Here is a 49,034-nt window from a genome sequence, read left to right as displayed (position 1 = left end):
TCTAGAAGCAAAGATCTTGCTCAATAATTTGTTACTTTAGAATTAAACGTTGACGCTTGTATTGTGTTCAGTTTTCAAAGAACTTTGTCCATCGCCCTGAAGCGACTTTTCTAATATAACATTTTCGTTTTTGAGTGTCAACTTCTTTTTTAAAAAGTTTTTTTATCACTCATTCAATTTCTGTATCGCTTGTTTTGGCGACAAGAATTAATATATCATCTCTTTTTACCTTTTTCAAGACCTTTTTTAAAAAAAGTTTTAAGGATTTTTTAAGAAGCACTCTCTTCTCTTTTCTCTACTAATTCATCATGTGATAAAGCCATAAATATTATACAAGAAATAGTTTTGGTATGAAATACTTTTTATAGGAATTAGTAAAGCTGGTTCTATTAAATTTATCTATCCATTTAAGTTCTCTATTATTTTATTCATATTTACTAGAGTGCCTCATATATTTTATTAATGGGATTTTTGGAAGGAGGAAGGGTTTTGATTTTTGAATTTTTGCAAGCAGTAGGTATGTTTTTATCATTAGCTATGTGCTTATTTTTGTTTTCATTCGTATATATTGAAGGTTTGAGAATAAGTAATAATGAAGGAAGAATCGAGGCCAGCACTTTTATCACTTTTGTTTCGTCTATCATTATGGCCTTCGTTTTCAGCTTTTTTGCTAGTTCCTTTTATTAATTTCATTTCCATTCTGACATTCCTATCGCTTGGATGTCAGTTTTTTTATGTCTATTCTTCTCTCATATGCATTATTTGGTAAAAGTTGAAAATACTAGACCTATGAATATAATGGCTTGGAGGAAGAGGAATGAAGAAGTTATTACTAATTGGGGTTATTTTTTTATTCCAATTTTCGTTTGTTTCTAACAGTGTGTTTGCTGAAGTAACCCCTGAGGAATTAAAGGATTATACATCAGAAACCGGTTTTACCGAGAGTGATCTTGAGGATTACTTAGCAGTTTACGATCTGTCCGTAAAGGATTTTGAGACTGTTGATGAATTGGTTTCCTATTTAGGTGAGCCTGTTAACAAAGAAACAATCCAGACTCTATTATCAAAACATAATATAAATGAGGATGAGTTACAGCATATCCTTGGTGGTTTTGGGGAGTCAATTCATGATTATTTATTTATTAAAGACCTCGAAACTACAGTTGATTTCTATTTAAATCATGCTGAGGTAATAGTTGAGGCAGAGCGGATGCTCTCAGAAATTGGATTAACGGAAGATGAGATTGATGGTTTATTTCTTCACTTTTTGAGTCTAAATGATATGAATTTTGAGGAGAATATGAAATCTCTTAGTTCTAATTTAGAACAATATTTCTCCTATAATAGTTCAGAGGGATTATCGGCAGAGCAGCAAAAAGAGCTTCTTGTGATGTATGATAAAATGATTGAAATCTTTGAGTTACAACCACGGTACTATCTATTAAAAGATGGTGTTAAGGAAGCTGTTGCATATAATAAGCTTCTTGAGAAAAGTTCACTTGATGGGGCAGACCTATTAGTTGAGCTATACCGGGCAAATGATGAGTACTTGCTGGATCTTAAGGTTTCCGAGGATATGCTAGCTTCTGACTTTATCCTTGTACGTGGAGAAAAGTTACTTACGGTAGCAACTCTTGCTACAGAAATGAGTGTAAAGGTACAAGGGAATAAGCTCCCAACAACGGCTAGTCCTTATTCCAATCTACTATTAATGGGAGTCCTATTAATAGTGATTGGAATCGGCTCCGTTATTATGACTCGAAAATTCACTTAAAAAAGAAGCCATGTCTACGCTAATAGACATGGCTTTTCTTTATCCTACACTTTGCTCTGATAGTCGAACCCGCTGTTTTTTCTTCCTTTCACCTATGGAGTAAAGCCAAATACCTAGTATGATAATGACTCCTCCGAATATCTGTGTGTGGATGATTTTTTCTGAAAGGATAAAATATGCTAGTATCGCTGCACCAACTGGTTCAAATAGGATACTTACCGAAATGGTTGAAGTACTTACCCATTTTAATGACCAGTTGAAAAGATTGTGGCCGAGTAAGGTAGGTACAATTGCTAGTAATAAAAAGTACATCCAATCTTGACTCGCGTATCCTCCTAATGGATATTTGAGGATCACTACGTATAAGAATAAGGTAATTGTACTTATGCTGTAGACAACAAATGTATAGGTGACAAGTGTTAGGCGTTTTCGTACTGTTTGCCCAAATAACAAATAGGCTGTAACCATTATGCAGGAAACAATCGCTAAAAAGTCACCATATAACGCACTCCCACTTATTTGGAAATCTCCCCAACTAATAATGATACTACCACATAGAGCTAAACAGGTACTTAAGATTGCGCCTAAGCCTATTTTTTCTTTAAACAAAAAATAGGTTCCGATAAAAGCAAAGACAGGCTGCATGGTAACGAGAACAGTTGAGCTTGTTACGGATGTGTAGTTGAGTGATTCGAACCACAGTATGAAATGTAGAGCTAAAAATACCCCTGAAATGCTAGAAAATAGCCAATCTCTTTTCTTTATCGCCCGCAGTTCATTTCTATATTTCCATAAAAAAACAGGAAGCATCAAGAGAACTGTAAAAAAGAGCCGGTAAAAAGCGATAACGGGTGCAGGCGCATTTGCTAATTTCACAAATATAGCCGAGGTGGATACCGAAACGGCACCAATGGCTAATACAAAGTATGGATTTATTTTCGGTTGATTCATGTATGTCCCTTCATTCCTTATATAATCTTATTAAGTATATAAGATAAATACCAAAAAAGGATAGAAGAAATTCTACCCTTTTTTAATCCAATGAAGATGAAGAAATTTGCTCATAGTTTTTTACGTTATATGCAGAAATTTTTGTCGGCGAAATAGCGTATAGAGTATCACCGATTGTCAGGACTCGTTGAATCTCACCCTCCCATGTTTCATATGGGCCAGGAACGTCATGTGATAACTTTGCTTTAAGTTCAATTCCTTCTAAATTGATATCGTACACAAAAGCTCCCTGAAATTCGAAGTGTTGTTCGTACTGTTTTCCTTCTATATTTTGAAAAACAGTAATAGGGAATGCGAAGATTCCTTTTTCCTTATTAAACAATAGAGCCTTATGGTCATAATTTAAAGGCGAGTATGTCCCCCTACCACCAATGATTTCTGTGAATTTCTCCTTTGGATGATTCACATCTCGAATATCAAACAAGGAAATTTTGATCCCATCAGTATACACCATTGGCTCACCTGTACTTGTTTTATCGGCGACAACCTTTGTGTCATAACCAAAGCCTATGAGATGGTTTTCGTCATACGGATGAAGGTAATTACTAAAGCCCGGTATTTTCAACTCACCTAATACCTTTGGATTTTTTGGATTGCTAGCATCAATCACAAACAATGGATCGACTTGTTTAAATGTAACAATATAGATTCGTTCCCCCATGAATCTTGCAGAATAAATTCGTTCTCCTCGAGCTAAATTACTTAAGGAACCAATTTGCTTTAAATTCTCATCATAAATATACAAATTATTCGCAGAAGGTTTGTTGGTATTCCAAGTATCCCCTTTCGTTGTGGCTACTCGGAAAGTACCGTTGTACTCGTCCATTGAAAATTGATTTAAAATCGTTCCTGGTACTTCAGTCGAACTATGGAATTCGACTTTGTCCTTTTCCACTGAGAATTTATATAAGCTTGTATTAGGAGAGTTATCCGCCCCACCCTCCATAAAAGGTACGGCATAGTAGTTTGAAACCGCAATATAAATGTTCTCCTTTGACATATACATTTGATTTCCACTTCCTATATAGGAAGTAATCGAAGCTTCTTTTTTAGGCTCATTTAAATCAAATGCCGCAATTAAAGTGAAGTTGGTTTCTTTCGAGCCTGGTATATATTGAATGTCTTCATATGGGATTAACGTGCTTTCATCTTTATGTGCAGTATCTGAAAATCGCGGTCTCAATTCGACCTCATCGTCCCTCACGTCTTCCATAATCCAATAATTTGGATAATGATTAGATACGAGATATACGTAATTGTCTATTCTCCGTGATGTCACATGATTGCCTTCTACTTCTACCCTACGTATTTCCTCGGGATTACTAGGATCATTTATGTCATAAACAATGGCCGTTGTAGCTTCAAAATGTCTAGGCGGGTATATCATCTTTCGCTGATTTGGATTTACATTTGGTGTACTATCACGGAATGTATAACCAATTACGACGAGCTGGTCTTCATACAAAAATAATTGGCTTGGTGAAAATGAGTGTGAGAATGGTATGGATTTTAGTAAAGACATTTCCTTTGCAGGTGCTGCTTTAATGACATTAAGCTTTCCATCAATGATTTGAAAAATATGTTTTCCATTTGTTTTTACAATGTCTGCTTCATCAACACCCTGAACCTGTGTATTCGTTTCTGAATGATCACTTCCACCTTCAGTGGCTTGATCAGCTGCGGAGGATTCATTCGTTACGGACATTTCTTGTTTAGCGGTATCCCTTCCGAAAATACTAAACCTTTGATTCCGCTTTTCTTCCTTAAGCGCTTCCCGAAATATCTCTTGGAGTTTTTCTTTTGTGACGGGTTGGATTTCAGTATCCACCTGGCTGACAACGGTTGGTTTTGAAGTGGTAAAAAATATAGTCATAGCCGTGAATATAATAACTGAAGCAAGATAAATGAACCATCTTTTCTTCATCCATTTCACCCCTTTTCCACTTAGACGAAACTCGGAAAGAAATGTTACAAAAAAGAAAAGCGGAAGGCGCCTTCTGCCTTCCGAAGCGATTGGCTTATGACTCGAGCCGATAGCGCCTAGAGCTAGACAAAAAAAGAAAACCCTCTATACCGAGGGTTCTCCTAATTTTGCATATTGATTTAATAATAGCTCAAACACACGTAGCATTTTTACTATTTTCTTCTCATCGTGGCTGCTTAGGCACGAGATTTGAATCCATTTCTTTTCTTGTAAATAGCTGCTCTCATAGTGAAGGTAATATCCCTGAAGTGCCATATCATCACCAAAGTCCTTTGAAGAAATATGGTTTGGTAGTAACACCGTCATGATTGCAGGTGATGAAGATTCTTGTGGTGTTAAAATCTGTAGGCCAAGACCTTCAAGATATTCACGAATCAACTTGTATCTTGTTTTTATTTCAGAATAATACTCATCTATTTCGTATTTTTTAAGAGCTTGATTTAAAGCCTCTAGCAAGTTCGAGGAATGGGAATATGGAATACTTTGATTATAGGCATACATTCCGAGATCCAAATATCTTGGAATTGACTGATTTGGCACGACTTCATGATTATGGAAGACAAATGAGAGTCCAGTATAGCCACCAATTGCTTTCCCGCTCACCCCTGATGCCAAGTATATATTCTGGAAATCTAGTTTAACTGCTCCAATTGTACTAATACAATCCAGACAAAGCTTGACATTGTTCTTCAGGCAGATTTCTTTTAAATTTCCATAGTTTATGAGCATACCTGTAGAGGTTTCACTATGGACACCCCAAAGCCATGTATACTCACCATTTTCGAGTTCACTCTTTATATCAGCTTCTGTAATAGGAGTTCCCCATGTTTTTTCTAATCTTGTAAAAGCTAAACCAGCTCGATTAGCATGATCAATTAATCTTGACCCAAACTCTCCATTGCTAATGATTAGGCCTTTACCTCCTAGTACAGATAGCTGGGCCGCAATAACATCATTTGCTAAAGTACCAGAGCCAACTAAAATTTCTACATGCTTTGAGTTTGTCATTTTACATAATTTCTCTCTTACAGACTTCATTTGAAATGAAAATTCATTCGAACGATGGGAAATCGGCTCCTCGCCAAGTGCTGCTTTTACATCCTCGCTTATTTTAATTGGGCCAGGTAAAAAGCTAATAGGTTCCTTTAATATTCTGCCAGCCAAAGATCCATCAAACGTTTGTTTTGTTAAATACATCGGCCAAAACGATGCAACTTCGGTCCCAGTTAGAGATGCGAATGGTTTGAATCCTAATTGACGATATAATTTTTCTTGTCTTGTTGTTCCTGAGATTAAGGCGACATCATAGCCTTCTTTCAAGCAATAATTAGACATAAGCTGGGCAAGGCCAAAAAAGATCCTCCCATTATTCCGATATTCTTCCTCAACAGCTAGCAAACGAATTTCGCACGGACTATTTGGTTTAACTGGCAGCTGTTCATCAAGATTTGGAAGCTTATGATCAAGTGAAAACGGTCTATTGGCTCTTACAGCAATCATACCTACTAATTTAGAATCCTTTACGCAAATTAAATATGTATTTTCATCATGAAATTTATCAATTAACATTTTTTCTTCATTTTTTTCATGCTGTGGAATTTCTTCCACAAATGTTTTGTAATTTAAACGATGGATTTGATTAAATTCTTGTTTTGTCCGTGCTATTTTATAGACAAAAGTCACGTTGGAATCACTCCGCTTATTTGTTTTTATTCATTAATTTTTCCTTTAGGTTGTCACGGTGTGCCACTAGTAATAGGGCGATTACAATAAAAATAAGAATACATTCACGGATGGAATAATCCATGAACCAATAAATGACCGGGATAGTAAGAAAAGCAGACATTCCAGCTAACGTAAAGCTTCTCAAAATCAGTAATAAAAGAAGGAAGATCGCACCGAATACTAAAAACGGTTGGTAAGCCAATACAACTAATCCACCAGCTGCGGTCGCAATTCCTTTTCCGCCTTTAAATTTGAGGGTAATTGGCCAAAGATGTCCGATGACGACTGCGATTAATGAGAGAATCTGAATTTCAAATGAAAAATTCAAGTATTTTGCACCTAGAACTACAACCATCCCTTTTAGAACATCACCAATGGCTGTTAGCAAAAATCCCTTCTTTCCTAGCAATCTACCAGCATTCCGTGCCCCTACATTCCCGCTACCGAGTTTGCGAATATCCTCGCCTTTCATAAACCTCATGACGACATATCCGGTCATAACCGTTCCTATAAAATAAGAAGCTAATACATATAAATAAATCACAAGTCCACCACCATTTTAGGTTTAATCAATTTTACCATTTTTTTCTGGTTATTTATATCGAAATTAAAGGATTCTTTTACAGCTTTTTTAGTAGAATATATGAAATTTTGGAGATCCTCATGCAAAAAAGCGTATTAAAATATTGTCTATTAAAAAAACACATGATATAATTTTGCTAAATTGATACGGGGTTGTAGCTCAGGGGGAGAGCATTTGCCTGGCAGGCAAAGGGTCGTGGGTTCGATTCCCATCAACTCCATCATTAAAGTCACTCTTTGGTCCACATTGAGTGGCTTTTCTTATTGATAAAAACACAACAGACCCGATCAGTTTGATTGGGTCTGTTCTTGGTTTAATATATGCTCTCTCACAAAGTGAGCAAACTGAGCAAGCTCCTCTGTTCGTTGAAGCTCTTTACTCATCACTAATGACAGGAGTGAACTCTCGATTAGAAAGAGACGTGGGAGTTTACTATTCATAGCTTCTTCCTGAATAAAGTCAACTAATTGATGGCACTTTACTTTTTCCTGTTCATTTTGACCAATTTTCATAATCGCCTTTTTCAGGGCATTTGATTTTTCGAAAAATTCATTTTGAACATTCTTTTTCCCTTCATTCTTTTCAGGCAACCACGTTTTTAGTAACTCAGGATTCAATAGCTTACTATTTGCTTTATCGACATCTTCAACTAAAGTTATTAAGCGATCGACACAATATTGAATGATGGCTTCATGGTCAACTTTCGGACCATATGTAAAGAAGTGATATTGAAACGATTGTTGTAGCATTCCGGAAAAAAGAATCGCACAATCCAATAAATACTCACGTTTCTCTTCACCAAATAAGTCAATAAAACGATAATAAAGCCATCTGAGTTGCAATAACTGAAATTGTTTTACAAACTGCTTTAAGTCCGGATCATTCGATACAAGGGCCTCTTCAATCAGAGCATAAAGTTTGTTTTGCTTATTTAGCTGGAAAAAGAGACCTAATTGTTTACTAAAGATATCAATATTCGCAAGGTTTTCACCTATTAATAATTTATTCCGCTCTTCCTCGTTTTTGATTTGGATTGAGTTAAAAACGGCCATAAACAGTTCGCTTTTTGAAGAAAAATAGTTATAAAAGGTCCCCTTTGAAATCCCACTAGAATCAAGGATATCTTGGATTGACGTGGCTTGAAACCCTTTTTCCATAAAGAGCTGATGAGCCTTTTCTAAGACAAATTGTTTTCGTTCATTCATGTTCAATACCTACTTTTGAACTAGCATTTTTAAATTTTATAGTAAATGATTTAAATAAAGAATTCAAATATCAATGGAACAACATTTGTAAATTCGTTATTATTTCAACAATTTTGTTAACTACATCTGCTTCTTTTTTGTCGAAAAAACCCGTCATGAATTGTCGGAATTTTTTACCAAAAGTTGGTTGATTACTAGTTTTTAAATGTTAACATTAGTATTGTAGGTGTTTTTAGCAATGCCTGTATTGCTAGTTTCATATTAAAAAGGAGGAAGAAAATGAGCCAATTAATTTTTGCATTACGAGAAAAGGTTGAGTCATTTTTAAGAGGGACTAAGAAGCTTTACATCAATGGAGAATTTGTTGAAAGTGCTTCTGGTAAAACATTCGAATCCTATAATCCAGCTACCGGAGAAGTATTAGCAACTGTAAGTGAAGCTGGTCCAGAAGATATTGACCGTGCTGTAAAAGCTGCCCGAAAAGCTTTTGATGAAGGCCCTTGGCAAAAAATGACGGCAGCCGAAAGAAGCCGTATCATGTATAAACTGGCAGATTTGATGGAGCTACATAAAGATGAGCTAGCACAGTTGGAAACATTGGATAATGGGAAACCGATTCGTGAAACATCCAATGCAGATATTCCTCTAGCAATTGAACATATGCGTTATTATGCTGGATGGTCTACGAAAATTGTAGGACAAACTATTCCTGTAAATGGACCATTCTTTAACTATACTCGTCATGAAGCTGTTGGTGTTGTGGGACAAATCATTCCATGGAACTTCCCACTATTAATGGCAATGTGGAAGCTTGGTGCAGCTCTTGCAACTGGTTGTACAATTGTATTAAAACCAGCCGAACAAACTCCTCTTTCTGCTCTTTATTTAGCAGAGCTAATGGAAGAAGCAGGATTCCCAGCTGGGGTTGTGAATATCGTTCCTGGCTTTGGTGAAACAGCTGGTCAACCTCTAGTTGATCATCCATTGGTTGATAAGATTGCGTTCACTGGTTCAACAGAAGTAGGAAAAAGCATTATGGAAAGAGCTTCCAAAACATTAAAACGTGTAACATTAGAATTAGGTGGAAAGTCTCCAAATATTATTTTACCTGATGCTGATCTTTCAAAGGCTATTCCTGGCGCATTGAACGGTGTTATGTTTAACCAAGGTCAGGTATGTTGTGCTGGATCACGTGTTTTCATTCAAAAGAAACAATTTGATAATGTTGTGGCAGACATGGCAAGCCATGCTGAAAAGATTAAACAAGGAGCAGGTTTACATTCTGATACAGAAATTGGACCGCTTGTTTCAATCGAACAACAAAATCGCGTTTTAGGATATATTGAAAAAGGAATTAACGAAGGTGCAGAACTAGTTGTCGGTGGTCAAAAACCATTTGAAGAAGGCTATTTCGTATCTCCAACTATTTTTGCAAATGTAAAGGATGAAATGACAATCGCGAAAGAAGAAATCTTTGGTCCTGTTATTTCGGCAATGCCATATGATGACCTTGATGAATTAATTGCACGTGCAAATAATTCTGAGTATGGTCTTGCAGCTGGTGTGTGGACGCGAGATGTTGGAAAAGCACATTATATCGCAAACAACTTACGAGCTGGAACAGTATGGGTGAACTGCTATAATGCATTCGATGCAGCTTCTCCATTTGGTGGCTACAAGCAATCAGGAATCGGCCGTGAAATGGGATCCTATGCATTAAATAACTATTCAGAAGTAAAGAGTGTCTGGATTGCTATGAACTAAATAACCAGGCACCTATAGCTTGACATAAAAAAGCGAGAACCTCATTTTTAGGGTTCTCGCCTTTTTTGTTAAAACGTACTTGTATTATGTTTTTGAATTTGCCGTTTCGGTAATTGGACCTTATATAAAAGATCGATAATCCTTGTACTTATGAATTGACTAACGAGCGCATAGATGATGATTTTCCAATCCACGATGAGTCCTGTCAAAAGCAAAATCGTACCATTAATTGCAAACAGTGTTTTTCCTGGTGAAAATCCTTTAAGCTTTGAAATGATTAAAGCTAAGATATCCATTCCACCTGACGAAGCACCCATTCGAAATAAAATCCCAATTCCAACACCAAAGATCATCGAACCTACGATCAAATCGACGATTACATTTGAGATTGGATTTGTTACCAATGGACTGATCAGACGAATGGTGAGTGCTGTTACTGTGACACAGTACAGCGTCCAAATCGCTGCATCTTTTCCAAGCCACTTAATCGCTGCAAATAAAAGACCCGCATTTAGTACCCAAAGCGTAATATCAAAAGGAGTACCCGCTAAAAAATTGACCAGTACTGCGACACTAGCAGCTCCTCCAGTTGGAATATAATGTGGAAATAAAAAGGTTGCCATGGCAAAGCCCTGAATAATCGCTGCAATTCCAAGTATTAAACCTTTGTTTATTATTTTCATGACGTGAGCTCCTATGACTAAACCGATTTTATTATAATGGTACCATTATTTGTGAAAGTTAAAAAGTAACTATTCTCCTTCAAATACCCTCAAATAAATAAAAAGACCTGCTTTACCGTAAGATATGTGGTAAGTAGGCCTCTTTCTTTTTAATTAATCTTTCCAAATAATTTCACCCGATTTTGTTGTAGGATCGATTTCAACTTCGAAATCGTGTTTTTCATAAAAATAGACAAGACGATCAACGTGATCCCAGTCTCTTTTTGCAATATCGCCTTTAATAACAGGGATGTTTTGTTCTCGCGCAATCTCCTTTAAATGATTCATACAAATCGAACCATAGCCCTGGTTCGCAGGTCCTTTGATATCACCAATATGAATCGCATTATCTTCATCTTTGTATTGTGCCTGAAGTGAAAAATCCCAGTTACCTCTATAGGCTGTGTCACAATCATTCACCATGATTTGACATCGATTTCCATCATCAAAGGCAGATACAATCACCCATTTATCATCCTTTGATTGGTCAATACCGATGACTTGATGCTTTTTGGAAATTTCTTTAATGTTATCTTGCATGCGAAAAAGTTGAAACTGCAAATCCTCTAAATCCTGTTTGACCTCTGACGGGCTCTTATTCAGATCCTCTTTCATTAGCAAACTTTGAAAATACATAACAAACACCTTTCATTGTATATTTTTTGCCTTAAAAGCAATTTACTTCCATTTTATTGATAAAAATGGGAAATGTTTACGTTTCTGACAACGAACATACAGTTCCTGATTATACTAGACTAGCACTATATTTGCAAACACCCTATACCGTCTGTCATCTTTTTATAAGATTGTTATAACACCTTTGTAACATAACTGTCATTTTAGTATGTTAGGATAGTTTCCATGAGTAGGAAAAAGGTCTTATGAAGGAGGTAGGATACTTTGAAAATCTCAAACCTTTTACTTAAAAAACCAGCTCTTATTTATATAATTGGTGTTGTAATCATTATAGGAACAAGTATTTTCGCTAATATGCAACATTCAAATGCTGAAACACTTGAAAAGAAAAACACGCCAGCAATCAATCCAGTACAAGAATTAAAGAAAGAAAAAATAAATAACCAAAAACCCCAAAGCAAGCCTGTGCAAATGGCTTCAAAACATTATGATGTCGAGCAGGAAAATACTATTTCCGGTTCAGAATTGGACAAGCATTTAAAGGGAAATTTAAAAGGTTTAGGACCAAACTTTGTAAAATCAGGCGAGGAACACAATATTGATCCTGTGTTTTTAGCGGCATTAGCTGCTCAGGAAACAGGTTGGGGGGATTCTGATATTTCAGCCTCACCTTGGAATAATATTGGAGGTATAACTTGTATGCCCGATATTTACGCTGATATTTTTGGTGAGGATTATCCAAACCCTGGTTGCCAGGAATTAGTCGAAGGTGGAACAGAATGGCAAAAGTTTCGTTCTATTGAAGATAGTATCCACTTTAAAGCGATCTATTTAAAGAAATACTATGTAGAGAACGGAAATGAAACAATCGGAGAAATCCAAACAATCTATGCTCCAAATCAAGCAGCCAATGACGCCACTGGTCTAAATAATCATTGGGTTAAAAATATTGTATCCATCATGAATACTGTTAAAGAAGATCAAGTATGATTAAGGTGCCTTAAAGGGTACCTTTTTTGTTGAATTTGAAAAATAATATTGAACTTTCTATGCACTTCATTCGTATTATCAACGGAAAATATATGATAACGAAAATGAATGAGGGTGTTCATGATGACAGAGTTTTTTATATTTTGGTTAGCTGCATCAATTGGGGCAATCGTCGTTATGCCTTATCAGTTTAAAATGTTAAAAGGAAAAATTGAGGAGGATGCAAAAAAGAATCCCACGAAAAAGATTCCTCCTACTCCCGTCCTTGTTTTAATCAGTATCATTCAAAGTGTTGTGTTATTAGGAGTATCAGCATTTATTGGAACATGGCTTGCTCCAAATGTTGACTTACATTGGTGGTTAATTGATTACTGGTTAGATGGGAGCGCTGTTCCATACTCCATCTCAGGGACCATTCTATTGAGTATTGTGATTGGGTTTGTTGCAGCCATTATCATCATCGGTTTGGATATTCTTTTCATGAAAAAGATACCTAATGTTCAAATGGATGAACCTTCTAGATTTCAATCGTTTTTGGCTTCATTTTATGGTGGAATCTCAGAGGAAGTTTTAACCCGCTTATTCTTAATGACAGCAGTGGTATATGTATTAAGCCTCTTAGGGCTTGGAGATCTTTCATACTGGATTGGAATCATCGTTGCTGCCGTTTTATTTGGCGTAGGACATTTGCCGGCTGCTTTTGGACTTTTCGGCAAATCAAAAATTGTTATTATCCGTACGGTTTTACTTAATGCCATACCTGGAATGTTGTTTGGGTATTTATATTGGAAGTTTGGAATTGAAATAGCAATGATCGCTCACTTTACAGGGGATATATGTTTACACGTCTTTTTCGGACCCATGTATCGAAAAAGAATGGCAAGCTAAGCTCACGAATTTCGTGGGCTTTATTTTTTTGTATGCACACCTAAATGTTCTTGAAGTAATACAATACCAAAAAAATTATTTTGGGAAGGAGCTCTACTATGTATTATTATGAACCTTGGATGATGCGTTCTCAACCTACAAGGAACAATAGTAACAATACACATAGAATGCAAGTAAATGGTGAGGGAATTGTTACAACTGCACCGAATATTGCCTCCATCACATTAGGAGTCATCACAGAAAATAGCACAGTTACGGAAGCACAGAATGAAAATAACCAACTAACAAAAAAGGTCATAGATTCTTTATTAGGACTAGGGATACCAAATGAACATATCAAAACAGTAGATTTTCGAATCGACATCATTTATGACTATGAAAACTCGAAACAGACCTTAAGGGGCTACAGGGTCACTCATATGTTACAAATATCAGATGTGGACATCCAATCTGTTGGTACCGTTGTGGATACAGCCGTTCAGAACGGAGCCAATACGGTGACGAATATTAATTTTACAGTACGCAATCCTCAAGTTTATTATGAAAGAGCACTTCAGAATGCGGTTCAAGATGCACAAGATAAAGCAAGAACAATTGCCAAAAAATTAGGAGTTGCACTCCAAGAAGTCCCCCTTCAAATTAAGGAGTTATCACAACAAAGCCCACCTATTCCATTTCAAACTGCTATGTTTGCTAAAAGTGAGGCTGGTACACCGATTCAGGCTGGAGAGTTAACGATTACGGCTAGGGTGGAAGCGACATTCTTATATTCAGTTTAAAAAATTAAAGGCACTGATTTCAGTGCCTTTTTATTTCACGTTTTAATCAATCTCAATTAAGTCCCATGATGTAATGATCCCTAATGGCTTTTCGTCGATTTGTCCAGTTTCGGTTATGATTACCGCTTCTAGTTTTTTACCATGCGCATGGCGTTTTTCAAACTTTTCTTCAACAGCGAATATATCACAATTTTGATCAACAATCTCGATTAGATGCTTTGTTTCGTAGGGGATGACTTCCCCAACTCTGATATTTGATAAATCGATACTATCATTTGATAATTGTTTGGCCATCCATTTCATAATGGCCCCAGACGTTAAAATTCCAATGCAAGTACCATCTTTGTAGATCGGAAACTTCGTATAGGAATTGTTATGGATTGCAAGAATCACATCTTTAATAGAGGAATGAAAATTAAAATAAATAACCGGGCGACTAGAAATCGATAATGCCGTTACCGGTTTCTCCAAGAGTGCTGCAATTTCCTCAATACGCTCAACCACTTCTTGATGTGGCTCAGCTATATAAAAATCAGCACGTAACTTTTCATGGACTATGGCATTGCGGAGCTTAGCAAACTGAAAGAGTTCATCCTTATAGGAGCGGATAATGGCATGCCTTTTTGCACCATGCGCAACCAATTGACTAAATATATCTCCATTCACATTCTTGACCATTTTACTTAATGCTTTATGAACACGATTGAAGGCTATCTCAAATCGTTTTGATAAATCGATTTCGACTGTTTCCACTGTTCCCCCTCCTACTCATCTTTTATTATATTTTAAAAGTGAATAGATTTGGAGATGAATGTTAGCATAAAAAAAGCAGCCTCGGGGACCGCTTCTGACAATTATTTATCTGCTTCCTTATCCGCAACTAGTTCAAAATACAACTTTCGTAGGATATATGTTTTATACGTTTCTAGTTTTTTTCGCTCAACTGGATGATGGTAAATCCCTTTTTCTTTTAATTGTTTCACGTACCAACCCTTCGATCCTGGATAAGACATATCAAATCCCCCTCTTTTATTCGCTTGTCCTATATATATGCTTGGAAGAGAAAAAGAATGAGTAACCTAAAAAAAATTTTATAGAGTTTGTAACCTTTTACACAACAGGTCGTCTAATTCAATGAAGTTTTCATTTCTCTCTTGCCTCTAATTACTCTCTCATAATTAGAGGCACTTTTTACTGCGTTTTCCCTATCATTTATATATACAAAGAACCTCTAAGGCTACCTAGAGGTTTTTTGGGTTGTATGAAAGATTCTATTATGCAAATAGTATATAAAAGAGGTGATTGTGTGAAGAAGGAGACACTTAGCTGGATTTTAACAGGACTTGTGATTGCTTTTTTTCTTTGCTCATTCTTTTACTTTAGTTCGGATATTTTCGCAAAATTCATTAGCGGATTTTGGGATTAAAAAAGCTCCCCTTTGCGTAACATGGGAGCTTTTGTTTTGTCATTCGATTTTAATAAGGAACCTAGTAGTGTTTCCGAATCCTTCTTGATATTCTGACTCAGAGAACTTTTATAACTCTGCGGTGAGTCGAAATACATGAGTGATTCTGACAGACACAACAAGTAACTTCTCCTTTGTGTCAGAATTACGGGTTGATTCGGACTCAGTGAACCGGAAATCTCTACGGTATGTCTGAATACAAGGGGTATTCTGACAGACTACATCAGTAACTTCTCCTTTGTGTCAGAATTACGGGTTGATTCGGACTCAGTGAAATTCAAACCTCTACGGTGAGTCCGAATACATGAGCTATTCTGACAGACACAGCAAGTAACTTCTCCTTTGTGTCAGAATTACGGGTTGATTCGGACTCAGTGAACCAGAATTCTCTACTTTGAGTCCGAATACAAGGGGTATTCTGACAGACTCAACCCGAAACTTCTCCTTTGTGTCAGAATGCTTGGATGATTCTGACTCAGTGAACCAAAAAACTCTACAGTGAGTCTGAATACAAGGGTTATTCTGACAGACTCAACCCGAAACTTCTCCTTTGTGTCAGAATTACGGGTTGATTCGGACTCAGTGAAATTCAAACCTCTACGGTGAGTCCGAATACATGAGTTATTCTGACAGACTCAACCAGTAACTTCTCCTTTGTGTCAGAATTACGGGTTGATTCGGACAGGCTGAACTAGAAAACTCTACCGTAAGTCCAAATGTGTGATTGATTCGAACTCTGAGCACCAGATACCTCTAGAGCAAGTCAGAATGACGGGCTGTTTCAGACAGAGAAAACTAGAATTTTCTCTGTCGAGTCAGAATGCCAGGTTACACTCGACTAAGATCAACCCGTTCAAAGAATTTTATTTTCACAACTCTTCCAATTCAGCTACTGGGACAATATTTTTTTCATGCTCCCGACCTCTTAGGTGGACTGTGCACATATTCCCCTGCTCATCACAGCTGTCAATCCATACTGAAGTGCCTTGATAATGAACGGTTACTTCATTTGATGAAGATAAGATTTGCTTTGCTCTACGAATATCCATTCTACTCACTCCCAATTCATATTTTCTTCCCTCCAATAGTTTTCGAATATCTAGGAAATTTATGCAAAAATAGCTAGCTTTTGAACACACTATATAGGAAAGGACCAAGGAAGAGGAGTAAACGTATGAAGCTTAATGAAAATGAAAAGAAGACACTTAGTGATTCGATTGATCGGTTGAATGAAGGCTTAGACGTTGTCATTCAGTTATACAATGAGGCAGAAGAAGACAAGCCATTGATTGAATTTGATCAAGAGGTTATTGAAGCTATTGAAAAAGCGAAGGAAACCTTTGGAGACGAAGAGATTACTCGGAGGATTAATACAATCATAAAAGAGATTTTTGCCTTTCTACCAAAAGATGAAAAAAAATAGAAGAAAAAAGGAGTGGAGTGTTTGTTAACAAGTATCTTAGCTTCCTTTTTTAAGCGCTTTTTGATTGCCAAGCTTATTGGAATTGTTTTATTAGTCATCATCATCTTTGGTGCCATTATTCACTTAATTGAGCCAGAAAACTTTCCAACCGTTTTCGACGGGGTTTGGTGGTCGATTGTCACCGCCGCAACAGTAGGATACGGTGATTATGCTCCAACTTCATTTGTAGGAAGAATTGTGGGGATGTTTCTGATCTTTATCGGTGTTGGAATTGTGACCCGCTATTTCGCTGCGATTTCAACTTCAACCTTCGTTACCCAAAATGCATACCTTGAAGGCACGTCTGGATTCCACGGAAAAAAACACATTATTATCATTGGTTGGAATGAACGTGTAAGGGAAACCATTTCGTTTCTTAAAACTCCAGGGTCAGCAACTGAAATTCTGTTAATTGATGACTCCTTAGAAAAAAACCCGATGCCTGGCAATCATTTTCATTTTATAAAAGGGGATCCGACTCGTGACGAGACTTTAAAACAAGCAAATATACAGGATGCAGAAATGGTCTTAGTTACCGCCGATCAAGGTAAGGATGAAGTACATGCTGATATGCTCACCATCTTGACATTACTTGCGATAAAAGGGTTGAACCCATCCGCTTATACAATTGTAGAAATACTAACTACTCATCAGATTAAAAATGCAAAGCGTGGAGGTGCAGATGAAATCATCCAAACTAACCGAATTTCTAGTTTAGTGATGGTCAATAGTCTTTTTTCACATGGAGTGTCAGATGCTTTACTGTCCATGTTAGTTGATTTAAAGGGTGTAAAACTTCAGTTTTTGGAAACTACCTTTGATTTGGTGGGATTAACTTTTCAAAAAGCGAGTGAAACTTTATTAAAAGAAGGAAAAATTTTAATTGGAATTAAACGAGGCGAAGAAATAACAATTAATCCTCCACTTTCACTTGAAATACGAAAAAATGATCACATATTAATCATAAAAAGTTAAAAGGGATTCTCCATTCGGGAATCCCTTTTACTATGATCAGCTTATAAGCGTTTTTCTAGTTCAGCCTTCTTCTCTTCGAAACCAGGCTTACCTAGTAGAGCAAACATATTAACTTTGTATGCTTCTACACCTGGTTGGTCGAATGGATTTACACCTAATAGGTATCCACTCATTGCACATGCTTTCTCAAAGAAGTACACAAGGTATCCAAATGAATACTCGTCCATTTCTGGTACATGGACAATTAGATTTGGTACGCCTCCATCTGTATGAGCAAGCATTGTACCTTCGAATGCTCTCTTATTAACAAAATCGACCGATTTACCAGCTAGATAATTTAATCCATCTAAATCATTATCTTCTGCTTCAACAATTAATTCATGACGGGATTTTTCGATATTAATGACTGTTTCAAATAAATCACGTCGTCCTTCCTGAACATATTGTCCAAGTGAATGAAGGTCTGTTGAGAAGTTTGCAGATGATGGGTAAATTCCTTTTTGGTCTTTCCCTTCACTTTCGCCAAATAATTGCTTCCACCACTCAGAGAAGTATTGAAGACCCGGTTCATAGTTGATTAGCATCTCAATTGTTTTGCCTTTGTTGTATAGTGCATTACGAACAGCCGCATATTGGTAAGCAGCGTTCTCTTCAAGCTCTGATTTAGAGAAATCTACACTTGCTGCTTGTGCACCCTTCATCATTTCTTCAATATTTGCACCACTAACGGCAATTGGAAGTAGCCCAACAGCTGTTAAAACGGAGTAACGACCACCAACATCATCTGGAATAACGAAGGATTCATAGCCTTCTTCAGTTGCTAGAGTTTTCAATGCTCCACGAGCTTTATCAGTTGTTGCGAAGATACGGCCTTGAGCTTCTTCTTTTCCGTATTTTTCAATTAACATTTTACGGAAGATACGGAAAGCTAATGCTGGTTCAGTTGTTGTTCCAGATTTAGAAATGACGTTAATTGAATAATCTTTACCTTCAAGTAAATCCATTAGGTCTTTCATATATGTAGAACTGATGTTGTTCCCTACAAATACGATTTGTGGTGTTTTACGCTGTTCCTTTGTTAAGGAATTATAGAAGGAGTGGTTTAACCAATCAATAGCTGCTTTTGCACCAAGATAAGATCCACCGATACCAATTACAAGTAAAATGTCAGAATCTGATTTGATTTTTTCAGCGCTTTTTTGAATGCGTGAAAATTCTTCTTTGTCGTATTCGGAAGGAAGGTCTACCCATCCTAAGAAATCACTACCTGCGCCAGTTTTTTCATGTATAGAATGGTGTGCGACCTTAACCGCATCACGTAGATATGTAATTTCATGTTCTCCAAAAAAAGTTAATGCTTTTGAATAATCAAAACGAACATGTGTCATTTTCAATACCTCCACCCTTTAGTTTTCAATGCCTCTTTTCACTGTAACCAAACTTTTCTGTTAAATCAAGACCGCCGACTCATTGTAAGCGTAGCCATTTAAAAAAACTATTGAAAATCGCATGTCTCCGCCGGAGGCTTTAACTTTATTCAGCCATAGGGTGAATAAAGTTAAAAGACTCACACAGGTAGTATGAGCCTTTTTTGCAGTTTATAAATATCAATTATAATGATGCTTTTAGTATTTCAAGTGAGTCTTGTTTACCTAGTACTTTAAAGCGACCAAATTCACCGAAAACAACTGTTTTTTCAGCCATTAGTTCAAGGTTTTCTTCTCCAATGTCGTAATCTGCCAATCTTGAAGGTGCACCAATGCTGTTCCAAAATTCTCTTAGCTTATCGATTCCTTCAAGTGCTACTTCTCGATCCGTTTTTCCTTCAGGATCGACATCAAAGACACGAACAGCCAATTGCTTGAAACGTTCTACATTTTCATCCAAAACATGCTTCATCCAATTCGGGAACAGAATCGCAAGTCCACCACCATGAGGAATATCATATACAGCAGATACGGCATGTTCAATATTATGTGTAGCCCAGTCTCCGCTATATCCCATGTTTAACATTTTATTTAATGCAAGAGTTCCATTAAGCATAATAGTCGCTCTGTAATCATAGTTTTCTAAGTCATTAATTAGTTTTGGTGCCGTTTCGATGACCGTCTTAAGTATAGACTCACACCATCTGTCTTGGGTTAACGTGTTAGGTTCATGATGGAAGTAATGTTCCAACACATGTGACATCATATCAACCATTCCATACACAGTTTGGTCCTTTGGCAGTGAATATGTATAAACTGGATCTAGAATTGAAAATTTAGGAAACACAGCAGGGCTACCCCATCCATATTTTTCATTCGTTTCCCAATTTGTAATAACTGAGCCTGAATTCATTTCTGAACCTGTTGCAGCTATTGTCAAAACAGTACCTAAAGGCAAAGCGTCAGTAGCAACTGCTTTTCGAGACATGAAATCCCATACATCACCATCGTATTTTACGCCAACTGCAATTGCTTTTGTACAGTCAATAACACTTCCCCCACCAACAGCGAGCAAAAACTCAATGCCTTCATTACGGCAAATTTCGATTCCTTTTCTAACTGTAGACAGACGTGGATTAGGTTCTACACCTGAAAACTCGTGTACCTCTGCCCCTATTTCATTTAATTGGTCAATGACTTGGTCGTACAAACCATTTCTCTTGATACTACCGCCACCATATATCAGCAATACTTTTTTTCCGTATTGGGGTATTTCAGTTTTAAGTTCTTGTACCTGCCCTTTACCAAAGATAAGTTTAGTTGGGTTGTAATATGTAAAGTTTTCCAATATTATCGCCTCCTGAAAAAAATTATGGCAATGTTACAACTTGTTGTAAAGTAGTTTGCTCTTTACATTATCTTCTATTTATTCGTAATATATGTAAAAAAGAGGCCATTCAGTGAATGCCTCTTCTTGTGGTTCTTAGTTAAAATTCGATTGTTCAATCCATTCTTCAAGCTTATCCTTTAATGTGTTGAAACCTTGAGGGCTTTCAGCATTTGCTGGTTGTGCTTGTGCTGGACGTTTTTTCGGTTTAGCAGTTCTTTGAACCGGCTTTTCTGGTGCTTCTTCAGTTGCACGAATTGATAGACCGATTTTTCCTGCTCCTTCATCGATAGATAAAATCTTTACATTTACTTCATCGCCAACTTTAACATGTTCGTTAATATCTTTAACAAAACCATGAGTTACTTCTGAAATATGAACTAAACCTTGTGTATTTTCGTCTAAAGCAACAAATGCTCCATAAGGTTGAATCCCTGTAATTTTACCCTTAACAACATTTCCTACTTCGAATTTTTCTGTCATGCTACCCAACTCCTAAAACTTTAGTTTACATACCTTTATATACGCAATAAACAATTATAACACAGAACGGCCATTTATTCAAAAAAAGAACCTTTTCTCTTTTAGAGTTACCATTTCGAGTTGAAATTATGAAGGAGGTAATATTTATCATTTGCTAATAGCGGAATCTGTGCGGTGTTTAAAAAAGGTGATTAATGGAGATACTACTTTCAAAGGCTTTCTAGTATTCCCCTTTTGTATGTAGGACAAAACCAATTGGTTTTGTCCCTTTTTTTATACAGTTTTTTATACAAGATTATTGTCTTTCAAGAATCGGCCCATTCGTTTGACTGCTTCTTGGAGCTGCTCTAGTGAGGATGCATACGAGCAGCGAATAAAACCCTCACCACTTTCACCGAATACATTACCAGGGACAACTGCTACCCTTTCCTCCATCAGTAAACGATGCGCAAATTCCTCAGATGATAATCCTGTTTCTTTAATAGACGGAAATGCATAGAATGCACCACCTGGCATATGACAAGATAATCCAATTTCCTGTAACGAAGATACGAAAAAGTTTCTACGCTGACGATAGCTTTTTCTCATATATTCTACATCTGAAAGTCCATTTCGAAGAGCCTCGATTGCTCCGTACTGAGCCATAGTCGAAGCACACATCATTGTATATTGATGTATTTTCAACATAGCTTCCGAAATTACACTTGGTGCAGCAGAATAACCTAAACGCCATCCTGTCATAGCAAAGCCTTTTGAAAATCCGGAAACAAGGATTGTGCGCTCAAACATCCCAGGGATACTTGAAAAACTTGTATATTTGCCTTCATAGGAAAGTTCAGCATAAATCTCATCTGAAATCACAAGTAAATCGTGCTTTTCCACAATTTTAGCAATTGCTTCAAGTTCTTCCTTTCTCAGCATTGTACCTGTTGGATTATTTGGAGAACAAATAATAATGGCCTTTGTACGTTCTGTTACTACTTTTTCTATTTCTTCTGGCTGTAGCTTAAATTCATTTTCAGATTTCGTATGAACGGGGATCGGAACTCCGCCTGCTAGCGAAACAATTGGGCTGTACGCAACAAAGGTTGGTTCCACAATAATCACTTCATCACCTGGATCGACTATTGCACGCAATGCTAAATCAATTGCTTGGCTTCCACCGACCGTCACAATTACCTCATTTTCAGGAGCATATTGCACCCCAAATGATCTATGTAAATAAGCTGAAATTTCCTGCCGAAGTTCAATGAGTCCCGCATTTCCTGTGTAAGATGTAATTCCTGACTCGATAGATTGGATGCTCGCTTCTCGAATTGACCAAGGTGTTACAAAATCAGGTTCACCCACACCTAACGAAATGACACCTTCCATCGTTACCGCTAAATCAAAGAATCGACGGATTCCGGAAGGTTGTAATTCTTGAACTTTTTTAGAGAGGTACCGAGAAGTCATGGTGTCACCACAATCCGTTTATCATCTTCACCTTGATCAAAAATAGTGCCATCATGCTTATATTTTTTCAAAATAAAATGAGTTGTTGTCGAAAGAACTGAATCAAGTGTTGAAAGCTTTTCAGACACAAAAGAACCAACTTCTGACATCGTTTTACCTTCAATTACAACCGATAAATCATATGCACCAGACATTAAATAAACAGATTTTACTTCTTTAAAATGATAGATACGTTTAGCAATTTCATCAAACCCGACACCTTTTTTCGGGGTTACTTTGACATCAATCATTGCTGTTACACCTTCATGACCTTCAACTTTCTTCCAGTCAACGATTGTGTTATACTCCACAATAATCTTTTGGTCTTCTAGTTTACGAATAATGCGATCGACTTCATCGACACTTTTGCCAACTAATTTTGCAATTGTTTCCACAGGAAGTCGTCCGTTGTTTTCAATAATCTCAAGTATTTCAATTTCATTTTCCTGTAACTGCATAATGGTCACTCCTAGTAATTTGAAATAAATTTTGTCACTTATTATATCAGATAAATGAATAGTATATTGAATTATTTTATATTCATTCGAAATTTTATGAGTTTTTCTATCCCCTTTGGTAAAAATAGGGATAAATCAATAGTGTAGGATGTGGATTTTCATCAATGGATACGATACAAATTAAGGGAGTAAATCTTCATTATGAGTTATACCAACATAGTAAAAAGAAGCCGGTTCTCGTTATGCTGCACGGTTTCTTATCATCCTCTTTCAGCTTTCGAAGACTGATTCCCTTTTTAAAGAAAGACTATACAATCTTATCGATTGACCTTCCCCCTTTTGGAAAGAGTGAAAAATCGACAAGATTTACTTACTCTTATTCAAATATCGCGTATGTTGTATGTGACTTGATTCGGTCTTTTGATTTTTCAAAAGTGAATTTAGTTGGCCATTCGATGGGGGGACAAATATGTCTATATATTGCAAAGCAAGTTCCTGATTTGGTAGACAAATTAGTATTGTTGTGCAGCTCAGGTTATATGAAACGGATGCCAAAGTCCTTAATCTATTCTTCCTATCTTCCCTATTTTCATTTTATTGTAAAAAGGAAGCTAGCTAAGCAAGGGGTATTACATAATTTACGGAATGTCGTGCATAATCATGAGCTCATTGACCAAGAAATGATTGATGGGTATACTGAGCCCTTCTTGGACAACCGAATTTTTATGGGATTAACGAGGATGATTCGCCATCGTGAGGGAGATTTACCGTCTGAAGAATTAAAAAAGATCAACCATCCTGTCTTTTTGATTTGGGGTGAAAAAGATCGAGTTGTTCCAATTTCTGTAGGGAAAAGGCTTCATCAGGACCTGCCTAATTCTAGCTTTGTTTCCATTAAGAATACGGGGCACTTGGTTCCTGAAGAATGTCCGGAGAAAGTATACGAGTATATTTCGGAGTTTATTTAAAAAAAGATGGGTTATCCCATCTTTTTTATAGTTCACACGTCGCATTATTTAAAATGGATAAAATTTTCATAGCCATATTTTCACATTCTTTTAGTGGAATGACTTCCTCAAAAGAGAATTCATAAATAGACTGTATTTTTCTTGCTAATTTACCGGGATTATCAAATTGATGGGCTGCCTGTAACACATCCACCGCTTCTGTTTCATAAGAACCGACTCCATAGCCAAGTGGATCCCATTCTTGCAGCATAATCATAATTTGTAAATTGGCTTGTTGATTTTCCATAGAATCACCTAAAATTACTTCATGAAATTATTTTTGTCTTGTTTTATTAATTGCTTCTCTAGTTCCTCTGCTTTCGCTTGTTCTTTTTTTGAATGCTTGATAAATAAGCGAAACACGATAAACGCAACAATTAAGCAAATAACAGTAGTTATTCCAGCTGGAATATATTCTGATTTATCCTCAGGGAAATATAGAAACAGGTTTAATACTGGTAAAAGCAGCATTCCTACACACCTTTCAACCTATAATGATAGCTTTTTACATTATAACACAAACCTAAGACGTGTTATAAGATGCTTGTTCGAATGACGTCGGTTATAATGGAAAGAGTTAGAAATTTGCAGAAGGAGTGATTTGAATGTCTGATGAATTTAAAGTTGGTGACATTGTAACTGGAATTTATAAGACTGGAAAATATATTGGAGAAATTACAGCAATCAAGCCTGAGCATTATCTTGTGAAGGTAAAGGCTGTCTTAAAGCATCCAATGCAAGGGGATATTCATTCACCGAAGGATGTTAATGTTCCACTTTTTCAAGAACGGAGAGCACTTGCTTTTAACGAGCAGACAAATGTTCCGAAAAAGATGGTACGCCATTACAAAGAGGAAGTTCCAGAATATAAAATCTCTTTAAGAGAAGCAGTGGATAAAACGAAGAATGATTTAGAAGCTGAAGGGACAGAGTGGGCACTGCGCAGTCTTGAAAACATGAACGTGTTGGAGAAAGATTATTTTAAATAGGCCTCTGAGTCGAATTTTAGGCTAATGACCATAAAATTTATTTATTGGCCGTAAATTTATTTTATTGGCCATAAATTTATTTTATCGGCCGTATTTTTACCTTATCGGCCATAAATCACAATATTGGCCGAAAACTTAGAAAACCTACGGATTAAGTAGTTCCGTAGGTTTTTCTTTTTTAGTAAACCCGCTTGGCCCCTACATAGTATTTGGACCAATACGTATTATCCATCGATACAACGTCTATTCCCTTTGAAGATGTGGCGGAAATAAACTTGTTATTCCCTACATAAAAGCCGACATGGGAGATACGGCCTGTATCATTGACCGCAAAAAACACGAGGTCACCCTGCTGTAAATTTGCTTTTGAGACAGACGTCCCCATTGTAAAATAGCCTGCTGATGTGGTTCTTGGGATGTCAATTCCATGACGCGCATGCATAAAGGAAACGAATCCAGAACAATCAAATCCAGCTGTTGTCGTTCCTCCCCACAGGTACGGAATTCCTACAAAATTATACGAGTCATTCACTAAATCTTGAAGCACCTGCTCTCGGTTTTGGGATCCTTGTTCAGCTTGAGCAGTTCCACTCACTTTTAAAACTTGTCCAATTGAAAGGGTATTTGTTGTCAGATTATTGATGTTTTTAAGCTCCGTCACACTCATATTATAAGTTCGGGCAATTCCAAATAAGGTATCTCCTGCTTTTACGGTATATGTAGCACTTGCTACATTTTGCTGTGGGGTTGTCGTTGTATTTCCAAGTTGTAATGTTTGACCCACATAGAGCATCGATGATGTTAGGTTATTATTTTTCATGATTTGGTCAACCGTTGTGTTGGCTCGCTGGGCTATCGAATATAATGAATCGCCAGGTTGAACCGTATATGTGTTGTCTTGTATTTGAGTAGTCTGTGGTGCAGTACCGATTACTTGTAGGGTTTGTCCCACATGGATGGTGTTTGAAGTTAGATTATTTAATTGCTTTAGTTGATCAACACTCATGTTATAAGAATTAGCAATGGAGTATAGTGTGTCACCACGGGTTACCGTATATGTTGCTGTCGTTTGTGGAGGTTTGACCTCACTAATCACAAGCGTTTGTCCAGGGTAGATCATATCACCGGTTAAATGGTTTAGTTGTTTAACTTGGGACACGGTTAGATTATATTGTTTTGCTATCCCATATAGTGTTTCACCGTTTGCAACCGTGTGTGTTTTTTGGGTTTGGGTACTTGCTTGGTTATTGCTTGCTGCCTCTACTTTAGAGGAATGGTGTCCTCCCACTAAAGTAATCGTTGCAATTACCATTGTCCCCATCATGACTTTCACGATATTCGGATTTAGGGTAGGGACTTTTTCATTGAGATACATTCTAATGCTTTCATTTAGATGAAGCTTTTTGCCTTGTTCCGGTGTACCGATTTCACTTGAAAACTCCTCTAGCTGGGGATCTATATATAAACATACAGTTTTTGGATTTTCTATTTTATGGCCAATAAACATAAGGCATCCCTCCTTTTGAAATTAGGATATCCTAACGGGATGCGATTATTTTTCAAATCAATTGTAAAAATTCGACAGTGCTTTCAAAGCATAAAAATAAAAACCAATTCACCTGATGAGCGAATTGGTTTTTTATAGTGCAAATTTATTTAATACTTTAGAGAAATCGACTCGATCGCCGATAGTTGTTGGCTCTGGTTTCGCTAAATAGCGTTTATCATTTTCAACTAACTTGAATATATTAAAGGTTGTAAGGGCGTCATCAAGGGCACAATGATGTTTGCCTGTCCCTTCTTTGCCATACTCTTGAACCGCCTTCCAAAGACCTGTCTGATTTTGGTCCCCAAAAAAGCGTTTATATTCCATGGACAAGTCCCTTTGCTTTCCTTTAAAAGGAAATGGAATTCCAGCCCGTTGAGAATTATGGCGCAGAACCTTCATATCCATATTTCCCCATGTAATGATGGTGCTAGATGAATGTTTTTCATACCCTGAGAGCTTATTAACCAACTCTTGAAATGTGATACCGTGATCGACTTGCTCTTGAGAAATGTTTAAAAAGGACTTACATCGTTCTGTTAATGTAGGAAATTTTATTGGTTTCACATATGATGAGTATTGTTCGATTATTTTTTGGTTCCTCACGCAAACAAGACCAACTTCAATAATCTCGGGGTAAAATCCTTGTGGGTTGTTTTTTCTTTCTGGCATTGTAAATTCAAAATCAATAAACAAATATTGATGCTGATTATCCACTCCTAAACCTCCTTTGTCATATTAGTCTATTAAAGTTAAATCCTAGCTTTGCAAAAGCACAACTTTCACAAGTGTATGTTACAATCAACGAACATCTTTTTAAATATTATAGCACGGTTTACTGTATTTTTCAGAATATATTTATAATATATATGCTATTTAACCTTAACTATATTCAAACAGGCTTTGAGCCCGCTTGAATATAGTTATAGCCTCCGGCGTATGCCATGATTTTTCAAAGGTAATTTTCGAGCTTAAGATCAAAGACTAAGAACGCCACTTCCTGTGGCAACGTCTTTGTGACCCACATCCTGTGGGCCTAAAAAATCAGGCGCAAATACGCCAAGGCGTAATTGATTAAGTAACAATAATATTCTATAATATTTAGTAAGTCGAAATATTCGAGTTAAGAAGGTGTTTCCGATTCAAACAGCTAAGCGAAATCTTTTAATCATGTGGTTTGCAAATTTCTTTGTTGCTGCAAGTGCTACAATGATAATGCCATTTCTCTCTTTATACATCGAAACATTTGGTGATTACTCAGATAGCTTTGTACAACGGTGGGCTGGATTAGTTTTTGCAGCAACCTTTGTTACGGCTTTTTTTATTTCACCAATTTGGGGACGTTATGGTGATCGAAATGGCTACAAAAAGATTCTTATCATTACAGGTATTGGTATTGCCGTTAGTATTTTTTTAATGGGATATGTGAACTCGGTAAAACAATTATTTTTACTACGACTCTTCATGGGTGCTGTAACAGGTTTTATTCCAACCTCCCTCGCACTCATTTCTGCTCAAACACCTAAAGAAATTGCAGGAAAGACTTTAGGAACACTTCAAATGGGGAATGTATCTGGTGCATTGTTTGGCCCATTATTAGGTGGATTGCTAGCAGATGCAGTCGGTTTTCAATATACCTTTGTTCTCACTGCCATCGTCATTTTAGGGGCCGTTGTCTTAGTTGCTGTTGGTATTAAAGAGGTACGAGCGAATGAAACAAGTACTACTGCCAAAAAATATACACGTAAAGAGGTTCTAATCCATATTCTCAGACATCCGGTTTTATTAACCATTATGCTGATATCGACCCTCATCCAAGTCGCTAATTTTAGTATTCAGCCCTTACTTGCATTATATGTTACGCATTTAACAGACAGTAGTAATATTGTGTTTTTGGCTGGGATGGCATTTTCCGCGACCGGTTTTGGGAATTTATTATTCACGAGACAATGGGGCAAAATTGGGGACCGGATTGGCCATGAAAAAATTTTAACACTTCTTTTGCTTGCTTCTTCAATTATGTTTATACCGCAAGGACTTGTTACCGAGTTATGGCAGCTTGTGGTTTGTCGATTTTTATTTGGAATGGCCGTTGGAGGGCTCATTCCTTGTATGACAGCTTATATCCGTCAGGTCGCACCACTTTCCATGCAAGGCGAAGTTCAAGGCTATAATGTGAGTTTTCGGTTTTTAGGGAATGTGATTGGTCCAATTTCTGGTGGAATTCTTAGTGGTTTTTTCGGAATTTCTACCGTTTTTTTCGTAACAAGTGGTCTCTTTTTAACAGGAGCAATAATCTTATGGCTAAGTGTTGTTCGGCATTCTGAAAAATCAACTCAACAAGCTGCTTAAACAGATGGCGATTGCCATCTCTTTTTTTATATAATAAAAGTATAATATTTTGAAAGAGTGTTAGTTTATGAGAAGACACACAGGGTACATCATCACTTTTTTACTTTTTCTATTGTTTTTGTTTGTACTATTCCAAGTGAATGGGGAATTGAAGGTTGCAAAAAGTTTTCCAGCTGTGCTGGATGAAAAAATCCCTATCGATGAAGTAGTGTTACCTCAAACAAGCTACATAAAGGACAGAACAGGAAATGTAATTTCAGAGATTCACCATAGCGAGAATCGAATCACACTCACTAAGGACGAGATTCCGCAAATTGTGAAGGAATTATTTATTACCATTGAGGATCAGCATTTTTATGAGCATCTAGGCTTTGATATATCCGGAATAAGTAGAGCTGCTCTTGTTAACTTACAAAATGATTCTATCGACCAGGGTGGAAGTACACTTACGCAACAACTAGCAAGAAATCTCTATTTAACCAACGAAAAAACATATAACCGAAAGTTAAGTGAGCTTTTGTATTCGTATCAACTTGAGCGGAACCTTTCAAAAGAAGAAATTATAACATTGTACATAAATGCGATTTATTTTCAAAATGGAGCCTATGGGATCGAAACTGCTTCTCAGCTATATTTTAATCAATCCATCAAAGATGCGTCACTCGCGAAAATTGCCTTTTTATGTGCTATACCAAATAATCCATCTCTTTATAATCCAGTTACGCATTTTTCAAATACAAAAGAAAGACAAGAGCGAATTTTAGACACCTTGGTCGAAGCTGGAAAAATCACAAAAGAGGAATATGAAAAAGCCATACATGAGCCGATTGAACTTGCGGAAAAAGAGAAAATCGTCGACCAGTATCCTGATTATACGACTTATATTTATCAAGAGTTTGAGGAATTGATTGCTGAAAAAGAGGGATATAACAAAAAAATGGATTCAGCAACTTCAAGTGATGAAAAGGAAAAACTGCAGAAAGAATTACATACTAAAGTAAAAGAGATTCTCAAGTCTGGAATCATCATTGAAACAGCATTGAACCCTTCAATACAGGAAGCCGCTATCCATTCAGTGGAACGATATTTACCAAACGCAAACGTTCAAGGTGCTGTTGCAGTTATCGATCATACCAGGAATCAACTTGTCGCCATTGTTGGTGGGAAAAATTACGAAAAGTTTTCCTTTCACAGGGCATACCAAGCTTTCCGTCAACCTGGCTCTGCGATTAAACCATTGCTTGTTTATGCACCTTATTTTGATCAAACAGGTGCCTCTGTCTCACAGACAATTAATGCAAACAATTATTGCAAAAACGGATATTGCCCACGAAATTATGGCGGTGGCCAATATGGAAATGTTAGCTTACAAACGGCTTTTAAGTATTCCTATAATACCCCTGCTGTTCGACTGTTAGAAAGGATTGGGGTTGAAAATGGATTCAATTATTTAGATAAGCTTCATTTTTCGAATGTGGTTAAAGAAGACCACCATTTACCCGCGGCCATTGGCGGTTTTACATACGGGATGTCCCCTTTAGAAATGACAAATGCATTTGCAACATTTGCAAATAATGGTCAATTTATTCAAGCTCGTGGTATTACAAGGGTAACCGATCTGCAAGGAAAGATCCTTTATGAATGGAATGAACAATCTTCAACGGTTTGGAGTCGTTCAGCCAATCAAAAGGTAAAGTCATTACTTGCGGACGTTGTAAAATCTGGAACGGCTAAAGAAGCGAATTTTTCAAGTGGTTATATTGGTGGGAAGACAGGTACCACAAATGATGTAAAAGACCTCTGGTTTGTCGGTTTAACCGAAAAATATACAGCAGGTGTATGGGTTGGTCATGATCAGAACTATAGCATTTACTATATGGAATCACGAAAACCGCAAATATATATATGGAAGGATATTATGAAGGCGAGCCAGTAATTGGCTCGCTTTTTTAGATTGGTAAGCTAGCGATAATACTGTTGTATAACCGAATACATACATAGGTTACGGTCATAAAAAACGTGAACCAACTTAGTGTATGAAAAAAGACTAATCCTATTAATCCACCGAAGGTTAATGTGTCTTGAATCTTATAAACGAAAAAAATAAAATATCCAAGAGTTGCGAGTAACAGGACAATGACGATGCCATAAAAGGACTGGACAAAAGCAAGTGAAACCGTCCCTCCAACAAGATAGAAGATGGAACCGACTCGTATTTTCGGCAAGCTTTCTCCATTACTGTCCCTTGTGAAAAACAAAAGGGAAAGTTCAAGTAACGTGTTAGAGATTAATTTTAATGCTGCAAATACCATGAAATAAATCAAGAAAAACACAAAAAAGATGGCAAAATTAATCCACGTTGGTGAGAAAAACTCCTGCATTCCACGATAAATACCAATTTGTTTAAGTAGCTCTAATGTTTTCAATTCAGTCAAAATCGCAAACGAGACACTAAAAAGGATAATAGAAATAAGCGGAAAGTAACTTGTAAAATATGTATTCTTCATTTTCAATTCCTCATATTAATACTTCACTGTGTTGTTCTTTTCGATTTTAGTGGTAAATCTCTTTTTTGTAAATACATATAGAGTAAGGACTACTATTATGGGAAAAGAGGGGTTAGATGAAAAAAGGGTTATTATTTTTGATGCTTGTCTGCTGTTTTGCTTTTTTCACCTTCTTGAGTACGTCAGGTGCATCTGGGGAATCCGATTTCACAAAAGCGGTTAATGAGAAATTGAAGGAAGTTAATTATTATGCGGAAGGTTCTGCTGAAGTGGTTAATACCATTACAAAAGAAGCAGAAATTACAAAAGTTATCACGGCGGATGATCCAAGTACAGAGAAAAATGAAGAAGAAATTGACACGTATACAGCAAATGTAGTTGTCGGACACGTAGAATATAAATTAAAACGCGATAGCATTTTTTATATTCAAAAACATGAATTCCTTTATTACGATGTAGATAATAAAGAATTTCTAATGCTCTCAAATTTCCCAGATGATCATGAAATTGCTGCCCTATACGATAATTATATGGAGGCTGATTATAAAGCTGGTATTACATTAACGTCTAATTTATTATTTAGTTTATTTATTCTCATGGCTCTTCTTGGATGTCCCATTCTAATTATGATGTTCCATAATAAAGCTATTCCGGTTCCAATGGTAAGAAATAATAGTGTGATTTAGGATGAGATACTTTTTGTCTCATCCTTTTTTTATTTTCGATGTTCGATCCGAATATATTCACGTGGTTTAAATTTTGGGTAGACCGTTGTTTCCTCTGTTTGGGTAGAATCAATTGTTTGTATTTGAAATTGTTGTTGGTTATCGACTTGTTCTTCTACGATATATTCTCTCTTCGTTTGGTCATGAATCACCCACGCTATTGTAAACAAGAAGGCAAAAATCGCAATTGCCACAATTCCTTTTTTTACATTCACAAAACTCACCTCTTGCTACTAGCATTCATTTCAAAAAGCATTTTTATACAATCTATTTTCAAAAAATTTTTTTGTTCATAAGAACACATCTCTTCATATTTAATAACAACTAAAAATCTAGGTAACACTAGAAGTTGCAAGGCATGCAAGTTCGTAATAATTGTTATATACTTTTAAGAGAAATAAAAATGTTTGAGGGGGTACTGTTTTGTCACTTGTACATTGGGCCATATTATCTCCATTTATATTGGCTATCTTTATTCCTTTTTTACGCAAATATTTGCGCGGGATTCATACAGGTTGGTTTGTACTAATTCTGCCTGTACTACTATTTTCTTATTTCTTTCCATTTATGAAGGACACGATGAATGGAAATCCGATAATTCGTACCGCAGAATGGATACCTTCCATTGGTGTAAATTTCACTGCGTACATTGATGGATTAGGACTCTTGTTTGCCTTACTGATTACAGGTATTGGAGCATTGGTTGTTCTCTACTCTATCTACTACTTATCGAAAGAAAAGGAATCCCTACATAACTTTTATGTGTACCTACTCTGTTTTATGGGAGCTATGCTTGGAGTTGTCCTCTCCGATAATGTGATTATGCTTTATACGTTTTGGGAGTTAACTAGTCTATCTTCTTTTCTACTAATTGGATACTGGCATAATCGTGAAAAATCTAGGTATGGTGCACTAAAATCAATGTTAATCACCGTGTTCGGTGGTTTATCCATGTTAGCTGGATTCGTTCTACTATCACTCATGACGAATACATTCAGTATTCGTGAGATGATTGCTCAAGTGGATAGATTACCATCAAATCCACTATTCATTCCGGCAATGCTATTAATTTTATTAGGTGCTTTTACAAAATCAGCTCAATTTCCGTTCCATATTTGGTTACCGGATGCAATGGAAGCACCAACACCTGTTAGTGCGTATCTTCACTCAGCGACAATGGTAAAAGCAGGGATTTATTTAGTTGCACGCTTAAGTCCTATTTTTGCTGGATCAAGTGAATGGTTTTGGATTATCTCAACCTTTGGAATCATTACCTTGTTCTGGGGCTCATTTAGTGCCGTTAAACAAACAGATTTAAAAGGAATCCTTGCATTTTCAACAGTCAGTCAACTTGGGATGATTATGTCCCTATTAGGAATTGGTTCAGCAGCTCTTCATTATGATCATCTTGATACCAATATTTATTTGGCTGCAATAGTCGCAGCTATTTTCCACTTAATTAACCACGCGACATTTAAAGGAAGTTTGTTCATGGTTGTAGGTATTGTCGACCATGAAACAGGTACCCGTGATATTCGCAAGCTTGGTGGATTAATGACCGTGATGCCAATCACCTTCACATTGGCTGTTATTGGCGCCTTTTCAATGGCAGGTCTACCACCATTTAATGGTTTCTTAAGTAAAGAAGCGTTCTTTACAGCAATTGTAAATGCAACGACACTTGATATTTTCAATATGGAAACACTAGGTATTCTTTTCCCTATCATCGGTTGGGTCGCTAGTGTCTTCACGTTCATTTACAGTATGATTCTAGTCTTTAAAACCTTTACTGGAAAAGCTCAGTTTGAAAAGCTGGATAAAAAACCACATGAAGCACCAATTGGGATGTTAATCTCGCCAATTATCTTAGCTTCACTTGTTATCATTTTTGGCTTATTTTCAAACATTCTGGCTCCAAGTTTAATTGAACCAGCTGTGGCATCCATCGTTCCAAGCTTACTCGATGGCGATTCAAACTATCATGTTCATTTTGAATATTTCCACGGATGGAATGCACCGCTCTATATGTCAATTGGAGTTATTGTGTTAGGAACCATTATGTTTCTTTCGCTTGCAAAATGGACAGGCATTTACAATGTCTTTTCCAAGCGTTTAACTTTAAACAATCTTTACGACAATGGAATTATTGGAATGGAGAGGTCAGCATCAAAGATAAATCGCTTCTATATGACTGGAGTTATTCGTGACTATTTAGTTATTATGTTTGCGTTCTTTATCTTAGCAATTGGAAGTGCGCTTATAATCAAAAATGCATTTGCTTTTGATTTAACACATGTTGCGCCAGTTCGACTTTTTGAAGCTGTGCTTGCATTTGTTCTTGTAGGTGGAGTTGCGACGACTGTTTTCGCCAAATCAAGACTTACGGCAATTATCGCATTGGGTGCAGTTGGATATTCAGTTTCGTTATTCTTTGTGCTATTCCGCGCACCTGATTTAGCGTTGACTCAGCTCGTAATTGAAACGGTATCCGTTTCCTTATTCCTTTTGTGTTTCTATCACTTACCAAAGCTACACAAAAAAGAAAAACCAATGCGTTTTCGTCTTACAAACCTACTTATTTCATTAGGGGTTGGAACAATCGTTACTTTGCTTGCGATTTCCGCAAATAGCACAAGATTGATTGATTCTATCTCAAGTTATTTTGTAGAAAATAGTTATAAAAAAGGCGGAGGTACAAATATAGTTAACGTCATATTAGTAGACTTCCGTGGCTTTGATACATTGTTTGAAATCACCGTGCTTGGTATTGCAGCACTCGGTATATTTACAATGATCAAATTACGTTTAACAAGGAGGAAAGAAGGATGAAAACAAATGATTTAATCCTACAAACAGCAACAAAGATAACTGTTTTCATTATTCTTGCCTATTCCTTGAATCTCTTTTTTGCAGGTCATAATACTCCAGGAGGAGGATTTATCGGTGGACTGATTTCTGCTGCAGCAATCGTCCTTCTCCTTTTAGCATTTGATATGAAAACAGTAAAAAAAGCCTTGCCTTTTGACTTTAAAAAGGTAGCGGCTCTTGGGTTATTAATTGCAACTTTAACTGCAATGGGTTCATTCTTATTCGATGTACCCTTCTTATCCCATACTTTTGGTTACTTTGATTTACCAATTTTCGGGAAAACAGAACTTGCCACTGCTGTATTATTTGATACCGGTGTTTATTTAGTTGTTGTAGGAGTAACCATGACCATTATCCAAACAATCGGGGAGGATGAATGATTAATGGAGATTTTAATGGCTATTGTTATCGGTATTTTGTTTACGGCAGCGACATATTTAATGCTTTCAAAAAGTCTTATTCGTGTCATTATTGGGACAGGTTTGCTAAGTCATGGAGCCCATTTATTGATTTTAACGATGGGTGGGTTAAAGCAGGGGGCTGCTCCTATTTTAGTAGAAGGTACGAAGGCTTATGTTGATCCACTTCCACAAGCCCTTATTTTAACAGCGATCGTAATTAGCTTTGGGGTAACATCGTTTATCCTAGTGCTTGCGTATCGCTCCTATCAAGAGCTTGGAACGGATAACATGGATAAATTAAGGGGAAATGATAACGATGAATAATTTTGTAATCCTTCCAATATTGATTCCTCTCATGACGGGAATCATACTTATTTTTGTAAATAAATATACGAAAGCATCAAGAATTATCAGCTTACTCTCAACAATTCTAACTGTCATTGTGTCCTTGAGCCTTGTCAATCAGGTCTATCATAATGGGATTCAAACACTTAACCTCGGTAACTGGGACGCTCCTTTTGGAATTGTACTAGTAGCCGATATGCTTGCTTCATTACTCGTTACAACAGGCAGTATTGTAGTCTTAGCGTGTACGATCTATTCATTCAAGAATATCGGGAAAGAAAGAGAAGCTTTCTTCTACTATGCAGCGGTACAATTCCTAATGGTTGGGGTACTAGGTGCATTTTTAACAGGAGATCTTTTCAACCTATTCGTATTTTTCGAGGTCATGCTAATGGCTTCTTATGTCCTAATTGTTCATGGTGGGACAAAGCCACAATTACGTGAATCAATTAAATACATTTTGGTAAATGTGATTTCATCTGCCCTTTTTGTTATTGCCGTTGCCTATTTATACGCAGTAACAGGAACAGTTAATATGGCAGATTTATCAGCAAAAATTAGTGAACTTGGACAACCAGGTATTGTGACTGTTATCTCAATCCTATTTTTAGTCGTTTTCGGGTTAAAAGGTGCAATCTTCCCGCTATTTTTCTGGTTGCCTGGTTCTTATAATGCTCCACCTACACCGATTACAGCTCTATTTGGGGCTTTATTAACAAAGGTTGGGGTATATTCAATCATCCGTACATTTACGATTATTTTCTATCACGATACAGGTTTTACTCATACCTTAATCGGAATCCTTGCAGGATTTACAATTCTAGTAGGTGTTATTGGGGCTGTTGCTTACTGGGATGTTAAGCAGATTATTATTTACAATATTTTAACTGCAGTAGGTGTTATTTTAGTAGGTGTTGCAACCTTAACACCGACATCACTAACTGGGTCGATTTACTATTTAATTCATGACATGATTATCAAAGCTGCCCTCTTCCTATTAGCAGGGGCGATGATTGTCATAACTGGAACAAGCAATTTGAAGAAAATGGGAGGTTTAATCAACCATCATCCATATTTAGGCTGGATGTTCTTCATTGCAACCATTTCACTTGCAGGTATTCCTCCATTTAGTGGTTTCATCGGCAAACTTCTAATTGTTAAAGGAAGCCTTGCAGCTGAACATTATGCACTGGTTGCGGCAATTTTAATTTCAAGTCTTCTAGTCCTCTATTCGGTAATGAAAATCTTCATTAACGGTTTCTGGGGTGAAGCAAAGCTTAGGAAAGAAGAAGAAAAAGGAACAACAAAAGGACTACTTTTTCCAATCACTCTTCTACTTTCACTCTCAATTGCACTTGGATTTGGTGCTGAATGGTTCTATCCGTATATCTCGCAAGCAGCTCAAGATTTAACGGACCCATCCATCTATGTCCAAGCTGTCTTAAAGGAGTAGATGTTATGTTGTTGCAATTGGTTTTAAATATTTTCATTGCCGTTTCGTGGATGTTTATCTCGAATTCTTATGACTTTGGAGCCTTTTTTGGCGGATATTTGATTGGTCTTTTTCTAATCTTTATTTTACGTCGTTCGTTCTCACACCGGTTTTATCTCCATAATGTGTGGGCAGTGATTAAACTTATCATAATTTTCTTTAGAGAGTTAGTTCTATCAAATTATGCCATTATGAAGGTAGTAGTAAAGCCAAAGCTTGATATCAAACCTGGAATTTTCGCATTGCCGATTCAAGTGGAAAAAGACTGGGAAATCATGGTGCTTTCAAATTTAATTACGCTGACACCCGGTACATTAGTAATGGATATTTCAGATGATAAAAAAATAATCTATGTTCACGCAATGGATTTACAAGATGCGGACGAGGCAATAGATTCTATTAAAAGTACATTTGAAAAAGCAATTATGGAGGTGAGCCGATAATGTTTGAGATTATACTTAATATTTCACTTGTCTGCTTATCGGTTTCAACGATTGCTTATTTATACCGTGTGATTAAGGGTCCTTCGATTTCTGACAAAGTCATTGCACTCGATGCAATAGGAGTCAATTTAGTTGGAATTACCGCGATTATTTCAGTCATTCTGCGCTCAAATTCATTCCTTGAGGTTATTCTTTTGATTGCGATTGTAGCCTTTGTTGGAACAGTAGCCTTTTCGAAGTTCCTTGAGAAAGGAGTCGTAATTGAACATGACCGAGACGCTTAAGATTTTATTTGCAGTCATTATTTTGTTCGGAGCACTTTTAAGCATATTAAGTGCGATTGGAATTCTCCGTTTACCAGATGTGTACACAAGAAACCATGCGGTATCTAAAAGTGGGACATTAGGGGTTCTTTCGATATTACTTGGAACGTTTCTATATTTCTGGCTCATTGAAGGCTATATGAATGCGAGGTTGATTCTGGGATTCGTCTTTCTCTTTATGACATCACCAGTTGCCGGACATTTGATTAGCCGCGCTGCCTATAATACAAAGGTTCCACTTTGGGAAAAAAGCTCCCAAGATGACCTAAAAGACAAGGTGCATCATTCAAAGGAAAAAGAAAAAGTGAGTCAATAAAGGAAAGCGAGGACACTTGAGGTCCTCGCTTTTTTTGGCTTCATTTTTTCATGTTGATAATTGCTGTGGTGCAGCGTGATACGCAGATTAGGTTATCTTCTTCATCCACAATTTTCACATCCCAAACCATTGTTGTTTTTCCTTTATGGAGGGGAGTGCCGATTGCTTTTACGATACCATCCCTTTTTGCACGAATATGGTTTGCATTAATTTCTAGTCCTGCACAACCTTGTGTATCACGATCTACTAAATTGTATGTACCTATACTTGCAACAGTTTCCGCTAACGCAACAGATGCCCCACCATGCAAAACACCAAAAGGCTGGCGTGTTCGTTCATCAACTGGCATAGTCGCTGTCACTCGCTCAGGTGTCACCTCTTCAATTGTAATCCCCAAAACCTTGATTAACGAATTTTCTACCATTCTTCTTCTCCTCTTTCTCGTTTATTTCCGAATTCCTGATAATGGGATTGAAAGAAGTTTGTCATCATCTTCTTTTGGATTCCCGCGTCCGTCTGTGTTATTTGTGATGGTATAAAGGATACTATCTTCTATGTACACATCCCTCATTCGGCTATTGATATCAAGGATCGTGTCAATTCTACCTGACTCTACATCATAACTTCTCACTTTCGATCCCCGTAACGTGGCGATATAAAGCTTGCCATTTGCATAATCGATTCCAGAAGGTGCCCATGTATCCTCGCCAGTGTGATAAATCGGTGTTATCATTCCAGTCTCCGTCTCATCCCCCTCAATAACAGGCCATCCGTAGTTCTTACCCGGCTCTATCAAATTAATCTCATCATGTGCACTTTGTCCATGTTCTGTGCTGTATAATTTTCCTTTTTCATCCCATGCAAGCCCTTGAGGGTTCCGATGTCCATATGAATAGACATAGGAGTTAGGAAAAGGATTGTCATTCGGGATAGAGCCATCTAGGTTCATTCGGAGGATTTTGCCGGCTAGACTTGTTTTGTTTTGGGAATTTTCCGGAAATCCTGCGTCACCTGCTGTAACATAAAGTTTTTGATCTGGGCCAATTTTTATTCGACCCCCATTATGAATTCTTCCACCAGGGATTCCCTCAAGTAATACTGACTCTTCTTTCCAGGTTGAATCGTTTCTTTCGACAAGGATCACGCGATTTAAAATTTCTCCGTCTTCCATATATGTATGATACAGAATTGCCTGATTTGTGTTCTCATAATCAGGTGTAAGCGTAAATCCCAGGAAGCCGCCTTCCCCTTCGTGTACAATTTCTTTTTGAAGGTTTAGCTGCTGTTGCGTTACTTTCCCCGTAGCTTCTTCAATTTCTGACAACCTCCCAACACGTTCTGGGATAAGGAAGGTTCCGTCTGTTTTGGTTATCATCCATGGAATGGTAAGGTTAGTCGCAATAATAGTCGGGTTTGAAACAGTTTCCTTTACAGGTTCATCAAGTGGCTGTTTCTCAGAACAACCAGCTATTATAAATAATACTAGAAATAAAGATAGCTTTTTCATTTTTAGGACATCCTCTCAATGTGAAAGCTTACGGAGTTTTCGCGTCTTTTTTATCTTAACCAATACAAATACTACCAATGCTGCAACAGCTATACCAATAACAATATCGTAATATTTAATAAAACCCTCTATGAACTCTTCCCCTGCAAAATAGCCAACTGAAAAAATGATGGAAACCCATACAAATATAGCTGTGTACAGCGTAGTTGCAAATTTAACAAAGGATAATTTACTAAAACCGAATAAGAACGGAAAGAGAATACGAAAACCTGGTACGAAATAACAAAAAGCCAACGCAAATGTATTGTATTTTTCAATAAGAGATAATCCACGATCAATCTTTTTTCTCATTTTGTTTTGTTTATTTAGGAGAACAACCATCGCATGTCCTGCAAAGCGTCCAAAGATATAACTGGTAGTGACGGCTGTTAGAATGCCTGCATATGTAACTAAAAAAATTCTCCAAGGTACGAAAACATCCTCTGAAGTAAAAAATCCAATTGTTGAAACAATGACCTCATTAGGGATTGGAATGATAAATGCCCCCACCCACAACCATAAATAAAGTCCTATATATCCGTGCTCTTGAATAATTGACACGATTTCATTTATATCCATCTTATCCCTGCCTTATCAGGTTGAAATATTAAATTGTAGATACTCACTTCCTTCTATTATAAGATTAAATGGATAATATTAGAAACCTTTTTAAATGGTTTAAGGAGAGAAAAATGTGAAAAAACCCATTGTGATCATTACCGGTGCTTCAGGTGGATTTGGGCTCTTAAGTTCAATCGAATTTCTGAAAAAAGGCTACTTTGTTGTAGCAACGATGAGAGATTTAGAAAAGAAAAAAAATGTACTACATAAGTTAAATGATTCTACTTTAGAAGAAAATCTTCTGTTTTGTCAATTGGATGTGACGGATGCCAAGTCCTTATATGATTTTAAAGGAACTTTAGATAAGCTAGGGAGAATTGATATCCTATTGAACAACGCCGGATACGCAACAGGCGGGTTTATCGAGGAAATTTCGCTGAATGAATACAAAGCCCAATTTGAAACGAATTTTTTCGGGTTAATCGAAGTTACAAAACTTGTTCTTCCATTTATGAGACACCAAGGTTCGGGAAAGATCATCAATCTTAGCAGTATTAGTGGGCAAATTGGGTTTCCAGGTCTATCTCCTTATGTTGCCTCTAAATTCGCCTTAGAGGGCTGGTGTGAATCATTACAACTAGAAGTAAGACCTTTTGGTATAGACGTTGCCCTAATTGAACCTGGCTCATTCCAAACGAATATTTGGAGCAGTGGAACAAAGATTGCGGAACAATCGATGCAACCCACATCTCCCTATCGTCATATGATGAAGAAAATCGTAGCAAGACTAGAAAAAGGCCAAACTTCATATGAAGACCCGATTATTGTTGCACAGTTCATTGTAAAGCTCGCCCTAAAGGGTTCCTTGTCCAAACTTCGCTACCCTGTGGGAAAAGGAGTAAGAACCTCTATATTTCTTAAGAATGTTCTTCCTTGGAATAGATGGGAAGGAATTGTGTTGAAGATGTTGGGTATTGAATGGAAGTAAAACCGGAAGGCAAGGGTAAAACGCACCTTATCAAAAAATGAACATATATTGTAAGGGAATTTTGATAAGGGAGGTCTAGAGTTGTACTATCATCCATTTATCTATGGGCATCAAGGACCACCAAGGACGGTTTTGTATCCAGGATATTATTCTAACATCACAAGACATTCCGTGTTTCCTGACCCAAGGACGTATTATCCAGCCCCATATTATCGAAAATTACCGGAAGTTGACCCGACGTTATTTAAGGAATCTGCAGAAGAAATGAGAATACTAATGATGGATGCAAGCATAATGCTTGCTAAATTAGCTGATTCAAAAGAATTTGCGAAACAGGTAATGGCTGCTGCACAGGCATCAAATGATAAGGAAGTCAATCGGCTGTTAAAATCAACAGGCATTAAGTCCGAAGTTAAAGCGACCTATAATCCTGATGGTTTAAATCTTCATTTAGAAGCAAGTGTAAGTGGCACTAAATCCAGTCAATTAACAATTGCATTAAGATGGCGGTAAAAATGAATAGACTGCTGTGGAACGAAGGTAAAAAATTGCCTATCGTTCTTTTTTTATTTTAAGAATGAAATTTATTCGGTTTAGGACATGATAAAATACGAGGAGGTCAAAATCAATGAAAGACAGAGATAGAGACATATTTAGACTAACACAAAGCAAAGAAGAACAGCTTGTCAATCAGCTTGATCCAGAGCTTGATCTTCGAAATATAAATTTTGCAACAGGCGAAAATGAATACCTAAATGAACGCTACGATGATTTTTCCATCGAGCATTAATGAATGACATGGAGGAAGTTAAATGGCTAATAAAGAACGACTTAACGAAGAAGCAGCAGTAAACAACAACTTAACTTCATCTACGTATTCGAAGAGTAAAACTGCAAAGAAAAAGAAAAATGGGGCTAAGTAATTTGCCCCGTTTTTTAAATGGATTCAGTTGAAAGTTCTACCAGTCTGTTGTAAGCTTCCTCTTTATCAAACGAAGAATACCATCGAAAATTAGCTTCGTCCAAAATACGATAATGCTGGCTAATCACATTTTGTTGAAGACGAAACTTTCCCCCCCTCTGAAGATCCTTCCACCAAAGCTTACCGCCCAATGTACGTTCCTTAGCCCGGTCAATCCCATTGCGTCCAACGATTTCAATGACATCAACAGGATCTCCACCTAACGTTGTTTGAATAATTTCACTATCTCGAAATAATGCGCAAACTGCGACAACACATGTCCAACCGGCTTGAATTCTTCCTTTTTCAATTTGCACCAACGTCTTCTTGGATATCCCCAAGATTTCTGCCATTTTATCTTGTGTATATCCTTTTTCAATCCGGATAAGCTTCAATTTTTCAGAAAGCAATTTCGTTAATTGTTCTTTATCCATGTTAATCACCTATTTCAAAATTAACGCTATTTTTTTTTAGTACACATAAAAGCCTTAGTGTAATTTTACACTAAGGCAATATAGTTAGCAATTTATTCACATTTTTGATTTAATAAATTAGTTTCAAACCACTTATAAAAATGATGACACCGATAACGGTTTGCAATGGTTTCATAGGAACCTTTGCAGACAAGGAGCTTCCAATAATGACACCTGGAATTGAACCACAAAGTAAATTTGCAACCAACAGAAAATCAACGTTTCCAAAACCTAAGTGAAAAAAACTACTTACCGTGACTAAAATAAACGCATGTGCGATGTCTGTGCCAACTAATTCCGAAGCACGCAATTGATAAAATAGTAGCATAGCAAGGGCAAATAGCGATCCAGAACCAACTGAGGTTAACCCAACTATAAAACCAAGGATGGCACCTAAAAGAATGGTTGCTTTTGCTTTATCTTCAATAGGTTTGATACTATAGGAGCTACTTGTGAAACGAGAACTGAACAAGGTTTTTATTACGGTCGCAACGGCAACCATCATAAGTACATATCCAAGGGCATGCTTCACTATTTCCCCTTGTAAAAGTTTATCTCCTCCAACAAAATGCAAAGTAGTAACAGCTAGGATTGCACTTGGAACACTGCCTATAGCTAAATATTTTACTAGCTTAAAATTAATTGTTTTCTGCCGAAAATGCTGTACAGATCCAAAGAATTTCGTAATTGAGTTATAGACAAAGTCTGTTCCAACTGCAATTAGTGGATTAACACCAATTAAGATTAAGAATGGGGTTAATAATGCCGCTCCACCAACACCTGTTAGTCCGACCAAAAAACCGACAAAAAGGCCCATTAATACAATTCCAATACTCATTTCCGACCGCTCCCAACATTTTCGGATATGGGCATTATATTTAAAGGACATCCCTTTTGACACTTTTTTCTTACATTGGACGGTAAAAAAATTTTCTAAGTATAACAATTAAAGATGATTTGAAGTATCGCATCTACATATATTTTATCAATGTGTTCGCATTCCTATGACTTCACTTTTTATTTGTTAACTTCTTATATTTTCTGTTGACATATACTGAATCTTGTTTTACGATTTTGTTAACTAAAAAACACGGAGGTTAACACATAATGACAGCAATATCAAAACCACGCATTCGTGCAATCGAAATTACATATGTCGGGATGTTTGCAGCGCTTATGGCGATTGGTGCAAATATTACCTCAATGGTACCGTTTTTACAGGTTGCGGCTGTACCATTAACTATGCAAACCTTTTTTGCTGTATTGGCTGGTCTCCTACTCGGAAGTCGATTAGGTGCGATCTCTATGACTGTGTATATGTTAATTGGAATTGCTGGAGCACCTGTTTTTTCAGGATTCGAAGCAGGGCTAGCGCCACTCATCGGAGGTACGGGTGGATTTATTTTATCGTTCATTGCAACAGCTTATTTCGCAGGAAAGATCGTTGAGCATGCTAAGGGAAATCCAACCTTAAAAACGTTCATGATTGCCGCATTTGTTGGTCTTTTTATGAACTATTTCATTGGCACAAACTATATGTACTTTGCTTTAAATTTTTGGTTAGAGGTTAAAATGAGCTATGGAGCAGCTTGGGGTGTGATGGCTTGGTTTATTGTAAAGGACCTTGCTTTTACCATCTTCGCAGCACTTATTTCACCAAGAATTTATCGAGCAGTTACTAGAAATTCATTGAATCCTTCTTCAACAAATCTATCAAAATAAGTGAAATACCCCCACGAACGTTCGTGGGGGTAAATTTTTATAAGATAATCGCTGCAATCCAGCCGAAAATAATAAGTGGAATATTATAGTGTATAAATGTTGGTACACAAGTGTCCCAAATATGATTATGCTGACCATCAACGTTCAATCCAGCGGTTGGACCTAGCGTACTATCTGATGCAGGTGACCCAGCGTCCCCTAGAGCTGCCGCAGTACCAACAAGTGCAATTGTTGCCATTGGGCTAAATCCAACTTCCATACATAATGGAACAAAAATAGTTGCGATGATTGGAATCGTTGAAAATGATGAACCAATACCTAAGGTAATCAAAAGACCTACAATTAACATCATTAACGCAGCAAGTGATAAATTCCCACCGATTAAATCCGCTGATTGTGTAACGAGTGCCTCAACATGCCCTGTTTCTTTAATCACAGATGCAAACCCAGAAGCTGTGATCATAACGAAACCAATGAAAGCCATCATTTTCATACCACTAGTTATGACTTCGTCAGCTTGACTTACTTTCATTGAGCCACTGAAATAAAGAACAGCTATTCCGGCTAATGCTCCAAAAATCATGCCATCCACATCAAATACTTGTGACAGTGTTAACTGTATTCCTAAAGTAACAAGTACAGCAAGTGTTGCGAAGCTAAGGCTCTTTTTCGTATATGTTGTGGTTACATCTGAACCTGACTCATTTGCAATTTCAATCGTTTTATATTGTTTTGGCTTACGGTATGAAAAAAGAACTGCAATAAGTAAACCAACAACCATCCCTGCAGTTGGAATCAACATGGCAATTGGGATATCTCGTTTCGCCACTTCTAATCCACTATCTAGCATATACTGCTGTAGAAGTCCGTGGAAAATCTCACCAAATCCAACTGGTAGCGCAATGTATGGAGCTGTTAAACCGAAAGTAATAACGGTTGCGATAAGTCGACGATCAATTTCGAGTTCATTAAAAACCTTTAATAAAGGTGGTATTAAAATAGGAATAAAAGCAATATGAACAGGTACTAAGTTTTGTGATGAAATAGAAATTGCTAAAATAATTAAAATGATTAGAACCTTGGAATAGGTTTTACGTTTGCTATCCCCTTGCTTCCCTACAAGTTTGATGGCAAGGTCTACCATCGCATCTGGTAATCCTGTTTTTGAAATAGCTACTGCAAAACTACCAAGTAGTGCATAACTTAATGCGACTGTAGCATTTCCACCTAAGCCTTCTGTGAATGTGGACACTGTTGTTGCTATATTTAGACCACCTGTAAGTCCCCCAACAATTGCCCCTACGGCAAGAGCTACAACAACATTTATACGGAATAAGCTTAGAATTAGCATGACAAGAACTGCTATGACAACTGCATTCATGGTGAAAACTCCTTCTAGTATGGTTATTATTTTTAGAATACTTTAGTTTGCTAAATTGGTAGAGAACTAAAACACTAAACTAAAATAACATATGATAGTAGAAATCGTCAATGGTATTTTTTTAGAGAAGTTGGCAGAGATTCTGATGCAATGCGATTTGCTGGGGGTTTGTGATTCCGTACGGGTAACTGAAATAAGCGGACTTGCGATATACATCATATCGTTTCGCGATATATGGATATATCGATTACGCAATTTGCGTTATAGCACATATCGTTTTGCGATACACAGATATACCGATTAAGCCGTTTGCGGTATAGCTTTTATCGTTTTGCGATATAGAGATATACCGATAAAGCCGTTTGCGGTATACCATTTATCGTTTTTCAATCAAGGGATATACCGATTACGCGGCTTGCGGTATAGCACATATCGTTTTGCGATACACGGATATATCGATTACGCGGTTTACTATATACCACATATCGGGTTGCGATACACGGAGATTCCGATATAGCGGCTAGCGATATACCATATATCATTGCGATACACGGACATATTCCCCTATAGCGGTTCGCGATATGTGATTTGGTGATATTTCATTCTATAAAAAAAGCCTACCCGTTAGGTAGACTTCTCAATCATTTATTCTTCTATTTCACCAAAGCGCTCTACTAGGGTTGCGAGTGTACGGACCATTACCCCTGTTGCACCGGCTGGACCTAGATTATGAGCTGAAGTAGTCGTTGCTGTTCCCGCGATATCTAGATGTACCCATGGTGTATCTTCTGCGAATTCACCTATGAACGTGCCTGCAAAAATCGCATGACCATCCCGACCAGGTGAATTATTTAAATCGGCAACCTGGCTTTTTCGAACACGCTTCTTATGATTTTCTGTGATCGGCAGACGCCAAATGGGTTCACCAGCTTCTATGGATGCTTCTAATACCTCTTCGAAAAAGGATTCATTGTTTGTCATTGCACCTGTAATATCATTACCTAAAGCGACAATCACTCCACCTGTTAATGTCGCAACATCTACTAAATAAGAGGCTCCATGAAACTTCGCATAGGTAATACCGTCTGCTAATGCAAGTCGACCTTCTGCATCCGTGTTTAATATTTCAATCGTTTTACCATTCATAGAGGTAACTACATCATCAGGCTTGAATGCGTCACCGCTAATCATATTATCTGTTGATGGGATAACAGCGACAACATTCTTTTCTGGTCTTAGTTCACCGATGATCTCCATGGCTCCTAAAACTGCAGCTGCTCCACCCATATCTGATTTCATGCCTACTATACCATCTTTTGGCTTGATGGAGTATCCACCTGTATCAAAGGTAATTCCTTTTCCAACTAGTGCAATGACATCTTCCCAGTTCTCTTTCCCTTGATATTTAAGGACGATCATTTTAGGAGGCTCTACAGAACCTTTATTCACCGCTAAGAGGGCGCCCATTCCCAGCTTTTCCATATCCTCTTTTTCTAGTATTTCCACTTCGAATCCGTATTTCTTTCCCAGTTCTGCTGCATAATTTGCTAAATCGGTAGCTGTTAACATATTTCCTGGTAAATTCACAAGGGTTCTGGCAGAGTTTGTTCCTTGTCCATACGCATATCCGACAGTCAAACTAGCTTGGATTTCTTCTGCATCGCCACTAGAATAAACAACGACTTCTTCAATTTTCTTTTCTGGTGCATTTGGCTTTTGCTTGTAATCTGCAAATTTATATGTAGACAATGCAAGGGCTTCTCCAAACGCATGGGCAACATCTAATGCATCTAATTCCTCAGTTACAAAGGAATCTAACCCTACTGCAAAGCTTTCAACCTTGGCTTCAGAGATTGTTTTAACAGCTTTCCCGAACGCCTCTCTGAGAGATTCAAGTGTTTGCTTTTCTTCTTTTCCAAGACCTAAAAAATAAACTCTTTTTATTGGTGCCTTCCCTAATGTATGTACTTTTGAAACTTTATTTTGTTCAGCCCGGATATCGCCTTCTTTTAACAGTTCTGTAATTTGTCCATCTAATAATAAATCTAATTCTTTTGCAAGACCTGATGTTTTTTGATTTTTTGAAAAAAGACCTATTAGTAATGCTTCATGTGCTTCTATTACTTGGACTTCATTTTTAACGTTAAACATTGTTACACCTCCAATATATTTTACCTTTTTATTATAAACTTCGAGGCACTAAATTTCATCCTCCAACCATCTGTGAATATTTCATTTTGCAGGCGCAACCAAATTCTTTTATAATGATAAAAGTAACTCTGTTTTACATGAGATAACGATCTGAAAAATTTTTGAACATATAAACAAAATATAGAAAAAATGGATGTTAACGAGAGGAAGTAGTTTACATGGAGCTTTTTACGAATTTCCCCCTCTGGGCCGCACTTGCTGCAATAGGATTTGCACAATTTGTTAAAGTCCCACTACATTTTTTTGTAACAAGAAAAGTTGATTGGTCGTTGGTTACGAGTACAGGTGGGATGCCCAGCTCCCATTCAGCAGCCGTAACTGCCTTAACTACTGGTATTGCCCTAGAACAAGGCGTAGATTCCCCTTTCTTCGCTATATCAACTGTGTTTGCTGTCATTGTTATGTTCGATGCTTCTGGCGTCCGTAGACATGCTGGTGAACAGGCGACAGTTCTCAATCAGCTTGTTGCGGATTTTCAAAAGTTTGCAGAGGATGCAAAACTATGGCCAAAGCTTGATGAAGATAGTAAGAGAAAGGAATTAAAGGAATTATTAGGTCATAAACCTATCGAGGTATTTTTTGGCGGATTAACTGGGATCTTATTAACTTTATTACTTCATATCCTTTAAAAAACAAAATGGGGGTTGTCCGAAAAGTCATTGAAA

The 49,034-nt window shown here is 37.1% G+C and carries 53 protein-coding genes and 1 tRNA gene; 26 read left to right on the top strand and 28 right to left on the bottom strand.

The genetic code is table 11. From position 1 onward, the window contains the following. Positions 1-489: 489 nt before the first annotated feature. Together CKJ95_RS21945 and CKJ95_RS21940 are read left to right on the top strand one after the other, a co-directional pair. Positions 490-687, top strand: a complete 198-nt coding sequence (locus CKJ95_RS21945) for a hypothetical protein (protein ID WP_099355599.1) — start codon at positions 490-492, stop codon at positions 685-687. Between the two features lie 130 nt (positions 688-817). Further along, positions 818-1,774, top strand: a complete 957-nt coding sequence (locus CKJ95_RS21940) for a processed acidic surface protein (RefSeq protein ID WP_257215895.1) — start codon at positions 818-820, stop codon at positions 1,772-1,774. A gap of 39 nt (positions 1,775-1,813) precedes the next feature. Here the strand turns inward: CKJ95_RS21940 and CKJ95_RS21935 are convergent, their stop codons facing one another. The 4 genes from CKJ95_RS21935 to plsY all read right to left on the bottom strand — a co-directional run bounded on the left by CKJ95_RS21935 (position 1,814) and on the right by plsY (position 7,038). Then, positions 1,814-2,725 carry a DMT family transporter gene (locus CKJ95_RS21935; RefSeq protein ID WP_099355598.1) on the bottom strand — a complete coding sequence of 304 codons (912 nt, stop codon included), beginning with the start codon at positions 2,723-2,725 and terminating at the stop codon, positions 1,814-1,816. 82 nt (positions 2,726-2,807) lie between these two features. Beyond that, a complete protein-coding gene (locus CKJ95_RS21930; protein WP_099355597.1) occupies positions 2,808-4,709 on the bottom strand; it encodes a beta-propeller domain-containing protein in 1,902 nt (633 codons plus the stop codon). A 144-nt stretch (positions 4,710-4,853) separates the two neighbouring features. After that, positions 4,854-6,452, bottom strand: a complete 1,599-nt coding sequence (locus tag CKJ95_RS21925; protein WP_099355596.1) for an aminotransferase class V-fold PLP-dependent enzyme — start codon at positions 6,450-6,452, stop codon at positions 4,854-4,856. A gap of 16 nt (positions 6,453-6,468) precedes the next feature. Then, positions 6,469-7,038 carry a glycerol-3-phosphate 1-O-acyltransferase PlsY gene (plsY, locus tag CKJ95_RS21920; protein ID WP_099355595.1) on the bottom strand — a complete coding sequence of 190 codons (570 nt, stop codon included), beginning with the start codon at positions 7,036-7,038 and terminating at the stop codon, positions 6,469-6,471. A 187-nt stretch (positions 7,039-7,225) separates the two neighbouring features. Between plsY and CKJ95_RS21915 the strand changes: the two genes are divergently transcribed. Beyond that, positions 7,226-7,297: transfer RNA gene (locus CKJ95_RS21915), tRNA-Ala, on the top strand. A gap of 67 nt (positions 7,298-7,364) precedes the next feature. Here CKJ95_RS21915 and CKJ95_RS21910 read toward each other — a convergent pair. Next, positions 7,365-8,282 carry a TetR/AcrR family transcriptional regulator gene (locus CKJ95_RS21910; protein WP_099355594.1) on the bottom strand — a complete coding sequence of 306 codons (918 nt, stop codon included), beginning with the start codon at positions 8,280-8,282 and terminating at the stop codon, positions 7,365-7,367. 279 nt (positions 8,283-8,561) lie between these two features. Between CKJ95_RS21910 and CKJ95_RS21905 the strand changes: the two genes are divergently transcribed. Next, complete coding sequence (locus tag CKJ95_RS21905) at positions 8,562-10,046, top strand: aldehyde dehydrogenase family protein (protein ID WP_099355593.1); 1,485 nt, start codon at positions 8,562-8,564, stop codon at positions 10,044-10,046. 68 nt (positions 10,047-10,114) lie between these two features. Here CKJ95_RS21905 and CKJ95_RS21900 read toward each other — a convergent pair whose 3' ends face one another. Both CKJ95_RS21900 and CKJ95_RS21895 read right to left on the bottom strand, forming a co-directional pair. Beyond that, complete coding sequence (locus CKJ95_RS21900; RefSeq protein WP_099355592.1) at positions 10,115-10,729, bottom strand: YitT family protein; 615 nt, start codon at positions 10,727-10,729, stop codon at positions 10,115-10,117. A gap of 153 nt (positions 10,730-10,882) precedes the next feature. Beyond that, a complete protein-coding gene (locus CKJ95_RS21895) occupies positions 10,883-11,404 on the bottom strand; it encodes a hypothetical protein (protein ID WP_180271650.1) in 522 nt (173 codons plus the stop codon). 264 nt (positions 11,405-11,668) lie between these two features. On the opposite strand from CKJ95_RS21895, the gene CKJ95_RS21890 reads away from it, so the two are divergent. From CKJ95_RS21890 to CKJ95_RS21880, 3 genes are all read left to right on the top strand, one after another. Continuing rightward, positions 11,669-12,394 carry a glucosaminidase domain-containing protein gene (locus CKJ95_RS21890; protein WP_099355591.1) on the top strand — a complete coding sequence of 242 codons (726 nt, stop codon included), beginning with the start codon at positions 11,669-11,671 and terminating at the stop codon, positions 12,392-12,394. Between the two features lie 120 nt (positions 12,395-12,514). Next, positions 12,515-13,282, top strand: coding sequence for a CPBP family intramembrane glutamic endopeptidase (locus tag CKJ95_RS21885; protein WP_257215894.1), 768 nt, complete (start codon positions 12,515-12,517; stop codon positions 13,280-13,282). 98 nt (positions 13,283-13,380) lie between these two features. Next, entirely contained in the window at positions 13,381-14,061 is a 681-nt protein-coding gene (locus CKJ95_RS21880; protein ID WP_099355589.1) for an SIMPL domain-containing protein, read from the top strand. A gap of 42 nt (positions 14,062-14,103) precedes the next feature. Here CKJ95_RS21880 and CKJ95_RS21875 read toward each other — a convergent pair whose 3' ends face one another. The 3 genes from CKJ95_RS21875 to CKJ95_RS21865 all read right to left on the bottom strand — a co-directional run bounded on the left by CKJ95_RS21875 (position 14,104) and on the right by CKJ95_RS21865 (position 16,575). Next, positions 14,104-14,814, bottom strand: a complete 711-nt coding sequence (locus tag CKJ95_RS21875; RefSeq protein ID WP_099355588.1) for a CBS domain-containing protein — start codon at positions 14,812-14,814, stop codon at positions 14,104-14,106. 101 nt (positions 14,815-14,915) lie between these two features. Next, on the bottom strand, positions 14,916-15,074 hold the full coding sequence (locus CKJ95_RS21870; RefSeq protein ID WP_099355587.1) for a DUF2639 domain-containing protein: 159 nt from the start codon (positions 15,072-15,074) through the stop codon (positions 14,916-14,918). Between the two features lie 1,321 nt (positions 15,075-16,395). Further along, positions 16,396-16,575 carry an H-type small acid-soluble spore protein gene (locus CKJ95_RS21865; protein ID WP_099355586.1) on the bottom strand — a complete coding sequence of 60 codons (180 nt, stop codon included), beginning with the start codon at positions 16,573-16,575 and terminating at the stop codon, positions 16,396-16,398. 125 nt (positions 16,576-16,700) lie between these two features. Here CKJ95_RS21865 and CKJ95_RS21860 point away from each other — a divergent pair, with 125 nt between their 5' ends. Together CKJ95_RS21860 and CKJ95_RS21855 are read left to right on the top strand one after the other, a co-directional pair. After that, positions 16,701-16,949: an atypical membrane-integrating protein (Mistic protein) gene (locus CKJ95_RS21860; RefSeq protein ID WP_099355585.1), complete on the top strand. Its 249-nt coding sequence runs from the start codon at positions 16,701-16,703 to the stop codon at positions 16,947-16,949. 21 nt (positions 16,950-16,970) lie between these two features. Further along, entirely contained in the window at positions 16,971-17,963 is a 993-nt protein-coding gene (locus CKJ95_RS21855) for a potassium channel family protein (RefSeq protein WP_099355584.1), read from the top strand. A gap of 41 nt (positions 17,964-18,004) precedes the next feature. On the opposite strand, the gene CKJ95_RS21850 is transcribed toward CKJ95_RS21855, so the two are convergent. The 5 genes from CKJ95_RS21850 to CKJ95_RS21830 all read right to left on the bottom strand — a co-directional run bounded on the left by CKJ95_RS21850 (position 18,005) and on the right by CKJ95_RS21830 (position 23,212). Then, positions 18,005-19,351: a glucose-6-phosphate isomerase gene (locus CKJ95_RS21850; RefSeq protein ID WP_099355583.1), complete on the bottom strand. Its 1,347-nt coding sequence runs from the start codon at positions 19,349-19,351 to the stop codon at positions 18,005-18,007. A gap of 223 nt (positions 19,352-19,574) precedes the next feature. Continuing rightward, positions 19,575-20,738 (bottom strand): iron-containing alcohol dehydrogenase, encoded by a 1,164-nt coding sequence (locus CKJ95_RS21845; RefSeq protein WP_099355582.1) that lies wholly within the window; start codon positions 20,736-20,738, stop codon positions 19,575-19,577. Between the two features lie 135 nt (positions 20,739-20,873). Continuing rightward, the gene (gene yugI / locus CKJ95_RS21840; protein ID WP_099355581.1) at positions 20,874-21,260 is read right to left on the bottom strand and encodes a S1 domain-containing post-transcriptional regulator GSP13; all 387 of its coding nucleotides are present in this window, start codon (positions 21,258-21,260) and stop codon (positions 20,874-20,876) included. Positions 21,261-21,545: 285 nt separating this feature from the next. Further along, positions 21,546-22,715: an aminotransferase gene (locus CKJ95_RS21835; protein WP_099355580.1), complete on the bottom strand. Its 1,170-nt coding sequence runs from the start codon at positions 22,713-22,715 to the stop codon at positions 21,546-21,548. Beyond that, positions 22,712-23,212, bottom strand: coding sequence for an Lrp/AsnC family transcriptional regulator (locus tag CKJ95_RS21830; protein WP_099355579.1), 501 nt, complete (start codon positions 23,210-23,212; stop codon positions 22,712-22,714). Before CKJ95_RS21830 ends, CKJ95_RS21835 begins: the two co-directional genes overlap by 4 nt. Positions 23,213-23,376: 164 nt before the next feature. Here CKJ95_RS21830 and CKJ95_RS21825 point away from each other — a divergent pair, with 164 nt between their 5' ends. Further along, positions 23,377-24,180 (top strand): alpha/beta fold hydrolase, encoded by an 804-nt coding sequence (locus CKJ95_RS21825; RefSeq protein WP_099355578.1) that lies wholly within the window; start codon positions 23,377-23,379, stop codon positions 24,178-24,180. Between the two features lie 25 nt (positions 24,181-24,205). Here the strand turns inward: CKJ95_RS21825 and CKJ95_RS21820 are convergent, their stop codons facing one another. Both CKJ95_RS21820 and CKJ95_RS21815 read right to left on the bottom strand, forming a co-directional pair. Then, positions 24,206-24,466 (bottom strand): DUF1871 family protein, encoded by a 261-nt coding sequence (locus tag CKJ95_RS21820; RefSeq protein ID WP_099355577.1) that lies wholly within the window; start codon positions 24,464-24,466, stop codon positions 24,206-24,208. A gap of 14 nt (positions 24,467-24,480) precedes the next feature. Then, positions 24,481-24,690: a hypothetical protein gene (locus CKJ95_RS21815; RefSeq protein WP_099355576.1), complete on the bottom strand. Its 210-nt coding sequence runs from the start codon at positions 24,688-24,690 to the stop codon at positions 24,481-24,483. A gap of 134 nt (positions 24,691-24,824) precedes the next feature. Between CKJ95_RS21815 and CKJ95_RS21810 the strand changes: the two genes are divergently transcribed. Beyond that, positions 24,825-25,208 carry a kinase-associated lipoprotein B gene (locus tag CKJ95_RS21810; RefSeq protein WP_099355575.1) on the top strand — a complete coding sequence of 128 codons (384 nt, stop codon included), beginning with the start codon at positions 24,825-24,827 and terminating at the stop codon, positions 25,206-25,208. Between the two features lie 178 nt (positions 25,209-25,386). Here CKJ95_RS21810 and CKJ95_RS21805 read toward each other — a convergent pair whose 3' ends face one another. Both CKJ95_RS21805 and kapD read right to left on the bottom strand, forming a co-directional pair. Beyond that, positions 25,387-26,715 carry a C40 family peptidase gene (locus CKJ95_RS21805; protein ID WP_099355574.1) on the bottom strand — a complete coding sequence of 443 codons (1,329 nt, stop codon included), beginning with the start codon at positions 26,713-26,715 and terminating at the stop codon, positions 25,387-25,389. 132 nt (positions 26,716-26,847) lie between these two features. Further along, a complete protein-coding gene (gene kapD / locus CKJ95_RS21800; RefSeq protein ID WP_099355573.1) occupies positions 26,848-27,471 on the bottom strand; it encodes a 3'-5' exonuclease KapD in 624 nt (207 codons plus the stop codon). A gap of 453 nt (positions 27,472-27,924) precedes the next feature. On the opposite strand from kapD, the gene CKJ95_RS21795 reads away from it, so the two are divergent. Next, positions 27,925-29,106, top strand: a complete 1,182-nt coding sequence (locus CKJ95_RS21795; RefSeq protein ID WP_099355600.1) for an MFS transporter — start codon at positions 27,925-27,927, stop codon at positions 29,104-29,106. Between the two features lie 67 nt (positions 29,107-29,173). Beyond that, positions 29,174-31,042, top strand: a complete 1,869-nt coding sequence (locus tag CKJ95_RS21790; protein WP_099355572.1) for a transglycosylase domain-containing protein — start codon at positions 29,174-29,176, stop codon at positions 31,040-31,042. Positions 31,043-31,055: 13 nt separating this feature from the next. On the opposite strand, the gene CKJ95_RS21785 is transcribed toward CKJ95_RS21790, so the two are convergent. Continuing rightward, positions 31,056-31,613 (bottom strand): DUF5366 family protein, encoded by a 558-nt coding sequence (locus CKJ95_RS21785; protein ID WP_099355571.1) that lies wholly within the window; start codon positions 31,611-31,613, stop codon positions 31,056-31,058. 116 nt (positions 31,614-31,729) lie between these two features. On the opposite strand from CKJ95_RS21785, the gene CKJ95_RS21780 reads away from it, so the two are divergent. Beyond that, complete coding sequence (locus CKJ95_RS21780; RefSeq protein ID WP_099355570.1) at positions 31,730-32,299, top strand: hypothetical protein; 570 nt, start codon at positions 31,730-31,732, stop codon at positions 32,297-32,299. A 29-nt stretch (positions 32,300-32,328) separates the two neighbouring features. Here the strand turns inward: CKJ95_RS21780 and CKJ95_RS21775 are convergent, their stop codons facing one another. Next, entirely contained in the window at positions 32,329-32,553 is a 225-nt protein-coding gene (locus CKJ95_RS21775) for a hypothetical protein (RefSeq protein WP_099355569.1), read from the bottom strand. A gap of 208 nt (positions 32,554-32,761) precedes the next feature. Here CKJ95_RS21775 and CKJ95_RS21770 point away from each other — a divergent pair, with 208 nt between their 5' ends. From CKJ95_RS21770 to mnhG, 7 genes are read left to right on the top strand one after another with little or no spacing between them, the layout of a single operon-like run. Beyond that, positions 32,762-35,167: a Na+/H+ antiporter subunit A gene (locus tag CKJ95_RS21770; protein WP_099355568.1), complete on the top strand. Its 2,406-nt coding sequence runs from the start codon at positions 32,762-32,764 to the stop codon at positions 35,165-35,167. Then, the gene (locus CKJ95_RS21765) at positions 35,164-35,586 is read left to right on the top strand and encodes a Na(+)/H(+) antiporter subunit B (RefSeq protein ID WP_099355567.1); all 423 of its coding nucleotides are present in this window, start codon (positions 35,164-35,166) and stop codon (positions 35,584-35,586) included. Before CKJ95_RS21770 ends, CKJ95_RS21765 begins: the two co-directional genes overlap by 4 nt. A 3-nt stretch (positions 35,587-35,589) precedes the next feature. Further along, entirely contained in the window at positions 35,590-35,931 is a 342-nt protein-coding gene (locus CKJ95_RS21760; protein ID WP_099355566.1) for a Na(+)/H(+) antiporter subunit C, read from the top strand. Then, the gene (locus tag CKJ95_RS21755) at positions 35,924-37,405 is read left to right on the top strand and encodes a Na+/H+ antiporter subunit D (RefSeq protein WP_099355565.1); all 1,482 of its coding nucleotides are present in this window, start codon (positions 35,924-35,926) and stop codon (positions 37,403-37,405) included. Before CKJ95_RS21760 ends, CKJ95_RS21755 begins: the two co-directional genes overlap by 8 nt. A 5-nt stretch (positions 37,406-37,410) precedes the next feature. Beyond that, the gene (locus CKJ95_RS21750; protein WP_099355564.1) at positions 37,411-37,887 is read left to right on the top strand and encodes a Na+/H+ antiporter subunit E; all 477 of its coding nucleotides are present in this window, start codon (positions 37,411-37,413) and stop codon (positions 37,885-37,887) included. After that, positions 37,887-38,171 (top strand): Na(+)/H(+) antiporter subunit F1, encoded by a 285-nt coding sequence (locus CKJ95_RS21745; protein WP_099355563.1) that lies wholly within the window; start codon positions 37,887-37,889, stop codon positions 38,169-38,171. The genes CKJ95_RS21750 and CKJ95_RS21745 overlap by 1 nt, the downstream gene beginning before the upstream one ends. Continuing rightward, positions 38,155-38,526, top strand: a complete 372-nt coding sequence (gene mnhG, locus CKJ95_RS21740) for a monovalent cation/H(+) antiporter subunit G (protein ID WP_099355562.1) — start codon at positions 38,155-38,157, stop codon at positions 38,524-38,526. Before CKJ95_RS21745 ends, mnhG begins: the two co-directional genes overlap by 17 nt. 40 nt (positions 38,527-38,566) lie before the next feature. Here mnhG and CKJ95_RS21735 read toward each other — a convergent pair whose 3' ends face one another. From CKJ95_RS21735 to CKJ95_RS21725, 3 genes are read right to left on the bottom strand one after another with little or no spacing between them, the layout of a single operon-like run. Further along, positions 38,567-38,950 carry a hotdog fold thioesterase gene (locus tag CKJ95_RS21735; RefSeq protein ID WP_099355561.1) on the bottom strand — a complete coding sequence of 128 codons (384 nt, stop codon included), beginning with the start codon at positions 38,948-38,950 and terminating at the stop codon, positions 38,567-38,569. A gap of 21 nt (positions 38,951-38,971) precedes the next feature. Further along, positions 38,972-40,033, bottom strand: a complete 1,062-nt coding sequence (locus tag CKJ95_RS21730; RefSeq protein WP_099355560.1) for a PQQ-dependent sugar dehydrogenase — start codon at positions 40,031-40,033, stop codon at positions 38,972-38,974. 15 nt (positions 40,034-40,048) lie between these two features. Further along, positions 40,049-40,651: a DedA family protein gene (locus CKJ95_RS21725; protein ID WP_099355559.1), complete on the bottom strand. Its 603-nt coding sequence runs from the start codon at positions 40,649-40,651 to the stop codon at positions 40,049-40,051. A 115-nt stretch (positions 40,652-40,766) separates the two neighbouring features. On the opposite strand from CKJ95_RS21725, the gene CKJ95_RS21720 reads away from it, so the two are divergent. The 3 genes from CKJ95_RS21720 to CKJ95_RS23620 all read left to right on the top strand — a co-directional run bounded on the left by CKJ95_RS21720 (position 40,767) and on the right by CKJ95_RS23620 (position 42,411). Then, a complete protein-coding gene (locus CKJ95_RS21720) occupies positions 40,767-41,621 on the top strand; it encodes an SDR family oxidoreductase (protein WP_099355558.1) in 855 nt (284 codons plus the stop codon). Positions 41,622-41,702: 81 nt separating this feature from the next. Next, positions 41,703-42,134, top strand: coding sequence for a hypothetical protein (locus tag CKJ95_RS21715; RefSeq protein WP_099355557.1), 432 nt, complete (start codon positions 41,703-41,705; stop codon positions 42,132-42,134). A 115-nt stretch (positions 42,135-42,249) separates the two neighbouring features. Further along, on the top strand, positions 42,250-42,411 hold the full coding sequence (locus CKJ95_RS23620) for a hypothetical protein (RefSeq protein ID WP_180271646.1): 162 nt from the start codon (positions 42,250-42,252) through the stop codon (positions 42,409-42,411). A gap of 146 nt (positions 42,412-42,557) precedes the next feature. On the opposite strand, the gene CKJ95_RS21710 is transcribed toward CKJ95_RS23620, so the two are convergent. Both CKJ95_RS21710 and CKJ95_RS21705 read right to left on the bottom strand, forming a co-directional pair. Further along, positions 42,558-43,016: a helix-turn-helix transcriptional regulator gene (locus CKJ95_RS21710; protein ID WP_099355556.1), complete on the bottom strand. Its 459-nt coding sequence runs from the start codon at positions 43,014-43,016 to the stop codon at positions 42,558-42,560. Positions 43,017-43,125: 109 nt separating this feature from the next. Beyond that, the gene (locus CKJ95_RS21705; RefSeq protein WP_099355555.1) at positions 43,126-43,893 is read right to left on the bottom strand and encodes a sulfite exporter TauE/SafE family protein; all 768 of its coding nucleotides are present in this window, start codon (positions 43,891-43,893) and stop codon (positions 43,126-43,128) included. A gap of 269 nt (positions 43,894-44,162) precedes the next feature. On the opposite strand from CKJ95_RS21705, the gene CKJ95_RS21700 reads away from it, so the two are divergent. Continuing rightward, the gene (locus tag CKJ95_RS21700) at positions 44,163-44,777 is read left to right on the top strand and encodes a biotin transporter BioY (protein ID WP_099355554.1); all 615 of its coding nucleotides are present in this window, start codon (positions 44,163-44,165) and stop codon (positions 44,775-44,777) included. 37 nt (positions 44,778-44,814) lie between these two features. Here CKJ95_RS21700 and CKJ95_RS21695 read toward each other — a convergent pair whose 3' ends face one another. Then, the gene (locus CKJ95_RS21695; RefSeq protein ID WP_099355553.1) at positions 44,815-46,158 is read right to left on the bottom strand and encodes a Na+/H+ antiporter family protein; all 1,344 of its coding nucleotides are present in this window, start codon (positions 46,156-46,158) and stop codon (positions 44,815-44,817) included. Between the two features lie 645 nt (positions 46,159-46,803). After that, positions 46,804-48,309, bottom strand: a complete 1,506-nt coding sequence (locus CKJ95_RS21690; protein WP_099355552.1) for a leucyl aminopeptidase — start codon at positions 48,307-48,309, stop codon at positions 46,804-46,806. A gap of 218 nt (positions 48,310-48,527) precedes the next feature. Here CKJ95_RS21690 and CKJ95_RS21685 point away from each other — a divergent pair, with 218 nt between their 5' ends. Continuing rightward, positions 48,528-48,998, top strand: a complete 471-nt coding sequence (locus CKJ95_RS21685) for a divergent PAP2 family protein (protein WP_099355551.1) — start codon at positions 48,528-48,530, stop codon at positions 48,996-48,998. The last annotated feature ends 36 nt before the right edge of the window (positions 48,999-49,034 follow it).

Origin of the sequence: Fredinandcohnia onubensis, assembly GCF_002734285.1 — a bacterium.
GTDB classification, from domain to species: Bacteria; Bacillota; Bacilli; order Bacillales; family Bacillaceae_L; genus Ferdinandcohnia; species Ferdinandcohnia onubensis_A.
Note: the sequence above shows the minus strand (reverse complement) of the source record. Positions and strands in the feature narration are given on the sequence as shown.

Coding starts and splice junctions, on each gene's coding strand:
- CKJ95_RS21860 (WP_099355585.1), top strand. CDS start 16,701: ATGAAGCTTAATGAAAATGAAAAGAAGACACTTAGTGATTCGATTGAT.
- CKJ95_RS21835 (WP_099355580.1), bottom strand. CDS start 22,715: ATGACTTCTCGGTACCTCTCTAAAAAAGTTCAAGAATTACAACCTTCC.
- CKJ95_RS21755 (WP_099355565.1), top strand. CDS start 35,924: ATGAATAATTTTGTAATCCTTCCAATATTGATTCCTCTCATGACGGGA.
- CKJ95_RS21810 (WP_099355575.1), top strand. CDS start 24,825: ATGTCTGATGAATTTAAAGTTGGTGACATTGTAACTGGAATTTATAAG.
- CKJ95_RS23620 (WP_180271646.1), top strand. CDS start 42,250: ATGAAAGACAGAGATAGAGACATATTTAGACTAACACAAAGCAAAGAA.
- CKJ95_RS21785 (WP_099355571.1), bottom strand. CDS start 31,613: ATGAAGAATACATATTTTACAAGTTACTTTCCGCTTATTTCTATTATC.
- CKJ95_RS21820 (WP_099355577.1), bottom strand. CDS start 24,466: ATGGAAAATCAACAAGCCAATTTACAAATTATGATTATGCTGCAAGAA.
- CKJ95_RS21795 (WP_099355600.1), top strand. CDS start 27,925: ATGTGGTTTGCAAATTTCTTTGTTGCTGCAAGTGCTACAATGATAATG.
- CKJ95_RS21695 (WP_099355553.1), bottom strand. CDS start 46,158: ATGAATGCAGTTGTCATAGCAGTTCTTGTCATGCTAATTCTAAGCTTA.
- mnhG (WP_099355562.1), top strand. CDS start 38,155: ATGACCGAGACGCTTAAGATTTTATTTGCAGTCATTATTTTGTTCGGA.
- CKJ95_RS21750 (WP_099355564.1), top strand. CDS start 37,411: ATGTTGTTGCAATTGGTTTTAAATATTTTCATTGCCGTTTCGTGGATG.
- CKJ95_RS21765 (WP_099355567.1), top strand. CDS start 35,164: ATGAAAACAAATGATTTAATCCTACAAACAGCAACAAAGATAACTGTT.
- CKJ95_RS21825 (WP_099355578.1), top strand. CDS start 23,377: ATGGATACGATACAAATTAAGGGAGTAAATCTTCATTATGAGTTATAC.
- CKJ95_RS21905 (WP_099355593.1), top strand. CDS start 8,562: ATGAGCCAATTAATTTTTGCATTACGAGAAAAGGTTGAGTCATTTTTA.
- CKJ95_RS21940 (WP_257215895.1), top strand. CDS start 818: ATGAAGAAGTTATTACTAATTGGGGTTATTTTTTTATTCCAATTTTCG.
- CKJ95_RS21930 (WP_099355597.1), bottom strand. CDS start 4,709: ATGAAGAAAAGATGGTTCATTTATCTTGCTTCAGTTATTATATTCACG.
- CKJ95_RS21760 (WP_099355566.1), top strand. CDS start 35,590: ATGGAGATTTTAATGGCTATTGTTATCGGTATTTTGTTTACGGCAGCG.
- CKJ95_RS21830 (WP_099355579.1), bottom strand. CDS start 23,212: ATGCAGTTACAGGAAAATGAAATTGAAATACTTGAGATTATTGAAAAC.
- CKJ95_RS21730 (WP_099355560.1), bottom strand. CDS start 40,033: ATGAAAAAGCTATCTTTATTTCTAGTATTATTTATAATAGCTGGTTGT.
- CKJ95_RS21690 (WP_099355552.1), bottom strand. CDS start 48,309: ATGTTTAACGTTAAAAATGAAGTCCAAGTAATAGAAGCACATGAAGCA.
- yugI (WP_099355581.1), bottom strand. CDS start 21,260: ATGACAGAAAAATTCGAAGTAGGAAATGTTGTTAAGGGTAAAATTACA.
- CKJ95_RS21725 (WP_099355559.1), bottom strand. CDS start 40,651: ATGGATATAAATGAAATCGTGTCAATTATTCAAGAGCACGGATATATA.
- CKJ95_RS21910 (WP_099355594.1), bottom strand. CDS start 8,282: ATGAATGAACGAAAACAATTTGTCTTAGAAAAGGCTCATCAGCTCTTT.
- CKJ95_RS21805 (WP_099355574.1), bottom strand. CDS start 26,715: ATGTTTATTGGCCATAAAATAGAAAATCCAAAAACTGTATGTTTATAT.
- CKJ95_RS21705 (WP_099355555.1), bottom strand. CDS start 43,893: ATGAGTATTGGAATTGTATTAATGGGCCTTTTTGTCGGTTTTTTGGTC.
- CKJ95_RS21685 (WP_099355551.1), top strand. CDS start 48,528: ATGGAGCTTTTTACGAATTTCCCCCTCTGGGCCGCACTTGCTGCAATA.
- CKJ95_RS21880 (WP_099355589.1), top strand. CDS start 13,381: ATGTATTATTATGAACCTTGGATGATGCGTTCTCAACCTACAAGGAAC.
- CKJ95_RS21780 (WP_099355570.1), top strand. CDS start 31,730: ATGAAAAAAGGGTTATTATTTTTGATGCTTGTCTGCTGTTTTGCTTTT.
- CKJ95_RS21885 (WP_257215894.1), top strand. CDS start 12,515: ATGATGACAGAGTTTTTTATATTTTGGTTAGCTGCATCAATTGGGGCA.
- CKJ95_RS21700 (WP_099355554.1), top strand. CDS start 44,163: ATGACAGCAATATCAAAACCACGCATTCGTGCAATCGAAATTACATAT.
- CKJ95_RS21865 (WP_099355586.1), bottom strand. CDS start 16,575: ATGGATATTCGTAGAGCAAAGCAAATCTTATCTTCATCAAATGAAGTA.
- CKJ95_RS21850 (WP_099355583.1), bottom strand. CDS start 19,351: ATGACACATGTTCGTTTTGATTATTCAAAAGCATTAACTTTTTTTGGA.
- CKJ95_RS21900 (WP_099355592.1), bottom strand. CDS start 10,729: ATGAAAATAATAAACAAAGGTTTAATACTTGGAATTGCAGCGATTATT.
- CKJ95_RS21935 (WP_099355598.1), bottom strand. CDS start 2,725: ATGAATCAACCGAAAATAAATCCATACTTTGTATTAGCCATTGGTGCC.
- CKJ95_RS21895 (WP_180271650.1), bottom strand. CDS start 11,404: ATGTATTTTCAAAGTTTGCTAATGAAAGAGGATCTGAATAAGAGCCCG.
- CKJ95_RS21710 (WP_099355556.1), bottom strand. CDS start 43,016: ATGGATAAAGAACAATTAACGAAATTGCTTTCTGAAAAATTGAAGCTT.
- CKJ95_RS21815 (WP_099355576.1), bottom strand. CDS start 24,690: ATGCTGCTTTTACCAGTATTAAACCTGTTTCTATATTTCCCTGAGGAT.
- CKJ95_RS21745 (WP_099355563.1), top strand. CDS start 37,887: ATGTTTGAGATTATACTTAATATTTCACTTGTCTGCTTATCGGTTTCA.
- CKJ95_RS21735 (WP_099355561.1), bottom strand. CDS start 38,950: ATGGTAGAAAATTCGTTAATCAAGGTTTTGGGGATTACAATTGAAGAG.
- CKJ95_RS21790 (WP_099355572.1), top strand. CDS start 29,174: ATGAGAAGACACACAGGGTACATCATCACTTTTTTACTTTTTCTATTG.
- CKJ95_RS21870 (WP_099355587.1), bottom strand. CDS start 15,074: ATGTCTTATCCAGGATCGAAGGGTTGGTACGTGAAACAATTAAAAGAA.